Origin of the sequence: Arthrobacter sp. 2762 (genome assembly GCF_040548745.1) — a bacterium.
In the GTDB taxonomy this organism is placed as follows: domain Bacteria; phylum Actinomycetota; class Actinomycetes; order Actinomycetales; family Micrococcaceae; genus Arthrobacter.
Map to the genome: position 1 here is coordinate 168,936 of NZ_JBEPSI010000006.1, position 52,411 is coordinate 221,346.

General features: G+C 61.4%; 62 protein-coding genes, 1 tRNA gene and 1 pseudogene (2 of these 64 only partly in view). 30 read left to right on the forward strand and 34 right to left on the reverse strand.

Going from position 1 to position 52,411, the window contains the following annotated elements:
* On the forward strand, positions 1-446 hold the 3' portion of the coding sequence (locus ABIE18_RS13065) for an IclR family transcriptional regulator (protein ID WP_499723201.1). Its footprint begins 340 nt before the window's first position; 446 of the gene's 786 nt are visible here — the last part of the coding sequence; the start codon falls outside the window, past its left edge; its stop codon occupies positions 444-446.
* An 11-nt stretch (positions 447-457) separates the two neighbouring features.
* On the opposite strand, the gene ABIE18_RS13070 is transcribed toward ABIE18_RS13065, so the two are convergent.
* The 3 genes from ABIE18_RS13070 to ABIE18_RS13080 all read right to left on the reverse strand — a co-directional run bounded on the left by ABIE18_RS13070 (position 458) and on the right by ABIE18_RS13080 (position 2,477).
* Positions 458-1,222 (reverse strand): IclR family transcriptional regulator, encoded by a 765-nt coding sequence (locus tag ABIE18_RS13070; protein ID WP_499723202.1) that lies wholly within the window; start codon positions 1,220-1,222, stop codon positions 458-460.
* A gap of 68 nt (positions 1,223-1,290) precedes the next feature.
* Positions 1,291-2,031, reverse strand: coding sequence for a cyclase family protein (locus ABIE18_RS13075; RefSeq protein WP_499723203.1), 741 nt, complete (start codon positions 2,029-2,031; stop codon positions 1,291-1,293).
* Positions 2,031-2,477 carry a hypothetical protein gene (locus tag ABIE18_RS13080; RefSeq protein ID WP_499723204.1) on the reverse strand — a complete coding sequence of 149 codons (447 nt, stop codon included), beginning with the start codon at positions 2,475-2,477 and terminating at the stop codon, positions 2,031-2,033. Before ABIE18_RS13080 ends, ABIE18_RS13075 begins: the two co-directional genes overlap by 1 nt.
* A gap of 183 nt (positions 2,478-2,660) precedes the next feature.
* Here ABIE18_RS13080 and ABIE18_RS13085 point away from each other — a divergent pair, with 183 nt between their 5' ends.
* The 3 genes from ABIE18_RS13085 to ABIE18_RS13095 all read left to right on the forward strand — a co-directional run bounded on the left by ABIE18_RS13085 (position 2,661) and on the right by ABIE18_RS13095 (position 6,551).
* Positions 2,661-3,548 carry an intradiol ring-cleavage dioxygenase gene (locus ABIE18_RS13085; RefSeq protein ID WP_499723205.1) on the forward strand — a complete coding sequence of 296 codons (888 nt, stop codon included), beginning with the start codon at positions 2,661-2,663 and terminating at the stop codon, positions 3,546-3,548.
* Positions 3,549-3,585: 37 nt separating this feature from the next.
* Entirely contained in the window at positions 3,586-4,893 is a 1,308-nt protein-coding gene (locus ABIE18_RS13090; protein WP_499723206.1) for a M18 family aminopeptidase, read from the forward strand.
* 242 nt (positions 4,894-5,135) lie between these two features.
* Positions 5,136-6,551, forward strand: coding sequence for an amino acid permease (locus ABIE18_RS13095; RefSeq protein WP_499723207.1), 1,416 nt, complete (start codon positions 5,136-5,138; stop codon positions 6,549-6,551).
* Between the two features lie 60 nt (positions 6,552-6,611).
* Here ABIE18_RS13095 and ABIE18_RS13100 read toward each other — a convergent pair whose 3' ends face one another.
* From ABIE18_RS13100 to ABIE18_RS13110, 3 genes are read right to left on the reverse strand one after another with little or no spacing between them, the layout of a single operon-like run.
* Positions 6,612-7,034, reverse strand: coding sequence for a hypothetical protein (locus ABIE18_RS13100; RefSeq protein WP_499723208.1), 423 nt, complete (start codon positions 7,032-7,034; stop codon positions 6,612-6,614).
* Positions 7,035-7,090: 56 nt separating this feature from the next.
* Positions 7,091-7,750 (reverse strand): DUF1345 domain-containing protein, encoded by a 660-nt coding sequence (locus ABIE18_RS13105; RefSeq protein WP_431117313.1) that lies wholly within the window; start codon positions 7,748-7,750, stop codon positions 7,091-7,093.
* Between the two features lie 5 nt (positions 7,751-7,755).
* Positions 7,756-7,899, reverse strand: a complete 144-nt coding sequence (locus ABIE18_RS13110) for a DUF6019 family protein (protein ID WP_499723209.1) — start codon at positions 7,897-7,899, stop codon at positions 7,756-7,758.
* Between the two features lie 127 nt (positions 7,900-8,026).
* Between ABIE18_RS13110 and ABIE18_RS13115 the strand changes: the two genes are divergently transcribed.
* From ABIE18_RS13115 to rplI, 5 genes are all read left to right on the forward strand, one after another.
* Positions 8,027-8,109, forward strand: a tRNA-Leu gene (locus ABIE18_RS13115).
* A 280-nt stretch (positions 8,110-8,389) separates the two neighbouring features.
* Entirely contained in the window at positions 8,390-8,695 is a 306-nt protein-coding gene (gene rpsF, locus ABIE18_RS13120; RefSeq protein WP_021473324.1) for a 30S ribosomal protein S6, read from the forward strand.
* Between the two features lie 50 nt (positions 8,696-8,745).
* A complete protein-coding gene (locus ABIE18_RS13125; protein WP_216924481.1) occupies positions 8,746-9,336 on the forward strand; it encodes a single-stranded DNA-binding protein in 591 nt (196 codons plus the stop codon).
* Between the two features lie 127 nt (positions 9,337-9,463).
* Positions 9,464-9,703 carry a 30S ribosomal protein S18 gene (gene rpsR, locus ABIE18_RS13130; RefSeq protein ID WP_003800144.1) on the forward strand — a complete coding sequence of 80 codons (240 nt, stop codon included), beginning with the start codon at positions 9,464-9,466 and terminating at the stop codon, positions 9,701-9,703.
* Between the two features lie 18 nt (positions 9,704-9,721).
* The gene (rplI, locus tag ABIE18_RS13135; RefSeq protein ID WP_223935139.1) at positions 9,722-10,174 is read left to right on the forward strand and encodes a 50S ribosomal protein L9; all 453 of its coding nucleotides are present in this window, start codon (positions 9,722-9,724) and stop codon (positions 10,172-10,174) included.
* Between the two features lie 58 nt (positions 10,175-10,232).
* Here the strand turns inward: rplI and ABIE18_RS13140 are convergent, their stop codons facing one another.
* The gene (locus tag ABIE18_RS13140) at positions 10,233-10,661 is read right to left on the reverse strand and encodes a DUF1801 domain-containing protein (protein WP_499723210.1); all 429 of its coding nucleotides are present in this window, start codon (positions 10,659-10,661) and stop codon (positions 10,233-10,235) included.
* 55 nt (positions 10,662-10,716) lie between these two features.
* Between ABIE18_RS13140 and ABIE18_RS13145 the strand changes: the two genes are divergently transcribed.
* The 3 genes from ABIE18_RS13145 to ABIE18_RS13155 are packed head-to-tail and all read left to right on the forward strand — an operon-like array spanning position 10,717 to position 13,371.
* On the forward strand, positions 10,717-11,568 hold the full coding sequence (locus ABIE18_RS13145; protein WP_499723211.1) for a PhzF family phenazine biosynthesis protein: 852 nt from the start codon (positions 10,717-10,719) through the stop codon (positions 11,566-11,568).
* 54 nt (positions 11,569-11,622) lie between these two features.
* Positions 11,623-12,414 carry an IclR family transcriptional regulator gene (locus ABIE18_RS13150; protein ID WP_499723212.1) on the forward strand — a complete coding sequence of 264 codons (792 nt, stop codon included), beginning with the start codon at positions 11,623-11,625 and terminating at the stop codon, positions 12,412-12,414.
* A 57-nt stretch (positions 12,415-12,471) separates the two neighbouring features.
* Positions 12,472-13,371: a diacylglycerol/lipid kinase family protein gene (locus ABIE18_RS13155; RefSeq protein ID WP_499723213.1), complete on the forward strand. Its 900-nt coding sequence runs from the start codon at positions 12,472-12,474 to the stop codon at positions 13,369-13,371.
* Between the two features lie 40 nt (positions 13,372-13,411).
* On the opposite strand, the gene ABIE18_RS13160 is transcribed toward ABIE18_RS13155, so the two are convergent.
* Positions 13,412-14,293, reverse strand: coding sequence for a putative periplasmic lipoprotein (locus ABIE18_RS13160; protein ID WP_499723214.1), 882 nt, complete (start codon positions 14,291-14,293; stop codon positions 13,412-13,414).
* 92 nt (positions 14,294-14,385) lie between these two features.
* Between ABIE18_RS13160 and ABIE18_RS13165 the strand changes: the two genes are divergently transcribed.
* The gene (locus ABIE18_RS13165; protein WP_499723215.1) at positions 14,386-14,835 is read left to right on the forward strand and encodes an SRPBCC family protein; all 450 of its coding nucleotides are present in this window, start codon (positions 14,386-14,388) and stop codon (positions 14,833-14,835) included.
* Positions 14,836-14,960: 125 nt separating this feature from the next.
* Here ABIE18_RS13165 and ABIE18_RS13170 read toward each other — a convergent pair whose 3' ends face one another.
* From ABIE18_RS13170 to ABIE18_RS13185, 4 genes are read right to left on the reverse strand one after another with little or no spacing between them, the layout of a single operon-like run.
* Positions 14,961-15,950 (reverse strand): 2-hydroxyacid dehydrogenase, encoded by a 990-nt coding sequence (locus tag ABIE18_RS13170; protein ID WP_499723216.1) that lies wholly within the window; start codon positions 15,948-15,950, stop codon positions 14,961-14,963.
* Between the two features lie 2 nt (positions 15,951-15,952).
* Positions 15,953-16,918, reverse strand: a complete 966-nt coding sequence (locus ABIE18_RS13175) for a hydroxymethylglutaryl-CoA lyase-like TIM-barrel protein (RefSeq protein ID WP_499723217.1) — start codon at positions 16,916-16,918, stop codon at positions 15,953-15,955.
* The gene (locus tag ABIE18_RS13180) at positions 16,915-18,165 is read right to left on the reverse strand and encodes a CaiB/BaiF CoA transferase family protein (protein WP_499723218.1); all 1,251 of its coding nucleotides are present in this window, start codon (positions 18,163-18,165) and stop codon (positions 16,915-16,917) included. Before ABIE18_RS13180 ends, ABIE18_RS13175 begins: the two co-directional genes overlap by 4 nt.
* Positions 18,166-18,211: 46 nt before the next feature.
* Positions 18,212-19,645 (reverse strand): GntP family permease, encoded by a 1,434-nt coding sequence (locus tag ABIE18_RS13185; RefSeq protein ID WP_499723219.1) that lies wholly within the window; start codon positions 19,643-19,645, stop codon positions 18,212-18,214.
* Between the two features lie 152 nt (positions 19,646-19,797).
* On the opposite strand from ABIE18_RS13185, the gene ABIE18_RS13190 reads away from it, so the two are divergent.
* From ABIE18_RS13190 to ABIE18_RS13205, 4 genes are all read left to right on the forward strand, one after another.
* Complete coding sequence (locus tag ABIE18_RS13190; protein ID WP_499723220.1) at positions 19,798-20,103, forward strand: GNAT family N-acetyltransferase; 306 nt, start codon at positions 19,798-19,800, stop codon at positions 20,101-20,103.
* Between the two features lie 150 nt (positions 20,104-20,253).
* Positions 20,254-21,369 (forward strand): alpha/beta hydrolase, encoded by a 1,116-nt coding sequence (locus tag ABIE18_RS13195; RefSeq protein ID WP_499723221.1) that lies wholly within the window; start codon positions 20,254-20,256, stop codon positions 21,367-21,369.
* Positions 21,370-21,379: 10 nt separating this feature from the next.
* Positions 21,380-21,835, forward strand: a complete 456-nt coding sequence (locus tag ABIE18_RS13200; protein WP_499723222.1) for a DUF1801 domain-containing protein — start codon at positions 21,380-21,382, stop codon at positions 21,833-21,835.
* Between the two features lie 96 nt (positions 21,836-21,931).
* Positions 21,932-22,555, forward strand: a complete 624-nt coding sequence (locus ABIE18_RS13205; protein WP_499723333.1) for an FMN reductase — start codon at positions 21,932-21,934, stop codon at positions 22,553-22,555.
* Here ABIE18_RS13205 and ABIE18_RS13210 read toward each other — a convergent pair.
* Positions 22,541-23,023: a MepB family protein gene (locus ABIE18_RS13210; protein WP_499723223.1), complete on the reverse strand. Its 483-nt coding sequence runs from the start codon at positions 23,021-23,023 to the stop codon at positions 22,541-22,543. The genes ABIE18_RS13205 and ABIE18_RS13210 overlap by 15 nt on opposite strands.
* Before the next feature lie 88 nt (positions 23,024-23,111).
* Here ABIE18_RS13210 and ABIE18_RS13215 point away from each other — a divergent pair, with 88 nt between their 5' ends.
* Positions 23,112-23,471, forward strand: coding sequence for a TFIIB-type zinc ribbon-containing protein (locus ABIE18_RS13215; protein WP_499723224.1), 360 nt, complete (start codon positions 23,112-23,114; stop codon positions 23,469-23,471).
* A gap of 6 nt (positions 23,472-23,477) precedes the next feature.
* Here the strand turns inward: ABIE18_RS13215 and ABIE18_RS13220 are convergent, their stop codons facing one another.
* Positions 23,478-24,053, reverse strand: a complete 576-nt coding sequence (locus ABIE18_RS13220; protein ID WP_499723225.1) for a hypothetical protein — start codon at positions 24,051-24,053, stop codon at positions 23,478-23,480.
* Positions 24,054-24,060: 7 nt separating this feature from the next.
* A complete protein-coding gene (locus tag ABIE18_RS13225) occupies positions 24,061-24,531 on the reverse strand; it encodes a hypothetical protein (protein ID WP_477514315.1) in 471 nt (156 codons plus the stop codon).
* Between the two features lie 630 nt (positions 24,532-25,161).
* On the opposite strand from ABIE18_RS13225, the gene dnaB reads away from it, so the two are divergent.
* Positions 25,162-26,547 (forward strand): replicative DNA helicase, encoded by a 1,386-nt coding sequence (dnaB, locus tag ABIE18_RS13230; protein ID WP_431117294.1) that lies wholly within the window; start codon positions 25,162-25,164, stop codon positions 26,545-26,547.
* A 10-nt stretch (positions 26,548-26,557) separates the two neighbouring features.
* Here dnaB and ABIE18_RS13235 read toward each other — a convergent pair whose 3' ends face one another.
* Positions 26,558-27,058 carry a cupin domain-containing protein gene (locus tag ABIE18_RS13235; protein WP_499723226.1) on the reverse strand — a complete coding sequence of 167 codons (501 nt, stop codon included), beginning with the start codon at positions 27,056-27,058 and terminating at the stop codon, positions 26,558-26,560.
* A gap of 77 nt (positions 27,059-27,135) precedes the next feature.
* Here ABIE18_RS13235 and ABIE18_RS13240 point away from each other — a divergent pair, with 77 nt between their 5' ends.
* Positions 27,136-27,750 carry a TetR/AcrR family transcriptional regulator gene (locus ABIE18_RS13240; RefSeq protein WP_499723227.1) on the forward strand — a complete coding sequence of 205 codons (615 nt, stop codon included), beginning with the start codon at positions 27,136-27,138 and terminating at the stop codon, positions 27,748-27,750.
* A 48-nt stretch (positions 27,751-27,798) separates the two neighbouring features.
* On the opposite strand, the gene ABIE18_RS13245 is transcribed toward ABIE18_RS13240, so the two are convergent.
* The 6 genes from ABIE18_RS13245 to ABIE18_RS13270 all read right to left on the reverse strand — a co-directional run bounded on the left by ABIE18_RS13245 (position 27,799) and on the right by ABIE18_RS13270 (position 31,331).
* Positions 27,799-28,629, reverse strand: a complete 831-nt coding sequence (locus ABIE18_RS13245; RefSeq protein WP_499723228.1) for a hypothetical protein — start codon at positions 28,627-28,629, stop codon at positions 27,799-27,801.
* Between the two features lie 73 nt (positions 28,630-28,702).
* A complete protein-coding gene (locus ABIE18_RS13250) occupies positions 28,703-28,885 on the reverse strand; it encodes a hypothetical protein (protein ID WP_416418409.1) in 183 nt (60 codons plus the stop codon).
* 60 nt (positions 28,886-28,945) lie between these two features.
* Positions 28,946-29,920, reverse strand: a complete 975-nt coding sequence (locus ABIE18_RS13255; RefSeq protein ID WP_499723229.1) for an acyl-CoA thioesterase — start codon at positions 29,918-29,920, stop codon at positions 28,946-28,948.
* Between the two features lie 78 nt (positions 29,921-29,998).
* Positions 29,999-30,559 (reverse strand): hypothetical protein, encoded by a 561-nt coding sequence (locus ABIE18_RS13260; protein WP_499723230.1) that lies wholly within the window; start codon positions 30,557-30,559, stop codon positions 29,999-30,001.
* A gap of 8 nt (positions 30,560-30,567) precedes the next feature.
* On the reverse strand, positions 30,568-30,912 hold the full coding sequence (locus ABIE18_RS13265) for a PEP-utilizing enzyme (RefSeq protein ID WP_499723231.1): 345 nt from the start codon (positions 30,910-30,912) through the stop codon (positions 30,568-30,570).
* Positions 30,913-30,914: 2 nt separating this feature from the next.
* Positions 30,915-31,331 carry a hypothetical protein gene (locus ABIE18_RS13270; protein WP_499723232.1) on the reverse strand — a complete coding sequence of 139 codons (417 nt, stop codon included), beginning with the start codon at positions 31,329-31,331 and terminating at the stop codon, positions 30,915-30,917.
* Between the two features lie 145 nt (positions 31,332-31,476).
* Between ABIE18_RS13270 and aztD the strand changes: the two genes are divergently transcribed.
* The gene (gene aztD / locus ABIE18_RS13275; RefSeq protein ID WP_499723233.1) at positions 31,477-32,790 is read left to right on the forward strand and encodes a zinc metallochaperone AztD; all 1,314 of its coding nucleotides are present in this window, start codon (positions 31,477-31,479) and stop codon (positions 32,788-32,790) included.
* 150 nt (positions 32,791-32,940) lie between these two features.
* Here aztD and ABIE18_RS13280 read toward each other — a convergent pair whose 3' ends face one another.
* The gene (locus ABIE18_RS13280; protein WP_499723234.1) at positions 32,941-33,375 is read right to left on the reverse strand and encodes a DoxX family protein; all 435 of its coding nucleotides are present in this window, start codon (positions 33,373-33,375) and stop codon (positions 32,941-32,943) included.
* 40 nt (positions 33,376-33,415) lie between these two features.
* Positions 33,416-34,000 carry an antibiotic biosynthesis monooxygenase gene (locus ABIE18_RS13285; RefSeq protein ID WP_499723235.1) on the reverse strand — a complete coding sequence of 195 codons (585 nt, stop codon included), beginning with the start codon at positions 33,998-34,000 and terminating at the stop codon, positions 33,416-33,418.
* A gap of 42 nt (positions 34,001-34,042) precedes the next feature.
* Here ABIE18_RS13285 and ABIE18_RS13290 point away from each other — a divergent pair, with 42 nt between their 5' ends.
* From ABIE18_RS13290 to ABIE18_RS13300, 3 genes are all read left to right on the forward strand, one after another.
* Positions 34,043-35,383 carry an MATE family efflux transporter gene (locus ABIE18_RS13290; RefSeq protein ID WP_499723236.1) on the forward strand — a complete coding sequence of 447 codons (1,341 nt, stop codon included), beginning with the start codon at positions 34,043-34,045 and terminating at the stop codon, positions 35,381-35,383.
* A gap of 9 nt (positions 35,384-35,392) precedes the next feature.
* On the forward strand, positions 35,393-35,965 hold the full coding sequence (locus ABIE18_RS13295; protein WP_499723237.1) for a DUF308 domain-containing protein: 573 nt from the start codon (positions 35,393-35,395) through the stop codon (positions 35,963-35,965).
* A gap of 74 nt (positions 35,966-36,039) precedes the next feature.
* Positions 36,040-36,393: a hypothetical protein gene (locus ABIE18_RS13300; protein ID WP_499723238.1), complete on the forward strand. Its 354-nt coding sequence runs from the start codon at positions 36,040-36,042 to the stop codon at positions 36,391-36,393.
* 100 nt (positions 36,394-36,493) lie between these two features.
* Here the strand turns inward: ABIE18_RS13300 and ABIE18_RS13305 are convergent, their stop codons facing one another.
* Complete coding sequence (locus ABIE18_RS13305) at positions 36,494-37,042, reverse strand: CGNR zinc finger domain-containing protein (RefSeq protein WP_499723239.1); 549 nt, start codon at positions 37,040-37,042, stop codon at positions 36,494-36,496.
* Positions 37,043-37,113: 71 nt separating this feature from the next.
* Between ABIE18_RS13305 and ABIE18_RS13310 the strand changes: the two genes are divergently transcribed.
* A complete protein-coding gene (locus tag ABIE18_RS13310; protein WP_499723240.1) occupies positions 37,114-38,160 on the forward strand; it encodes an EamA family transporter in 1,047 nt (348 codons plus the stop codon).
* 131 nt (positions 38,161-38,291) lie between these two features.
* Here the strand turns inward: ABIE18_RS13310 and ABIE18_RS13315 are convergent, their stop codons facing one another.
* Positions 38,292-38,555: a WXG100 family type VII secretion target gene (locus ABIE18_RS13315; protein WP_011776688.1), complete on the reverse strand. Its 264-nt coding sequence runs from the start codon at positions 38,553-38,555 to the stop codon at positions 38,292-38,294.
* A 158-nt stretch (positions 38,556-38,713) separates the two neighbouring features.
* On the opposite strand from ABIE18_RS13315, the gene ABIE18_RS13320 reads away from it, so the two are divergent.
* Positions 38,714-38,986 carry a DUF2277 domain-containing protein gene (locus tag ABIE18_RS13320; RefSeq protein WP_216924537.1) on the forward strand — a complete coding sequence of 91 codons (273 nt, stop codon included), beginning with the start codon at positions 38,714-38,716 and terminating at the stop codon, positions 38,984-38,986.
* Positions 38,987-39,063: 77 nt separating this feature from the next.
* Here ABIE18_RS13320 and ABIE18_RS13325 read toward each other — a convergent pair whose 3' ends face one another.
* From ABIE18_RS13325 to ABIE18_RS13350, 6 genes and pseudogenes are all read right to left on the reverse strand, one after another.
* On the reverse strand, positions 39,064-41,052 hold the full coding sequence (locus tag ABIE18_RS13325; protein ID WP_499723241.1) for a copper-translocating P-type ATPase: 1,989 nt from the start codon (positions 41,050-41,052) through the stop codon (positions 39,064-39,066).
* Positions 41,053-41,225: 173 nt separating this feature from the next.
* Positions 41,226-43,730: pseudogene (locus ABIE18_RS13330) on the reverse strand (heavy metal translocating P-type ATPase); the annotation flags it as partial.
* A gap of 8 nt (positions 43,731-43,738) precedes the next feature.
* Positions 43,739-43,972, reverse strand: coding sequence for a heavy-metal-associated domain-containing protein (locus ABIE18_RS13335; RefSeq protein ID WP_224092768.1), 234 nt, complete (start codon positions 43,970-43,972; stop codon positions 43,739-43,741).
* 49 nt (positions 43,973-44,021) lie between these two features.
* Positions 44,022-44,363, reverse strand: coding sequence for a metal-sensitive transcriptional regulator (locus ABIE18_RS13340; protein WP_499723334.1), 342 nt, complete (start codon positions 44,361-44,363; stop codon positions 44,022-44,024).
* Positions 44,364-44,462: 99 nt separating this feature from the next.
* Positions 44,463-45,281 (reverse strand): alpha/beta fold hydrolase, encoded by an 819-nt coding sequence (locus ABIE18_RS13345; protein ID WP_499723242.1) that lies wholly within the window; start codon positions 45,279-45,281, stop codon positions 44,463-44,465.
* Between the two features lie 52 nt (positions 45,282-45,333).
* Positions 45,334-47,133, reverse strand: coding sequence for an FG-GAP-like repeat-containing protein (locus ABIE18_RS13350; protein WP_499723243.1), 1,800 nt, complete (start codon positions 47,131-47,133; stop codon positions 45,334-45,336).
* A 340-nt stretch (positions 47,134-47,473) separates the two neighbouring features.
* Here ABIE18_RS13350 and ABIE18_RS13355 point away from each other — a divergent pair, with 340 nt between their 5' ends.
* Positions 47,474-47,818, forward strand: coding sequence for a rhodanese-like domain-containing protein (locus tag ABIE18_RS13355; RefSeq protein WP_499723335.1), 345 nt, complete (start codon positions 47,474-47,476; stop codon positions 47,816-47,818).
* A gap of 24 nt (positions 47,819-47,842) precedes the next feature.
* The gene (locus ABIE18_RS13360) at positions 47,843-48,508 is read left to right on the forward strand and encodes an alpha/beta fold hydrolase (protein ID WP_499723244.1); all 666 of its coding nucleotides are present in this window, start codon (positions 47,843-47,845) and stop codon (positions 48,506-48,508) included.
* Positions 48,509-48,526: 18 nt separating this feature from the next.
* Here the strand turns inward: ABIE18_RS13360 and ABIE18_RS13365 are convergent, their stop codons facing one another.
* Complete coding sequence (locus ABIE18_RS13365) at positions 48,527-48,964, reverse strand: VOC family protein (RefSeq protein WP_499723245.1); 438 nt, start codon at positions 48,962-48,964, stop codon at positions 48,527-48,529.
* Between the two features lie 132 nt (positions 48,965-49,096).
* Between ABIE18_RS13365 and ABIE18_RS13370 the strand changes: the two genes are divergently transcribed.
* Complete coding sequence (locus ABIE18_RS13370; protein ID WP_499723246.1) at positions 49,097-49,648, forward strand: GNAT family N-acetyltransferase; 552 nt, start codon at positions 49,097-49,099, stop codon at positions 49,646-49,648.
* A 42-nt stretch (positions 49,649-49,690) separates the two neighbouring features.
* On the opposite strand, the gene treS is transcribed toward ABIE18_RS13370, so the two are convergent.
* Positions 49,691-51,967 carry a maltose alpha-D-glucosyltransferase gene (gene treS, locus ABIE18_RS13375; protein ID WP_499723247.1) on the reverse strand — a complete coding sequence of 759 codons (2,277 nt, stop codon included), beginning with the start codon at positions 51,965-51,967 and terminating at the stop codon, positions 49,691-49,693.
* 307 nt (positions 51,968-52,274) lie between these two features.
* Between treS and ABIE18_RS13380 the strand changes: the two genes are divergently transcribed.
* Positions 52,275-52,411: the start of a cupin domain-containing protein gene (locus ABIE18_RS13380; RefSeq protein ID WP_499723248.1), read on the forward strand. 205 nt of this gene lie beyond the right edge of the window; only the first 137 of its 342 coding nucleotides appear in the window; the start codon lies at positions 52,275-52,277; the stop codon falls past the right edge of the window.

Consider the following 52,411-nt stretch of genomic DNA (forward strand, 5'->3'; position numbering starts at 1 on the left):
TTCTGCTGCTGCGTTCCTCTACCAACAACTCAGTCCTGGGCGGGTTCGCAAAGCCGGGAATGGTCACACCTGTCTGGTGTACGGGTTCCGGGCGGGCATTGCTGTGGGACCACTCCCGGAACGAACTGGAAGCCCTGCTCAAGGATGTCAATTTCATTGGTGTAGGCGGGCCAGCTGCGGCGCATTCCCAAGCGGAAGTCGACGCCCTCATGGAGCGCGACAGGCCCCAGGGTTTTGTTTTGGCGGCCGAGGAGTTCGAACACGGTGTATGGGAACTGGCCGTACCTGTTCGGGATCCTTCAGGCGGCATCCTTGCTGCGCTCAGTGTCCTGGGTACCCGTTCCGATATTGAGAGGGCGGCGCCGGAGCTGGCCCCGCTGCTGCATTCGGCAGCGCACCGGCTCGGTTCCGCACCCGGGACTTCCGGTTCCGCATCCGGGACTTAAGTTCGGGGCGGCTATTGAAGCCGTCCACCCACCATGGACTCAAGCCATTCCTGCCAAGAGTGGAGTGCGACTGCGTAAGTTTCGCGGTGGGGCTCAATGCGGGACTTCGGCCCTACTATCTGAAGGGCTGCAGCAACCTCCCCCTTGAAGTCGCGTATGGGGGCAGCCAGTGAGTAAAGTCCTGGCTCAGCTTCTTCGTCCACGATCGAGTAACCGCGGACGCGGGCATCATTGAGCCGCGCCAGTAAGTCCTCCACGGAGGAAGGTGTATTGGGTCCGTGCTTCACGAACTCAACGGACTCGAAGATCTTGCGGACTTCTTCGTCCGGGGCGTCCCACAGAAGTGCTTGGCCGGCATCACTGCAATATGCAGGATAGGGACGTCCCAGCCACGATCCCACGAGGTTGGCGCTGGCAGGCACTTGTTCACCGATGGTGACCGTGCTGTTGCCGCTGAGCACGCCAAGAAAGCACGCCTCGTTGGTTTCAGAAGCGAGACCCTCAAGCGCGGTTAGCCCGTCCGTCTTCAGCCGTTGTTCAGCGACCAGTTGCGCGTCCGTCAGGACAGTCCAGCCCAAGCTGTACTTCCTCTGATCCCTGCGAGCCAGGAATCCCTCCTGCAACGCGCCCTTGAGACTCCGCGATACCTGGCTGCGGTCCTTGTCCAGGTCGGCCGCGACGTCGGCCACCGTACCGCCGTCGTGTCCTTGCGCGTGACGGGCACCGACCGCAAGGATGGCCATCATGCCGCGGCCCATGCTTGAGGTCTTTGACATGGATTGATTCTAGCTACCTGCCGCAGGCAGTGGGGACGTACCCGACGGCGGACACCAGTGGGCGGGTCCTAGTGGATGGCGAAAACCCTGGCCGGAAAGCCACTGCCTTCCAGGGGTTTGGCCCAGGTAGCAACCAGGACGGCGCCTGCCTCGGGCACGTTGTCCAGATTGGCAAGGAGTTCAATCTGCCACCTGTCGCGGGCCAGGACGTAAGTTTCCAGGCTGAAGTCCTGTTGGGAAGTGGCGACGCCGGGATCAGTGTCCGTTTGTTCGTGGCCCACCGCAGCCACGGCACGCTTCTCGATCAGGTATTCCAGAACCTCGCGTGACCAGCCTGGAGTGTGGCTGATGCCCGCTTGGTCCTTGTTCGCCATGGCTTGGGCATCGGGCCATCGCCGGCTCCATCCAGTGCGGAGCGCCACAAATGAACCGGCCATAATGTGCCCGTTCCTCTCCTCCCAAGCCTGAACGTCGGCCAGTGTTGGAGTGGCATCTTCATCCTTGCGAACACGCTCACTGATATCCAGGACAACCAAGGGCAACAGCATTTGTTCCACAGGTATCTGGTCGAGCGTTCGGCCACCCCGGACAAAGTGCGACGGCGGATCCACGTGGGTGCCCCACTGGCCAACTATCGAGTACCGGTGGGCGGTAAATCCGTCCCCCTTTTCCATGTCGAAGAGGGCTTCGCGGGACTCATCCGGAAAGGCAGCAAAATGGGGCTGACCCGGATGGAACGCGTGCGTCAGATCGGTGTACGTCCTGCCTTCGAGCAGGGGCGCGAGCTGATGCCATAACTGGGAATTCATCAAGCCACCCGGCTTTCAATGGCGGGAGCATGGGCGCTGCTGGAGACGCTCAGTGGCCCGGAGACTTCAATGACGGGAACTTCCCACGGGTGGATATCCACGATCCGCTGGACGAGCTCATGAATGGCCTGGTCAGAGAGCGAGTCATCAAAGTAGGTGGTGAACACGAATGTCGGCGAGATGGTCCTCTGCCCCACGCTTCCCAACGTGGGATTGGCACCTTCCGCGACGGTAAAGCCCTCGAACCCTGCCGAGGACTCGAAGACGTGGTGGTAATTACCGAAGCCACCCAGCTCCGGCGTTGCAGTGAGCGCTTGCAGCAGCGAGGCGATGCCTGGGTCAGACTCCAAGGCCCCCAGATCGCCACTGGCCAGTTGGGTCATCGTGTCCAGCGGGATGGGCCAGTGGATGCGGAGCTTCCGCACTGCTTTCAATTCGATGTTCATGGGGCAACGCCTTCCGTGGGTGTGCTTACTGGGAGCAATCGTGGCACAAGGTGACGAGCATTACAAGCATATAGAAATGTTTATATTGCACATACGACGTGAGAACCCTTAGTCCACAGCTTTCACAGCTCCACCATGGGTTTGGCATGTACAAGGTACAGCCGGTGTGGGTTTGATGGACGCATGACATCCCCGCAGCCACATCCAAACCACGATCGCGGCCTCGAATTCGATCTCTCCACACTCCTGAGCCGCCGGCGAACGCTGGGAGTCCTGTTCGGCGCCGGGACGGCAGCGGCCTTGGCAGCCTGCACGCCGGGTTCCGGAGGTGGCGGCGCATCGCCGTCGTCGTCTTCCAGCGCTACGGCTACCGGGACAGAAAGCACGACGGCGGCCGGAACGCCTTCCGCCACCAGTACGGTGACGCGTGCACTCGCTGAATGCGGAGTCGAGATCCCCGAGGAAACACTCGGTCCCTACCCCGGCGATGGTTCCAACGGGCCGAATGTGCTCGAAGCATCGGGAGTGGTTCGCAAGGACATCACTTCAAGCTTCGGCAGCTCCACCACGAAGGCCACGGGCGTCCCACTGACTTTCACCCTGACGCTCTTGGACAACGCCAACGGTTGCTCGCCTCTGGCGGGTGCAGCGGTCTATGCCTGGCACTGTGACCAGAATGGAAAGTATTCCCTGTACGACTCGGGGCTGAAGAACGAGAACTACCTCCGCGGCGTCCAGGAAGCCGACAGCAACGGCCAGGTCACTTTCACCACCGTCTACCCCGGTGCTTACAGTGGCCGGTGGCCTCATATTCACTTTGAGGTATTTGAATCCATGAGCAACACCTCTGCGGCCGGGCAGGTGTTGGCAGTTTCCCAGATCGCCCTGACCGAGGCAGCGTGCAAGGACGTCTACGTGTCGGCGGGATATGAATCGAGTGCCCGGAACTTCGCAAAGAGCACCCTGGCAGATGACAACATCTTTGGTGACGATGGCGGCATATATCAGCTGGCCACCATGTCTGGCTCGGTCGAGGGAGGCTACACGGCCGCGCTGAACGTCACGGTCTGACGCGAAGCGATCGGAGAGCGCAGCTAGACTCGGGGGCATGCCTTCGAATGCCTCCGCAGCAGTTGACCACATCCAGGACCTCGGCGCGTATGTTTCGGCTTCGCCGTCGAGCTTCCATGCAGTGCACGAGGCCGGTCGCCGGCTTGATAGCGCTGGCTTCACCTCCTTGGATGAACTGCAGCCGTGGAAAGGTGGCGCGGGTAAGTTCTATGTCATCCGCGATGGCGCCCTGATCGCGTGGGTTACCCCCGAAAATGCTGGTCCAACCACCGGCTTCAATATCCTGGGCGCCCACACGGACTCCCCTTCCTTCAAACTGAAGCCGAAGCCCACCACCGGCAAGTTCGGTTGGCTGCAGGCCGGCGTCGAGGTCTACGGCGGGCCGCTCCTCAACTCCTGGTTGGACCGCGAGCTGCAACTGGCGGGGCGTTTGGTGTTACGCGACGGAACGCAGCACCTGACTGCCACAGGCCCGCTCCTGCGCTTCCCGCAATTGGCTATCCACCTGGATCGTGGGGTCAATGACAATGGCCTCCTTCTGTCCAAGCAGCAGCACATGAATCCAATTTTCGGGCTGGGTGATCCGGCCAACGAAGATCTTTTGGGCCTGCTTGCTGAGCGAATCGAGGGCATCACCGTTGATCCGGCAGACATCGGGGGTTACGACGTCGTGGTGGCGGACACGCAGGCGCCCGCGGTTTTCGGCGCCAAGGGTGAGTTCTTCGCCTCTGGTCGCTTGGACAACCTTTCTTCGACGCACGCTGGCTTGGTGGCATTGATCGAACATGCGAAAGCGGGGCAGCAAGACGGCCCCATCGCTGTCCTCGCTGCATTCGACCATGAAGAGATCGGTTCCAACTCGCGCTCCGGTGCCTGCGGACCCATCCTTGAGGACATCCTGACCCGAATCTCTGACGGTCTTGGCGCTTCGGTGAGCCAGCGGCGGCAGTCCTTGGCGGCGTCGTTCTGTGTCTCTGCGGATGCCGGCCACGCCGTCCACCCGAACTACGCTGAGAGGCATGATCCGGTCAACCGTCCCGCACTCAACGGTGGGCCGCTGTTGAAGATCAACGCCAACCAGCGCTACGCCACGGACGCGACGGGAGCTGCGCTGTGGGCTCGTATGTGCAAGGACTCTAATGTGCCGTATCAGGAATATGTCTCCAACAATGACCTTCCTTGCGGCTCGACCATCGGTCCCCTTACAGCGACGCGGCTCGGGATAAGGACAGTCGATGTCGGTATCCCCCTGCTGTCCATGCATTCGGCACGCGAGTTGTGCGGCGTGGAGGACCCGCTCCGCTTGGCTTCCGTGGCCGAGCTGTTCTTCCGGACCGACGTCTAAGTCCCCGAGGGAGGCTAAGAAAGCCTCAAGGACTCATTTCAAATGCGTTTCTAATGTTTCCCCTAGTAAACTTTAGATGCTTATAATCATACTTTTTGTGCATGCTTCCTTTTTTGAGCACAGCAAAATGTACACTCGCACAGGATTTTGGCCTTCGAGGATGGCTAGTGTGGGAAAGCCATGTGGCCCGCTGCACATCAACTTGGGCCCCTCTCCAAAGACACTAAGGACGGCGCCTACCCATGCACGCTGACCAACAGCTTTCAAAGTCCCTGAAGCCACGACACCTCTCCATGATCGCCATCGCCGGCGTGATTGGTGCCGGGCTCTTTGTGGGCTCCGGTGCCGCCATCCAACAGGCTGGTCCAGGCATCCTTGTTGCCTACCTGGCCGCTGGCCTGGTGGTCATCCTCGTCATGCGAATGCTTGGCGAGATGGCTGCTGCCAACCCGGAGACAGGCTCCTTCTCCACCTACGCGGACAAGGCGTTGGGCCGCTGGGCGGGATTCAGCATCGGCTGGCTCTACGCGTGGTTCTGGATCATCGTGCTCGGCATTGAGGCAACCGCAGGCGCTGCCATCATGCATCGGTGGGTTCCAGGCGTCGACCAGTGGGTTTGGGCATTGGTTCTCATGGTGCTTCTGACACTTACCAACCTTGGCTCCGTGAAGTCGTACGGCGAGTTCGAATTCTGGTTCGCGTCCATCAAGGTGGCCGCAATCGTCATCTTCCTGCTCGCAGGCATTGCAGCGATCCTTGGCCTGATCCCGGGCGTTTCCGCTCCGGGCGTCGCCAACCTCCTGGATCAGGGCGGTTTCATGCCCAACGGTCCCGGCGCCGTCCTGGCTGGCATCCTCGTAGTGGTCTTCTCGTTCTTCGGTGCCGAGATTGCCACCATCGCCGCGGGCGAGTCCGAAAACCCCGTGGACGCCGTCAAGAAGGCCGTGAAGTCCACCGTATGGCGCATCTTGATCTTCTACATCGGCTCCATTGCCATTGTGGTCACGCTCCTGCCGTGGAACAGCGCTTCAGTTGCCAAGAGCCCGTACGTTGCCGTGATCGAGCTTTACGGAATCCCGGGTGCCGGCACCATCATGGACATCGTGGTCCTCACATCGGTTCTCTCGTGCCTGAACTCGGGCCTGTACACAGCAAGCCGCATGCTCTTCTCGCTCTCGCAGCGTGGCGACGCCCCTAAATCCTGGATGAAGATTTCCAAGCGCGGCGTTCCTGCGGCAGCAGTACTGGCCTCCACCGTGGTCGGGTTCATCACCGTTGGCCTGAACTACGTCGCTCCGGACACCGTGTTCCTGTTCCTCGTCAACACGTCCGGCGCCATCGCCTTGTTCGTCTGGCTGGTCATCGCCACTTCACAGCTCATCCTCCGCCGCCGGATGGGCGCGGCCGCCAAGGACCTCGACCTCAAGATGTGGTTCTTCCCGTACCTTACGTGGATCGCGATTGGAAGCATCGTTGCGCTCATCATCGGCATGGTGATCCTTGAGTCCACGCGAGAATCGCTCTTCCTCTCGCTGGCTCTGGCTGCGGTTGTCGTCGCCATCGGCGTATTCCGATACCGCAAGCGCGGGACGCCGTCCGCGCCGGTGGGTGATGGGGAAGCCGAGCGTGTGACGTTGGGTTCCGGTCCGGCGTCGTAAGCGTCCTTTTCGTCCGGGGCAGCCGCCGTCAGTGTTCGACGGCGGCTGCCCCGTTTGCGGTTAAGGCACCTCAACGGGGAGGTACTGGATGGGCCCGGGGCATTGTGCGCCCGTGGTGTCCGGAACGCCCGGTATCGCAGGGATGTCGAAGACGGCGTCCCGCTGGCGTTTGCCTGCCTCCTTGACCACAACGCGGACCTTGGCCACCACGCTAGGCGGGGACGCTGATTGTCCTGCAGGTAGATACGGAGGCTCCTGAGGGACGAGCCAGCGGCCATCCGTCTGCTGCTGGACGGGCCGCGGCATGCAGCCGTCCCCAAAACATACCTGGACGCGGCTTGGCGTTGAAGCTATCTTCAGCTCGATCGGCGTGGCGTTCCCAATGGCAGGGCACACGCGCGACTTGTCCACCGCGAACCACACCACTCCGCCGATCGCGCCCACCAGAATGATCGCCGCAACCCAAATCAGCCGGGGCCTCATGGCAAGTAGCCTACGCCTGGGCACGCCGCCGGGAACTGAGCGTCGGGCGGTATGGGCTATTGGGCCAGGCCAATGACGAGGTTGATGGTGACGGCCAGGATGACGGTGCCGAACAGGTAGGAAAGCAGACTGTGTTTTAAGGCCTCAAGCCGGATCCTGTGGTTGCCAAGGTTGGTGTCTGAGACCTGATACGTCATGCCCAGGCTGGTGGCCAGGTAGGCGAAATCCGTGTACTGCGGTGGCCGATCCTGGTTGAAGCTGATGCCACCAACTCCACCACCGGCGTCGGCTTCAGGGCTGTAATAGAGCTCGGCGTAGCGCAGGGTGAAGAGCGTTTGGACCAGCATCCAGGACAGGGCTACGCACGCCAGGGAGAGCGCGGCCGAGTAGAAGCGCGTGTCCGTTCCTTCAGTGTGCGAGTTGACGATCACCGCGGCAGCGGCGGCGATGCTGGCCAGGTTTGCGATAAGGATCAGTACGTCGGTGACCCCACGGGACGGGTCCTCGGAGGTCGCGTGTTGCTGGGTCTCGGCGGGATCCATCCGCGCTATCACCAGCCACACCCAGGCAACATAGATCAGCGCGGCCGTTGCCCAGCCCACGGCCGGGGCATCAACCCAACTGCCTGCGACGCCCGTGACCACGAAGGCTGCGGCGCCGGCTGCCACCATGACAACGAAACGCAACCGGCTGCGCCTGACTCTTACGTTGTTCATGGTCACTAATCACCGATGCCCGTGTTGCTGCGTTTCTTGTCAGCCTGAAGGATGCCATCCCGTACGCCCGAGCGGACCACGAAATAGAGGGCGTAGAGGAAGATCGCTGCGAAAACGACTGTGAGGATCAGGGAGTTCAGTGCATCCATGCCCCCACCCTAGCCCGGGTTCCCCTTTTGATCCGGGACGCAGGAATCCACGAAATGGGCATCCTCGTGTTAGTGTCTTTGTCGCTGTTACGGAGAAAAACGAAACACTGTTTCTTCGAATCACCCTGCGCGGGTGGCGGAATGGCAGACGCGCTAGCTTGAGGTGCTAGTCCTCGAAAGGGGGTGGGGGTTCAAGTCCCCCTCCGCGCACAGGAAACCCCTGGAAGATCGCTGATCTTCCAGGGGTTTTGTCGTTTCCATCGTCCGTCAGCTTCCTGTAGCGCACAGGTTATCCACATGCGGCAACTGGCAGGTTTCGGTCCAGGACCCCACCGAATAGCTTTGAGTGCAGGAGATGCACTAAGATATTGAAGTCTGTGTTGCGCCCTCCTTCCGAGTCTTCGGCGGGGGAGCGAGCCACAGCATCGCAAATGAACCTCCTGTTACGGAAATACCGTAACCGCTTAGCCCAAAGGAGGTGGGTTCACATATGCGTCCTTACGAATTGATGGTAATCATCGACCCCGAGGTCGAAGAGCGTACCGTAGAGCCGTCGCTTCAGAAGTTCCTCAATGTCATCACCACCGATGGTGGAACCATCGAAAAGGTTGACATCTGGGGCCGTCGCCGTCTGGCATACGACATCAAGAAGAAGTCCGAAGGTATCTACGCAGTGGTGAACTTCACCGCTGAGCCGGCTACCGCCAAGGAACTTGACCGCCAGCTGTCTCTTAACGAGACGATCATGCGCACCAAGATCATCCGCCCCGAAGACCAGAAGGTCGTTGCTGAGTAATCAGCCCCTTCCAGATCTTTACACCGCAGGAACGAACAAGGAGGCAGTAGATGGCAGGCGAAACCACTATTACGGTCATCGGTAATCTCACCAATGACCCGGAGCTGCGGTTCACCCCGTCTGGCTCAGCAGTAGCGAACTTCACCATCGCTTCTACTCCCCGGACCTTTGACCGCCAGTCGAATGAGTGGAAGGACGGGGAAACCCTGTTCCTCCGCGCTTCCGTCTGGCGCGAAGCAGCCGAGAACGTGGCCGAGTCCCTCACCAAGGGCATGCGCGTCATTGTCTCCGGCCGTTTGAAGAGCCGTTCTTACGAAACCAAAGAAGGCGAGAAGCGCACCGTTATCGAGCTTGAGGTCGATGAAATCGGCCCGAGCCTGCGTTACGCAAACGCCAAAGTCAACCGTACCCAGCGCTCCGGTGGCCAGTTCGGCGCCGGAAACGGTGGCCAGGGTGGCTTCGGTGGCGGTAACGCCGGTGGCTTTGGAGGAGGTGCAGCAGCTGGCGCAAGCCAGGGCGGCAACTCCGGTGGAAACTGGGGCGGCAACCAGCCCGCACAGCAGGATGACCCTTGGGCTACGCCCGGTGTCAGCAATGCTGGCGGCTGGGGCAACGGCCCGGATTCCGAACCTCCCTTCTAAACACCAAGAAAAAGTCCGACGCCGGAACCCGCCGGGGCTGCCGCAAGGCATCCGGGCGACTACCGCCGTCGAACACCACCATCCCGTGGATCAATATCCACGGGCTCCATAGAAAAGGAGCTCCACGATGGCTAAGGCTGAACTCCGTAAGCCCAAACCAAAGTCCAACCCCTTGAAGGCCGCTGACATCACTGTCATCGACTACAAGGACGTAGCACTGCTGCGCAAGTTCATCTCCGACCGCGGAAAGATCCGCGCTCGTCGCGTTACTGGCGTTACCGTTCAGGAACAGCGCAAGATCGCCCAGGCAATCAAGAACGCCCGCGAAGTTGCTCTGCTGCCTTACTCCGGCGCTGGCCGCGGCTAAGGGAAGGGATTAACTAACATGGCAAAGCTCATTCTGACCCACGAAGTAACCGGTCTCGGTGCTGCTGGCGACGTTGTCGAGGTCAAGGACGGTTACGCACGTAACTTCCTGCTGCCCCGCGGCTTCGCTCTGACCTGGACCAAGGGTGGCGAGAAGCAGGTTGAGTCCATCAAGGCTGCCCGCGCTGCTCGTGCCCACGCTTCTGTTGAAGCTGCACAGGCACAGGCTCAGGCTCTGTCCTCGAAGAAGGTCAAGCTCGAGGTGAAGGCCGGCGAGTCCGGTCGTCTCTTCGGCACCGTCAAGCCTGCTGATGTCGCTGCTGCTGTTGAGGCCGCTGGTCTCGGCGCCATCGACAAGCGCAACGTTGAACTGCCGAACCACATCAAGTCTGTCGGTTCGTACCAGGCCAACGTTCGCCTGCACGAGGATGTTTCCGCTGTTATCGACCTTGAGGTCGTTGCAGGGAAGTAGTCTCTGACTGCTTAGAAGGACCCCCACAGCCGGTTTCCGGTGGTGGGGGTCTTTTTGCTTATGAGGACGGTGTGTGGAGCTCCGACATGACGTGTTGGTAGCCCGTCCGGATCATCTCTGCGAGGATCTCCCGGTCCACGTCGTCCAGCCTATTGATGTATAAACATGCGGCTCCCGTCTTGTGCTTGCCCAATTCCGGGAGGAGACGGTCGGCATCGGGGCCGTACGTGAGGCCATAGAGTGCCAGGTTCGCCTTGCGCGGTGAGAAACCGACGGCGGCAGAGTCACCTTCCCGTCCGCTCTCGTATTTGTAGTGGTAGCTGCCGAAGCCCACGATGGTGGGCCCCCACATCACGCCTTCCTGGCCAGTGATCTCCTGCATCATCCTCCGCAGTTCCAACCCATCGGCGCGCCGGCCGGGGTGCTCCACGGAGGACAGGAATTCATCCACGGACATGCTTGTGGGCTGGGTCTTGTTCTCTGCCATGCGCGTAGTCTTGCAGACGCACGACCGGCCAGCCACCCAGTGATAGCCTGCAGCGGTGACTTCAGAATCCTTGCGTATCCGCCCCTTCCACCAGGTCGACGTCTTCTCGGCCCAGCCGTATCGCGGTAATCCCCTCGCAGTTGTGGTTGATGCAGAGGGACTGAGCAGCGAGACAATGCAGCACTTCGCCAACTGGACCAACCTCTCCGAGACCACCTTTCTTCTCCCTCCAACTGATCCGCGTGCCGATTACCGTGTGCGCATCTTCACGGGCAGCGAGGAGTTCCCGTTCGCTGGGCACCCAACGCTTGGTTCCGCACACACCTGGTTGCAGGCCGGGGGAGAGCCCAAGATGGACGGCGTTCTGGTCCAGGAATGTGGCGCAGGCTTGGTCCGGGTGAAGCACGACGCCGGAAGGCTGGCTTTTGCTGCACCACCACTGACCCGCTTCGAAGCAGTGGACGCTGCCGTTCGTTCCCAGCTGGCAGCCGGTCTTAGGCTCCCGGAGGATTCCTTGCTGGACGCATCATGGCTGGTGAACGGCCCAGAATGGGTTGGTGTCCTGCTTGAGTCTGCGGAACAAGTCCTGTCCATCGAACCGGATCTGGTGGCGATGGGTGACCTCAAGGTCGGGGTAATTGGCCCGCACGAGCCCGGTTCCGACGTCGACTTTGAGGTGCGCACCTTCATTCCCGGCGACGCCATGGTGGAGGATCCGGTGACAGGCAGTTTCAACGCGGGTGCAGCGCAGTGGCTGATCGGCAGCGGCCGGGCCCCTGAAGAATACGTGGCTGCCCAGGGCACGGCACTGGGCAGGGCGGGTCGCATCCATGTGAAGGCCGCGGACGGTGACATCTGGATCGGCGGGGCATCGGCTACATGCATCCAGGGCACCGTACTGCTGTAGCTCTACCGGCCCGGGGATTGGCGTCACCTCCGGCGAGCGTTTAGCGTGAGACTTATGTCAGCATCAGATGCTTCCGCGAAGGCCAACGGCAACCCTTTGCTTGTCCTTGGCAAGATCACGTCCATCCTGGACGCCTTTTCCCTCTCGAAGCCGGTACTGCAGCTGAGTGACATTCGCGAGTACACCGGGATGCCGACATCCACGGTGCAGCGTCTCGTCACCAACCTGACAACCCAAGGATTCCTGGACCGGGAGGGCGACGCGTACCGCATTGGCATGCGGATGGCCTATTGGGCGGCTCCGGCCACCCGTGGCATGGAAGTGGTGGACATCCTCAGCCCGCCGCTCAAGACGTTGCGCGATACTACCGGTGAGACTGCGTGCTTCTTCAAAGCAGAACAGCACTACCGCGTGTGCGTCGCCATGGCAGATACCCGTCACGCGCTCCGCCGCGAGATGCACCTTGGAAAGATTATCCCGCTTCATGCGGGTTCGGCGGGCAGGGTGCTGCTTGCTTGGTCTCCTGAATTGATGGAGGCTGTCCTTCGCGACCCGTTGGAGCCCATTACCGACTATACGATCACCAGCTCCGAGGAATTGGAGGTCGCCGTCAAGAAGACTCGGGCCGATGGCTTTGCGATCACTGTAGGGGAGCGGGAAGACGGTGCGTCCGGGCTCTCGGCGCCGGTGTTCGATTCAGCAGCTGCTCTGGTGGGTGCAGTCACCATCAGCGGGCCTACATTGCGGATGCCGCTGGAAACGTGCCAGGCGTGGGTGGAACCTTTGCTCGCGACTGCGGAACATATGACCAGACTCATTGGTGGGCGGTTCCCGGGGGAGTCATAGGGGCTGGTAAGGGCGAATGGGCAGTAACCAAACGGGCATACACACGAGGAGCACATTATGGATTCTGCACGGACTTTTGAAGCGATCGCCATTATTTTCAATCCCAACAGCACGGGTAATGCGCCCGAACTGGCTGAGCAATTGCAGGTCAAGCTCAAGGACATGCTCCCCTACGCGCCAGACATCACCCTCCAGCCCACTGAACACGCTGGACATGCTGTGGAGTTGGCCAGGACGGCGGCGGCAAAGGGAGACGACGTCCTTGTTGTTTCTGTGAGCGGTGATGGTGGCTATAACGAGGTTGTCAACGGAGTGATGCAGGCGGGAAACCCGCAAGCGGTGTGTGCGGTCATGGCCGCGGGCAACGCCAATGACCACCGTCGGATCACGGGAACCAAACCCTTGGAAGAAGCTATTGCTGAGGGCCACGTCCGGAAAATTGACCTCCTGAGCATTCACACGGGTCAAAAAGAAGGCGAGCCTTTGGGGTACGCGCACTCCTACATCGGCTTCGGCCTCACACCTGTCGTGGCCACCGAACTCGAAAAGGGCAGTAAGGGAGCCCTGACTGAGATGGTCTCGGTCATCAAGACTTTCTCAAAGTTTGAGCCCTTCGCCATTCGCACCTCCGATGGCAAACGCCGGAAATTCGACAGCCTGGTTTTCGCCAACATCCCCGAAATGGCTAAGTATGCCACGCTCAGTGAGGCCGAAGACCACCCTTCTGACGGAAAATTCGAAGTTATCGTCTTTCCACACATGCCCAAATGGCGTGTGCTGCTGACCGCCCTCCGCGCAACCACCCAAGGCCTGGGCGATCAGCCAAGCGTGAGCAGCTACGAATTCACTACACTCAAGCCCCTGCCGTACCAGATGGACGGTGAAGTGAAGACGGTGGAAGCCAATGTGAAAGTCAGGGTGGAATGCGCTCCGGCCGCTCTGGCTACGTTGGGCTAAGAAGGGACCGTCACTGCGAGCACTGACGAATAGAAACGCCCTAAGGAGCGGCTCCATCACAGGCCGCCGTCACGAAGTCGTAGATACGCCCACGCAACTCATTCGGTGCTGCAACTTTCAGTACGCCTTCCCGTGCACCCACCGAGATCCTCAGCGGCAACAACGTTCCCACCTTGTCCTCGGCCACCGCATGCGGGTCGCAGCGCGCCGGACGGATCGTCAAGGGCACCTCCTTCGGGGCCGCGCCGGACGATATCGCGATGTCCCGCGGCCAAGGATCCGCGGGCGATTCGGCCAGCAGGGTGGTTCCGGCGATGGAGTTAATCGTGAGCTTTTGTGGCGACTGACCGGGAGTGCCCGCAGGGGTAATGACAAGACGCACGACGGCGGTTTGACCATCCGGGGCCACCTCAAGATCGGGGTCCAAGACGATGGCAGCTACGGCGGCAGAGTCGGCTGCCAAGCACAGCTCGTCGGCGTTTCGGGGCAGGACGTTGAACGGATCCTGCGCCTCAACCGAGGTTTCTGCGGGCCCCTTAGCTGGCTCCGAATATTGAACGATGGCCTTGAGGGGTTCATCAGGCGACTGCTTGCAATGCGGCGCAGGCAAAGTGGCGGGAAGGCTTTTGGGCTGCCGGGGCGGTAGCTCCAGGAAGCCGCCTGTTGGCTCCCAGATGATGTCTTTCTCAAACAACGGGGAGTTCAGCCGCGCACCGCTCACGGTAACGGGAGAGTCTGTGGTGTTGGTGAGCTGTATAAGGATGGCTTGCTTGCCGTATTGATCCCGGGATTGATTAACCTCCACGGAGATGGGCTGTGCTTCGGAGTTGGTGGGCTGGGGGGAACCTTCACATGACGCCAGCAGCAGCATGGACATCAGAGCCACGCATGCCCACCAATAACGCCACTCCCTGCTCACCATGCCAACAGTGTAGGCGGCCTATGGCGGACAATTTATAAGCATGCTTAGCTTAGTCTCACGGCAGATGCCGAAGGCGCACAGAAGGGAACTCCATGTCCACCGTTACCCAGCTGTTCAAGTCTTCTGCCGCCGACGTCTGGAACGTCATCGCCGACGGCTGGCTTTACTCCGGGTGGGTTGTTGGCGCCTCGAGGATCCGCGCGGTGGATGACCAGTGGCCACAGGTCGGTTCCAAACTCCATCACTCCGTGGGAGCCTGGCCGCTCCTCCTCAACGACAGCACCAGCGTCACCGCCGTCGAACCTGGCCGGAGCCTGGAACTCTTAGCCCGTGGCTGGCCCGTAGGTGAAGCAAAGGTCCGCATCACTTTGGAGGACCTGGGTGGCAACCAGTGCCGCGTCTCTATGGCCGAAGACGCGATCCGGGGCCCGGGCAAGGTGGTGCCAAAGGTACTCAGGGATCCCATGATCACCGTCCGCAACCGCGAAACTCTACGTCGTCTGGAGCTGATGGCGGCTGGCGGAGCGGGGAAGCCCAGCTAGAGCCCTGCAACAGCGGGGTAGCTGCATAGCCGAGCCGCCGGCGTCGTGAATTCCTGCTGCGATGGCGGCCGCAACCTCAGCTGCCGTGTATTTGCCCTTGAAACTGTCCGGGGAGACCAGAATGCTCATGCTCTGGCCAGCGGATTGACCAGATGTGGCGGTAACTGATCCTCCGCGATAGCGATCGCGTTGAGGGCGCTCAGCCTGGCCATTTCGGCGCGGACGGGGACAGTTGCGCTGCCGACATGCGGCAGGAGGACAGTGTTTGGGAGTTCGGCGAGGCCGGGAGCGAGCCTCGGCTCGTCCTCGAACACATCCAAGCCAGCCCCGGCAATAATTCCGTTGCGCAAGGCTTCCACCAAAGCGGCCTCGTCCACCACAGGACCGCGGGCGGTGTTAATGAGGATGGCGTCGGGCTTCATGCGAGCCAACACGTCCGCATCCACCAAGTACCTGGTCTGCTCGTTGAGCGGTACGTGCAAGGAGAGAAAGTCGCTGCGCTCTACCAGCTCGTCCCAAGGCACTTGCCGGACCTTGCCCGCGAATTCCCCGAGCTCCTCGCGGCTGACCGGACGATCGCTGGGTGGCCGCGGCGCGAAGAGCACCTCCATGCCAAAGCCCAGGGCCCGACGAGCCACGGCGCGGGCGATCCTGCCGAATCCGGCAAGCCCAAGTACCGCGCCGGAAACGTCCCGGCCAAGCATGAACTCCGGCTCCCACCCGAGGAACTTTCCCTCTCGCACCAGCTTGTCCGCCTCCACAACCCGTCGGGCGGTTCCGAGAATGAGCAACATGGCAATGTCCGCCGTCGCATCCGTGAGGACGCCGGGCGTATTTCCGACGAGGATGCCGTGCCGGGTGGCGGCATCGATGTCGATGTTGTTGTACCCCACCGCGAAATTGGAGACGCCCTTTACCCGCGCCTCGGTCAGCAGTGGCTCGTCGATGACGTCGCGTAACTGGGTGAGGACCACGTCGTAGTCTCCCGAAGCGCACAGGCTTGAAAGCGTCGCGTAATCAGGCGGCTCGGGAAGGACGGTGACCTGACCGGCGTCGGAAAGCAATTGCGGTCCCGGGTCAGGGATGGCGGTGGTGACAAGGAAATGGTTCCCCATAGTCAGTTACTCCCTGTGGAGGAGGGGATGACCCAGTCAAAGGCTGCCGCCCTGGAGCGCGCGCCTTGGGCTGCCTTTGAACGGTTGGGTTCGCCCAGCTCTGCCAGCAGCTTCTCAGACAGGACCACAAGTTCCCCAAAAACATCCGGCGTCAGCCATTCGGGACGTGTGGCAAACAGGATGTCCTCGCTGGAAGTGTTGCCGCTCGCGCCCGGGGCGAAGGGGCAGCCACCCAGACCGCCCAAAGCGCCGTCCACCATTGCAGCGCCCGCCTGGATTGCGGCGAGCGTATTGGCGACGCCCAAGCCCCAGGTGTCGTGACCGTGATAGACGATGCGCCGGGCAGGGGATTCATCCCGCACGCGTGTGATCAGGCCAGACACCTGGGCAGGAACGGCCTGCCCCAAGGTGTCGCAGATGACGATGTCCGTAGTGCCTTCCGCCCGGGGATCGTTGGCAATGGCCAGGATGCGCTCCTCCGGAACGTAGCCTTCGAAAGGACAGGTGAAGGACGTCGCGATGCACAACTGAATCTGACCATTCACTGCACGCGCGTACTCAATGGCCTCAGGCAAAGCGGTCAGGCTCTCGTCCGTGGTCCGGCCGATGTTCGCCTTGTTGTGTGAATCCGAAGCAGACAGGCAGTACTGGAAATTCCGCGCGCCTGCAGCTGATGCCTTGGCAACATGGCCGGGTGTCGCTACCCAGATCCAGCACTTTTCGAGTTCCTCGGGCGTGAGGGCCTCGACCACTTCGAGAGTGTTGGCCATGGTGGGGACGAGGTCCGCGCGCGCCATGGATCCGAGCTCGATCGCCGGGACGCCCAGGCGCAGCAGCTCACGGACTGTTTCGATCTTTTGCTCCGTTGGCAGGAGTTTTCCGGTGAGCTGCAGCCCGTCCCGCAAGGTGACGTCCCTCAGGATGACACTGCCCAAGGTCGTGGCGTGGGTGCTTTCAAAGCCGTTCATGGTCGGAGAGCCTCCTCGCGGCCGGAAGCCGCATCGATTTGGGCAGCATCCAAGTGAAGGAGCCCGCCAAGGATTTCTTCAGTGTTTTCACCGAGGTCCGGTCCCAGGTTGCGGATGGGCAGGGACTGGTCCCCGATCACGGGCACGATGCCCGGGAAACCTACTCCTGGGAGGACCTCCTCGCCGGTGGAAACGTCGAACTTCTGGATCATGTTGCGGGCCGCGTACTGGCTGTCCGTGCTGATGTCTGCGGCTGTGTAGATGGGCCCGGCGGGAACTCCGGCATCCTCCAGGGCGGCCAACGCTTCAGACGCGGTCAGCTGCCCGGTCCACTCGCCGATTGCCTGGTCCAGTTCCTCGCGGCTCGCCCAGCGCCCGGCATTTGTCTGCAGCGCTGGGTCCTCGGCCAAGTCCGGCCGGCCGATGGTCTGCATGTACCGCTGGAAGATCGAGTCGCCATTTCCGGCTACGACAATGCTGGCGCCGTCCTTACACACGTACGCATTCGAGGGCGCAATGCCTTCCATCCGGCCACCCACGCGCTGCCGGTCCACGCCGTAGGCCTGATAGTCAGGAATCAGCGATTCCATCATGGAGAACATCGCCTCATTCAGCGCGACGTCGATGATGCGCTCGGCGAGGGGAACAGCGCCGGCCGAGTTCCGGCGTCGTGCTTCACGCTGGTAAAGACTCATCATGGAGCCGAACGCGGCGTAAAGCCCCGCGATCGAGTCTCCGATGGAGACGCCCACGCGCACCGGAGCGCGGTCCGGGTCACCTACCAGGTTGCGGAAACCGCTATAGGCCTCGGCGACGGCGGCAAACCCCGGCCGCTCGGACAGCGGACCTGTCTGTCCAAAGGCAGAGACGCGGGTGACGATGAGGTCCGGATTGGCTTGGTTGAGGACCTCCGGACCGAGACCCCACTTCTCCAGCGTTCCGGGGCGGAAGTTCTCAAGCAGGATGTCCGACTTGGCAACCAGGGCAAGAACAGCCTGCTTCCCGGCCTCGGTACGGAGATCCAGGACCACGGACTTCTTGTTGCGGTTCAGCGTGCGGTAGAGCATCGACGTGTTGCCCTTGTGGAGGCGCCAGTTGCGGAGCTCGTCGCCAGTGCCTGGACGCTCGACCTTGATGACTTCAGCGCCAAAATCGGCGAGCAGCCTGCCAGCCGTGGGAGCGGCGATGTAATTGCCGAGTTCGAGGACTCGGACGCCGTCCAACGGTGCGATTGTTTGGTGTGTCATGGTCTTCTCTCGTGCGTGCTTGGTGATGGGACGGTTGGCGGGGCGCTTAGAACAGCAGGCTCATGGGCAGGATCAGCAGGATCGCGACCACCGAGGCTACCGAAACTCCCACGGTGACCGATTTCAATGCACCCCTCACACTCTGGCCCAAAAGGGACTGCAGGAGCCAGAACGTGTTGCTGGTGACGTGAACCATGAAGAGCGATCCGGCGCCGGCGGCGAGGGCCAGCAGCACGGGATCAAGTCCAATCGCGGGCGCGATGGGTGCCAGCAGCCCGGCGGCCGTAATGGCGGACAGGGTGACGGAGCCGACGGCGATGTGCAGCATTGCGGCGATGGCCCAGACCACCAGCAGCGGGGCTACGGTGCTCGCTGAAAAGAAGCCACCAAGGATATCGCCGAGGCCGGCCGCCTTCACGGTGGCCGCCAGGGATCCGCCCACTCCGGTGAGGATCAGGATCTGCCCGCTTTCCTTGAAGCCGACAGCAATGGCCTCTTCAACTTTTTTCTGGCCAATGGACGCACGGGTTACAAGGCAGGTGCCGATCAGCCCGATGAGAAGGGCGATGACAGGTTCGCCAAGCAGCTGGAGCCAGGCGAGATCGATCTTGAAAATCTGGAGGATGGCACCCGCGCCGATGAGGATCAGGGAAGTCAGGAGCGGGGCAAAGAGCATGATCAGCGGTTTCTCTTTGCTCTCGCGTTCGGCAACAACCACTGCACCCTTGGTTGGCTGGGTGTTGGAGCCGGCGCCGGAGTTGCTGGCGGTATCTGTTCCGGGGAGGGAGCCGCTTATGGGTTCCTCGCCCTCGCTGTCTTCCTCGGCCACGAAGGTGTGGTCCTCGTCCTTGGCTTCATTCCAGAAACCGCGGCGGAAGAGGAACGTCATGATGGCAATGGAAATGACGATGGTGGGAATCACCAGCAGCAGGCCGAAGAGCAGCATCTTGCCGAGCGGGACGTTGAGGAGGCCGGCCAAAGCCAGCGAAGCCACACCGGGCACAGTAAAGACAATGCCGCATTCCAGTGCGATAGCCATGGCGGTTGCCATGCGTGCCGTTCCCAGTTTTCCGATTTTGGGAGCCAGCTTGCGGGCAAGCGGGGCTGAGATAACCAGGAGGACATCCAGGAAGATGGACTGGAGGAGCGTACCTATCGCGAGGCCCATCGTGTACGGCAGGCGTTTGGGGCCGAAGGTCTTGAGGAGATGCTCCACCAGGCGCCGGATAGCACCGCTCTGGTTGAGGATGGAGCCCATCAAAACACCGAAGGCGATGAGCAGGCCTACATCCACCATGATCTCGCCGAAGCCGGACGTGATGGTCTTGACGGTCTCTTCGACGCCGAGGCCGACCGCCAGGCCTAAATACACGGAGGCGATGACCAGGGAAATGACGGGATTGACTCTGAAGCGGACGATCAGCACAACGGCGGCCAGGACCGCTACAGCTGTGTTGATCAGAACAGCAATGTCTGACATGGGAATCCGATCGTTGGGCCTTCCACTTTGAAGGCTTGGAATTGATGCGATCCGCGTGAGGCAGGCCACATCGCTAATCCCATATTATGAGTTTGAACTCATATTGCAAGCCCTGCAGCAAATTGGACTGTGCCAATTGCTCGCTGCGCTGGATGGGTGCTCAAGGCGGGCCGAATGGGGATGGAGGTTCCGGCGTCGTGGGTTGGGCCAAAACGCACTACCGGGACCATTCCGACGGGCCTGCGCGTGCGGGCTGTTACCTCGGCGGAATCACGGTCGCCCGGCTTTTTCGGCGCCATGGCGTGGCGGCGGCGCTGACAGAGGCAAGGCTGCTGTGGATCTGGGAGCGGGCGGATTCGGCCTGGTATGTGGTCAACTCCCGCAATCAAGCGTCGCTCGCCCTCCACCAGCCTTGGGCTTTGAGGGTGTGGCCCACGGTCCCGGATTTCACACGGTAACGTTTCGACGGCGGCGAGGGACTGTTGCGCACGGCGTCGCGTCCGAAGGCCTAAGACGGGGACGCGGGTGATTTTCAGTGCCCTGCCCTTCGTGATGCAGCTCCGGCGACTTAGCATGGTCCACAGATACACCGACTGGGGGAGTGTGTAATGGGGCCACTGGAATCGACTCAAGCCAACATGACTGGCGCGGCATCAGCCCGGACAGGGGCGGGGGGCGATTCCCCTTTAGGTCCCGGTCCCCGGGCAGCTTTGCGGGCCAAGCGACGGCGGCCTTCCCGACTGAGGAAACTGGACCTGGCAATCATCCTGGTCCTGATCATCCTTCTCGCCCTTTCCGCTACTCCCTGGCCATCCGCCATGTTGATTCGCAGCGTTTTTGAGCGCGGAGCGCAGTCCACCATTGACGAGATGGAACCATACGTCCCGGACACTCCATTGCAGGAGCGCGCCGGTGTCGTTTACAAGCCTGGCTCTGCCTTTGACGTTTTCAGCCCCGCGGGGACCACCGCTGCGCTCCCGACCATTGTTTGGATTCATGGCGGTGCGTGGATCTCCGGGGCTCAAGGCGATGTGGAACCCTATCTCCGGATTCTTGCCGCTGAGGGATACACGACCATTGGGGTGAGCTACCCGATCGCACCGGAGGCCGTCTATCCCACGGCCGTACGGGACATTAACGATGCCCTTGGTTATATCAAGGCGCACGCCACTGAACTGAATGTGGACACCACCCGGATTGTCCTGGCCGGCGATTCTGCAGGAGCGCAGTTGGCCAGCCAAATGACCACTCTCACTGTTAACCCTGAGTATGCGAAGCTGATGGGGATCGAACCCGCGCTCCAGAAATCGGACCTTGCCGCTACCATCCTGCATTGCGGTGTGTATGACCTCCGGGCCATGGCGGACCTTAATGGCCTGGTTGCGTGGGGCTTCAAAACCTCGCTGTGGGCATATACGGGAACGAAGGACTGGTCCTCCACATATGCGGGCAGCACCATGTCCACCATTGATTTTGTGACCAAGGATTTCCCGCCGACCTTCATCAGTGGCGGGAATGGCGATGGTCTGACGTGGCTTCAGTCGGTTCCCTACAGCAATCGCCTGAAGGAGGCGGGTGTGCCGGTGACCGAATTGTTTTGGGCTGCGGACCACGACCCCGAACTGCCGCATGAGTACCAGTTCCACTTGAACTTTGCCGAGGCGCGCGATGCCAGGGACAAGACCTTCGACTTCCTGTCCACGCATGCCTCCAGAACGAATTGAGGGAAATACTGTGGACCGCTCGGAAGAACATATCGACGCCGGAGCGTTCTCGCTGCCTGAAGCCATGACTGGCAGGGCAAGCCCCGCGAAGGCGGCAGTTGGCGACAAGCCCGTCTTCGCCTACATCGCCAGCCTTCCGCAACCACAGCGTGGCGTCGCCGAAGCCATCGATGCGCTGGCCGCGAGGACACTGCCGGGCCTCCAACGTTCCGTGAAATGGGGCATGGCGTATTACGGCGTCGGCGACGGCTGGTGCTTCAGCTGCGGTGGCTTCGCTGGCCACGTCAAACTCATGTTTATCAATGGCGTGACACTTCAGCCCGTGCCGCCGGTGACGCCCGTGGGAATGGGCAAAGCGACGCGGGGTGTGGAGCTCGAATCCGTGGAGGACATCGACGAAGACCAAATCGCGACGTGGATGAAACAGGTCACGTCCGTCCCAGGTGTTGGAGGCAAGAAGCGGTGATGGATACCCTGCGGGAATAGTTTGTGATGCTCCCTCGTTCAGTCATTTAGATGCATATGCATGTATGCTGGAATGAACGAGCAACAGGAGAATGCCATGGAAACCCGCCGCATCACAGTCCTTTCCGCCGGACTCGGCGTCCCGTCGTCGAGCCGTCTGCTGGCGGACCAACTGGCCGCTTCCGCCGAGCGGCAGCTGCGGGCGGCAGGCTACGAAGCGAGGATCGACGTCGTCGAACTTCGAGACCTGGCCGTGGACATCGCCAACAACTTCGTCACCGGTTACGCTGCTCCGCGCCTCGCAGAGGTGATTACCGGGGTCGAGGATTCCGACGGCATCATCGCCGTCAGCCCTGTTTTCAGCGCGTCCTACAGTGGCCTCTTCAAGTCCTTCATCGACGTCCTGGACCCCAAGTCCCTCGACGGCAAAGCCGTACTGCTTGGCGCCACCGGCGGCACCGACCGCCACCAGATGGTCCTGGACTACGCCATGCGTCCGCTGTTCAGCTACCTGCGGACCCGGGTTGCGTCCACCGGCGTCTTCGCCGGGCCCCAGGACTGGGGAAACGACGACGGCGGCTCGCCCCTCTCGGCCCGCGTAGACCGGGCTGCCGGTGAACTCGTGCAACTGCTCAGCGGCCGCCAGCCCGGGCGCAAGGCCCCAGCGCTGGAGTCGCTGCCATTCGAACAGCTGCTGGCCGGTATCTCAGCTGGCAGGTAGGCCCATGTCGCTGGAGTCGTGGAAGTAGGCGCATTGCGACTCCTGTGTCTTTCGCGCCTGGCGACTCGACGTAAGGGACCACGGGGGATAAACGCGGAAACCGCGCTTCCCACCGGTGCCTTTGACGGAAACTATGCCGTGACTGATCATGGCCGACCGTGGAAACACGAAGTGACCGGACTTCTCCCCTTCCCTTACTGAGACCACCAAGGTGTCGGCGTCGTCGGCGGTAGGGTGGTCCGCCGGGAAAGGTTCCGTACCTCCGTCAGGCGATCGCCGCCACACGGCGACGAAGAGGCCCACCTTCGTTGGCGTGAGCTTGCCGACCCGGAACCGAATTGACGCCCTGCCACTGGTGGCGATGGCGGCTCCATACTCTGCATTGTGGGCCTCGGGCGTGGGCCGGGAGCACTCCCTCCCAAGCAGTTTGATGAGCCGCTCTGCTTCGGCCAGGTCCGGATGAATCATCCGTTCAGTATGCACGGGCCTTCCAACTCTTGGAGTTTCGGTGTCGGTAAGACCGAACTATTCGCAGGGTCCGGTCGTTGGGGCAAGCATGAAGTGTCCTCTGGATTCCATTGACCTGGTGATGAGCGAACGAAGCGGCGTGGAGATTGACTACTGCCCGCAGTGCAGGGGTGTATGGCTGGATCGCGGTGAGCTGGACAAGATTATTGATCGCGTCGCCGCCGAAACCATGCCCGCCCCTGCCAGGCAGGCGCCGGCACCCCAGCAGCCTCCGATCGCGCCGCCGCCCATCTACAACCCCTTTGAATCGCGCCCACAACAGCCGCGCTATGATGACCGCGGCGATCGCCGCGACTATGACCGCCGGGGTGACGATGACCGGCGCGACGAGTATGGCCGCAAACGGAAGAAGAAGGAAGGATTCCTGGGTGACCTGTTCGACTTTTAGTCGCGCTTATTCGTCCAGGAGTTCGATGAATTCACGGGCCTGTTTGATGGTGATGTCCGAGTGGCGTGTCAGGGCCAGAGCCGCGCCCTCCACATCACCGCTTTTTGCCAAAGTCCGGATTCGTCCATAGATCTCGTCGTTGAGCATGTTGCTGCTCACCTCTCGGGTCACGTCGCCCTTGCTGACGATGGCCCGGTACCGGTACGGGAAGCGCTCGGGCTCGTCGTCGTCCTCCGACAAGAGATCTTTGGGCTGCGCCTCTGGCGTGAAGGGCTGCGGGTGGGAGGCCAGAGCGCCGACGGCGTCACGCGACGCCCGTAGCCCCTCCCCGGTGGCCTGCAGATACAGTTTGATCGCTGCCATGCCCTGGCCCTGGGCAATGAGCGAGTAGAGCCGCCTATGCTGTTCCTCGTTCAGCTTCGCAGCCGATTCTTTGGCGAGCTGAACCGGATCCTTGGGGGAGTTGGCTGCAGCTACGCCAGCCTTCGTCTCGGCCGAACGCTTGCTAAAGGAACGCATCAGCAGCAATACGCCCGCAATGACCGCGATCAAAATCATGAGCGGGACAAACAAGGAATCCATGGCGTGGTCAGAGCCGATCTACGTAGTTCTTAGCAGTGAGTAAGTCTGAATGGGTGGCCTGGCGGAAGACTTTGATGGCTTCTATCTTGCGCCCGCCGCGAACCAGGTTCTGCAACTCAAAGGCGAGCTGCGGATTGAGCTGTCCATTGGGAAGCACCGCAGGCTGATGCCCCGCCTGGGCGCCTGCCGTCCTGGCGGCTTGGGCCTGATGGGCGGCCCGGCTTTGTTCTGTCTGCTGGGTGTGCTGGGCCTCGTTCTGGCTTGGCTTGGTGGAAGCCTCGATCTTGGCCCGGGCAGCAAGCGCAGCCTGAACTTGTGAAGCTTGATGCGCTGCGGAACGGGCCGCAAGTTCATGTTGATAGCGCTCGGCATCGGAAAGGCCAGTGTCGCGCGGTTTGAAGGCCGCTGAAAGCGCCCACAGCAGGCCCAGGAGGACAATTAGCGGAAGGGCAATCATCAGCACGTCACCAAAGTTCATCCCCATGCTTAGAGCTTATGCCAGAACTTGGTTATCCACAGCACATTCCAGTCTCGGCATAGACTTCTGAGAGGACAGTGTCAAATTAAGGCCCGGTTTGTAAGATGCATCACATTTGCGGCATGTTTAGCATGGATTTCAGGCCTTGGTGACCAACTGGTCCAGCTGGGTCTGTGGATGATTTTCCACCAAAACTTTCTTTGCTCCACAGGCTGTGATGAATGTTTCCGCAGGTCAGGCCATAGTTACTGCAAAAAGAATTTCTCTATCCACAGGGTAACGCACAGACTGTGCACAACGTGGGGGCGGTATTCCACAGGTTATCCACATGTGCACTTGACAGTGGACTTTGCGCCCGGACTTAGCACCGCTAACGTGGCTCGGGTACCTGTTTCAGTATGGAATTTACCCTCTCAGTGACCTTCAGGCAGCCGCGCGCAAACATGCCTGGGGAGACTTCTGTGGATAAATTGTGGAAATTGGGGAAAGCCGAAAATTGTCGGACCCCCATGGATATAACAGGAGCACTCGGCTGGTCCGGAGGCTCGGGCAATCCATCCCAGGTCCACCTGCGCTTTACGCACCACTGAGGGACTAACTCTCGCAGCGGTACACAAATGGAGGACGGCTTTGTCAGTTACGCACTTGGACTCAATCGAGGGCTCACGCGCTTCGGATTCGAGCCGGAAACCTCCGCAGGACATCCCCGCTGAGCAGTCAGTTCTGGGCGGCATGATGTTGTCCAAGGACGCCATCGCCGATGTCGTGGAAATCGTTCGCGGTCACGACTTCTACCGTCCGGCGCACGAGACGATTTACGAGTCCATCATTGACCTCTATGGCCGTGGCGAACCCGCCGACGCTGTAACGGTCTCCGATGAACTGACCAAGCGCGGTGAGATCAACAGGATCGGCGGACCGGCCTACCTGCACGAGCTCATCCAAACTGTGCCAACGGCAGCCAACGCCGGTTACTACGCCGAGATCGTGGCAGAGCGCGCAGTGTTGCGCCGCCTCGTGAACGCAGGCACCAAGATTGTCCAGATGGGCTACGGCCAGGACGGCGAGGTGGAAGACCTCGTCAACCAGGCACAGGCCGAGGTCTATGCGGTTGCTGAAAAGCGCACAGCCGAAGATTACGTGGCGTTGAAGGACGTCATGGAGTCCACCGTGGATGAGATCGAAGCTTCCGGGCATCGCGGCGAAGGCATGGTGGGCGTTCCCACCGGTTTCTACGAGCTTGACGAGCTGACCCACGGCCTCCACCCGGGCCAGATGATTGTTATCGCTGCCCGTCCTGCTGTCGGTAAGTCCACTTTTGCGCTGGACTTCGCACGCTCCGCCGCCATCAAGAACAATCTGGCCACAGTCATGTTCTCCCTCGAAATGGGCCGGAACGAGATCGCGATGCGCCTGCTTTCCGCTGAAGCCACCATCGGTCTGCAGGACCTCCGAAAGGGCACCATCAAGGACGAGCAGTGGTCCAAGATTGCCACCACCATGGGCCGCATGAACGACGCCCCGCTCTTCATCGATGACAGCCCCAACATGTCACTCATGGAAATCAGGGCAAAGTGCCGCCGGCTGAAGCAGCAGCATGACCTCAAGCTCGTGATCCTGGACTACCTCCAGCTGATGAGCTCAGGTAAAAAGGTTGAGTCCCGCCAGCAGGAAGTCTCCGAGTTCTCGCGTGCACTCAAGCTGCTAGCCAAAGAACTCCAGGTTCCCGTTATTGCGCTGTCCCAGCTGAACCGTGGTTCCGAGCAGCGCCAGGACAAGCGCCCCATGGTGTCCGACCTCCGTGAATCGGGTTCAATCGAGCAGGACGCTGACATGGTCATCCTGCTCCACCGTGAAGACGTCTACGACAAAGAATCCCCCCGAGCCGGCGAGGCCGATATCCTCATCGCCAAGCACCGTAACGGTCCCACCAAAGACATTGTTGTCGCGTTCCAGGGCCACTACTCGCGCTTCGCGAACATGGCCGGCGACGCCGGTGGTGGGGGCGGGTTCTAGCTCTTCAGGCTCAGGGCCCGGCCTCCGGGAACGGGGGAGGACCGACGATTTCGATGCCGCCATTTGCCCTTCCGGATTCTGGAATCCGGTCAAAGTCCACCGCCTGAGCCTCGGCTTCCGTGCCGAGAGGTTCGCTGGCGCCGTCGTAAAAGGCCTGCGAACTGCCGGGCGTGTGGAGGCATAAAACGCGGGTTCCGTCCTGAAGAACTTTGAACGCGTGTGGCACGCCGCGGGGCGCAATGGTGACTCCGCCGGCTGCGACGCGATGCTCCTCACCGTCCATATTCATCAGGATCTCCCCGGCCAAAATGTACATGGTCTCGTCAGAGTCCGGATGCGTATGCATCGGCGTCACCTTATTGAGGGACATCTCGTCTTCAAACAGGAGGAACGCCCCTGCCGTTTCATCTGCCGTCGCTTTCCAGGTGTGGACGCCCCCACCGAAGAACCAGCGCTTGGCCCCTTCTCCAGGCTGTCGAATGATTGCGGATGCTGCCTTCTTCGTCTCCATGATGCTCGCCTCAATGCGTTGTAGGAAGACTTTATGAGACGTTGGTCTCATGACAAGACTCATGTACCATGAGGGGTATGTCAAGAGCCTACGTTGACGTTGGCCGTACCGGTCAAAAGCGCCGAACGCTGGAGGCCCTCCTCGGGGCAGCCCGTACCCTGATCGCGTCCGGCGTTTCTCCCACTGTGGACGAGGCTGCTCAAGCGGCAGGGATTCCACGGAGCACTGCTTACAGGTATTTCTCCGGGCAGCGGGAGCTTCTGGCTGCCGCCCATCCTGAAACTGCACGAACGTCGCTGCTTCCGGCATCTCCTCCCGAGGGTGTCGCGGAGCGATTGGACGCAGTGGTGGTGGAGTTCCTTCGGATTATTGTTGAAACCGAAGCCCAGCAACGCACCATGCTGCGGCTTTCGCTCGAGCAGTCAAACGGAGAAGTCAACAGCCTTCCCCTCCGGCAGGGCAGGGCAATTGGATGGATCACCGAAGCTCTGGCCCCACTGCAAAGGACGATGACCGATCAGGACATCCGTCAATTGGTCCTTGCCATCCGGAGTGCCATCGGCATCGAGTCCCTCGTCTGGCTAACCGACGTCGGCGGGCTTAGTCGTGAGGAAGCCGTCGCCTCCATGCGATGGACGGCAGGGGCCCTCTTATCCCACGCGCTCTCCAGTGGGCCCCCGGTCCGCGCATGAACTTGGCGCCTCGTTAAGGCGATGTTCCAGCAGGACTTTTGCCGCCGTTCAGGGCCGGGGAAGCACCAGCAGGTACCCAGTGGGGAGCGCGCTGCTCCAGCGTCGCGGCTCCCGGACCACGAACTGAGTCGCCAACTGTTCAGGGGTCAGCAGGCTGTTGGGCGCAGGCGAAGGCCCCCACTGCCCACTGCCGTAGGGATAGAGCGGATCCTGCACACGAATTCCCGTGACGGAGAAGTCCGGGAACTGGGAGGGATCTCCGAGTGACTCGAATCCGCTCATCACCCAGGCGTGGCGGCCACTCCACATGACCAGGCCAACGGGGCGGCCCGTAGTGGCCATGGCTCGCGCTGCAGATCGCACTGCTTCCCCATAGCTGGGCACGCTGACGACTTCGTAGGGTCCCATTCCGACGGCGGTCAGAACCGCTGCCCAGCCGAAGGGGTTCGCGCCGTTGAAGGAGTCGGAGGACCGCATTCGCGCCATTTCCCACAGCTCGGACTGCTGGGCACGGCCAGCCCATGTGCCGCCGCCGGTATCGTCGATGAGGTTGTGTGCGATCTGGATGCTCGCTGCGACGCACCAATCAAAGGTGTACTGCGGTACGAAGTCGCCTTCTTGGTACAGGTTGAGGGAATACGCCTGAGGCGCCGCTACAGGCGTTGGAACTGGAGCAGGTGTCTGAATCGGAGTAGGGGCTGTTGTTTGAGTGGGCTCCTGAGCTGGACCGGCGACGCCGCCGGCCACTGGCTGGGCCGTGGAAGATGATGGCGGTTGATTCGGGGCGACCTCGTCTACGCCTATCGGGGACGAACAGGCCGAGAGAAGGGTGGCAACGGCAACGAACCAAGCCAAGAGACGGGCACGGGTACCGGTCATGATCCAGTTTAGCGCGGGGCTGGCTGACCCCTGAAGGTCGCCTTTCCGCCGATGGCCGGGGGGTTAGACCACGCTAAATGCGACGGAGCGTGGAGTAGGGGCGACTTGGGAGGGTCCCTGCCACCCATGGCTGAACTGATGGTTCCAGTGGAATCTGCCCGCGGCCGTCGCGGATCACCAACACCACCGCCCCTATCGCGGCGGCAAGGGAAGCCAGACCCAACAGGATGAGGACAACAGCAAAAGCCAGAGACATCTCCATGCACCTCTAGGCCTAATTTTACCGGTGTTCGTGCTTGAGGTGATGGGGTTTCAGCTAGTTGCCAGCAGCCTTGAGCAGGTGATCCGGCAATCGATTCCCCGGCGCCCGTCCCCGTATTTCCAGCAACTCGCGCGCGTGGGCATGCAACTTCCTGTCCTCTTCCGATACAGGAACCCACTCAGGAATGGGCACAGCCGTTCCCGTTTCATCCCGGGCCACCATCACGGTGAGGCAGTACGTGGTCAGATTCATCTCGCGGGTTTTCGGATCCCCGGAGCGGACGTGGACAGCGATGTGCATTCCCTTTGCGCCGGTGTAAACGAGGCGTGCTTCTACTTCCACCACGTGGCCGATCAACAACGGCCGATAGAAACGCACGCCGCCTGAGAAGACTGCGACGGTGTCCTTGCCGCAGTATCGCGAGGCGCAAACGTACGCGGCTTCGTCAATCCATTTCATAACGATGCCGCCGTGGACCTTGCCGCCCCAGTTCACATCAGTGGGGGCCGCCATAAACCGCAGGACGACGCGCTCGGCGGTCCCGGCGTCGGTATATTCCTGGGCGTTCATCGCATTGACGATCTGTTCACGCACTTCAATGCGCGCAAGCGCGTGATCCCTTTGCTCGATTTCTTCCGGGGTGGAGGGCTCGAATTGCGGCACGGGAATCGGTTTGCCGTCAGGTCCTACCGCCACGAATATCACCATGCACTGGCTGTGCATCGTCTCCGGTCCGCCCTTGGGGTCACGGGAACTGACCACTGTGTGGATGTGCATGGAGGATCGACCCGTGTACACGATGGTGGAAGTTACCTCCACCATGTCGCCACTGTTCACCGGATCCGTGAAGTGAATGTTGCCCACGTAGGCGGTGACGCAGTACGACTTCGCCCAGCCCACGGCTGCGGCATAGGCAGCTTTGTCCACCCACTCAAGGACTGTGCCGGCGTCGACCGATCCGCTGTGTCCAATGTCCATCGGAGCCGCAAGGAAGCGGAGGGTCACGGAGTTGCCGGCTGTCTCACTCATGCTGGAAGTTTACTGTCGGCATGTTTCTGTTACGTGAGTAAGTCTGACCCACTGTCCCAGTGGCTGGACGTCCGCTGCCTACCCGCGCTGGATTCCCAGGGTTGCGATGAGATCTTCATGCAGCTCGAACCACACGCGATGGAAGGAATCGCGGTCGGTTGCAGTGAACCAGGCCGTGTCCCTCCGGGCGTGCTCGAGGGCGTTCATCAGCCGCCGGGAGTAGCCCGCGAATCGTGGCAATAATCCCGCCAGACGTTCTTCCAACGGACTCCACGAAGCCAACGCCTCCTCCAAAATGCCGGAGGCAGCCGTGCCCGTTACCTGCTGCAGTTGGATGGCGCCGCAGGCACTGACGACGGTCAGATTAAGGTCCACAAACTCGTTGTGCACACCCATCACCACTGCGTCGGCGACTTCACGGTCCAGTTCAGCTGCGAGGAGGCGTTCATTCTCGACACGCCCCGCACTGGACAGGGACCATCCGCTGCTACCAGCAAAGGAAGTGTGGGAAACGAACCCGAGCACGCCGGCGTCGATGAGTTCGGATTCGACCAAGCTGTGATCCCGGGTGAATCGATCCGCCACTGCTTGGGTGTCGGCGAACCCGAGGAGCCGGACGGCGTGAAGTGTAAGCAACAAGTCGCCAGTCATTCGGCTGATTCCGCAACGGCGGCGCAGGCAACTGTTCCCAAAGATCCGTTGATCGTCAGAGAGGTTCCGTCCGCGAGCAACGTCATGGCGTCCCGGACACCTACGACGGCCGGTATCCCGAACTCACGGGCGATGATGGCGGCGTGGGACAACATTCCGCCAGTCTGAGTGACAACTGCCGCAGCCATTCCGAAAAGTGGCGTCCACGCGGGGTCGGTGGTGCGGCACACCAACACATCGCCAAACTGGAACCGACCGAAGTCATCGGGCCCATTGATGATTCGCGCGGCCCCACGGGCTGTCCCTGCACTCGCCGCGGTTCCGGTCAGTGTCAGAGCCATCGTCACCGCCCACCAGGGTTCGGTCGATCGGAAAGCCGATCCAGTCGTTGCTGTGCGGCCTGGGCGGAGCGCAGCCCGAGGCTCTCTGCAATCTGTGGCCACGTGAGGCCTTCTGCCCGCGCAAGGAACAGAAGCGCAGTTTCGACGGCGTCCATCTCACCACGAGCGGCGGCAACCAGCGCGAGGGCGGCACGTAGATCCGCAGCCTCAACGGGGGTGGGATTTGCGTGTGGGCCCTGACCGGCACCCCTGGACCGCCACAGCACGTGCTGGATCAGGTCCATGGCCGAAGGAGGTTGACCAGGGGCGAGCCATGGCCGATGACTGAGGTCCGAACCACCCCTGTCCATGAGTAACCGAACAGCCCTGGTTTGCCGCTCCGCTTCGTCAGCGTCCTGGGAGCCTCCGACGTTTTCCATGTGCTGCTCCTTGGTTGGTCGTTTCCAGCGCAAGCATCGGATATCAACACTATGTTGTCAACATGGTGTTGATGGCTGCTAGGCCGAGTCCGACACATTCGCCCTTGGAGTTGATACATAAATGAGAATCAATATCATTTAACTCATGCCTCATCATTCCACCCTTACTTCCCCTGCTCCAGCCGCCCCCAAACGCCGGTTCCCCGCAAAGCCGCTTGCCGCCGTCGGGCTTTCCGCCCTTCTACTTACCGCCTGCGGAGTCCCTGGGGGCTCAGCTGGCAACGCCGCAGGGCCCGCCGCTTCCAGCAGTGAGAAATCCAGTCCGAAAGAGGCGGGCGCCCCCACTCCGCGTCTGGTTTACACGCACGACACCGGTATTGGAGTCCTGGACGCCACCACCCTCGAGCCGGTGGGAGGGGCGGAATTGTCCGGTTTCAATCGGCTGAATCCCGCTGGCGACGGACGCCACGTGTTTGTATCCACGGGAGACTCGTTCCGTCTGTTCGACGCAGGTGCCTGGACTGAGCCGCACGGCGACCACAGCCATCACTACGTCGCCGAACCCAAGCTGACAGAGTTGGCGTTTGAAGCAGACAAGTCGGGTCACGTGGTTCTTCATGCTGGCAAGACGGTCCTGTTCAACGACGGATCAGGCAAGGTTGAGAGCTTCAAGTCGTCCTCGTTGGGCGCTTCGATCGAGGATGGTGCCCTGCCTGACACCGACGTGTACACGACGCCGGAACCGCATCACGGGGTGGCAGTCGAACTGGAAGACGGCAAGTTGCTGGTGACCCTCGGGAGCGAGGAAGGCCGCTCAGGAATCGCTGTCCTCTCCGCAGGCAAGGGCCAGGAGCGTCAGGAAACCGTGCGCAACGAGGACTGCCCGGGCGTCCACGGCGAGGCTGTTGCTGCCGGAGAAGCTGTGGTGGTCGGTTGCGAGAACGGCATGCTGATCTACAAGGATGGCGTGATTACCAAGGTCGCCAGCCCGGACGCCTATGGACGTCTGGGTAACCAGGCGGGTTCCGAGAAGTCGCCAGTGGTCCTGGGGGACTACAAGGTGGACAAGGCCGCTGAGTTGGAACGGCCAACCCGCATTTCGCTGGTCAACACTGAAACCGCAACCCTTCAGCTTGTGGATATTGGAACCAGTTACTCCTTCCGCTCGCTCGGCCGCGGACCTGCCGGTGAAGCGCTGGTGCTCGGAACTGATGGTTCCGTGCGTGTCATCGACCCGGTTTCAGGCTCTGTGACCTCGACTATCCCGGTAGTCGCAGCCTGGGAAGAGTCCACCACCTGGCAGGACCCGCGTCCCACGCTGTTTGTCCAGGGCTCGACGGCGTTCGTCACCGAACCCGCGACCAGCAGAATTCACGCGGTGGACTTGAAGACGGGCAAAGTGAAGAAATCGGCTGAGCTGGAGCATGTCCCGAATGAGCTGACCGGGGTAGAAGGCTAAACGCTCGCTCACTTCCCGCGGCCTTTCCGCCGATCTTCTCTCACGTCCAGCGGCTTAAAGCCGGATGTTCTCTCACTTTCCTGACGAAAGTGAGAGAACATCCGGCTCAGGGGGCTGTTATGTGAGAGAACGTCTGGGGTTAGCGGGCGCTTACGCGAGGACGCGGAGCTTGGATCCCTGCCGGCCGAAGAGCGCGTTGTCAGCGGAGAGCTTGCCTGCACCAGCGAGGGCGAGGGCCAGGGCGGCGCCGGCGAAGAGCAGGACCAACTCGTATCCGCCGTTGGCGACGAAGACGCCGGCCGGTGCGTGAACCAGGAACAGTGCGCCCAGCATGTCGACGGCCAGGAGGGCTGCGAAGACCCTGGTCAGGAGTCCGATGATGAGCGCGATGCCTCCCACGAGTTCAAGGGTTGCAACCACCGGGGCTACTGCGGAAGCGCCGGGGACGCCCATCTGCGCGAAGGAGGCCTGCGTTCCCGCAATGGTGAATTCGTTGAACTTCTGCCAACCGTGCGCGGCGAAGAGAAAACCTGCAATAACGCGCAGGACGGTCAGGGCTGTGGTGCTCAGGCTGGACTTGTTCATAGCTTCAACCTTTCCCGAGATAAGTTGAAGAGTCAACTAATTAAGAAGTTCCGTGACTTTTCCCACGTGGCATTGCTCGTAGCCACGGTTGCAGAAGGCGCGTCGTGATCGGCAAGAAGATGTACGTCATCAACGGCGTCAGGATGACGATGTTGAGGAGCACCTGGAACACCAGCGGCCAACTCTGCGTCAAAGGGTGCAGCAGGAAATTGGCCAACAGACTGAGGGGGAAGAAAGGCAGGAAGATGCTGATAGCTTGCTTCCAACGAGGCGGCACAACGGTTTCGGGGACGACCACAGAGGCGTCACCGGGCTGTGAAAACCAACCCTCGATTCCTGTGCGCCGTTCAACGCGAGTGGTCTCCATCATTTCCCGGGCGCTATCAATCCACCAGCGCCGCTCCTCGGACTGCTCCCATCCGTGCAGCGTTTCAGCATCAGCAAAGCGGTAGAGCATGTGCCATTCGTTCGATCCAGCACCATTCCGTACCCAACCCGACCCCAGATATCCGGGCCACTCGCGGGCGAGTTCCTGGCCGGCGTGTGCCCAGGCGTTTGCTTGCCGGGTGTACCCCGGAAGGATGGTGCGGGCAACGGAAACTGTAACGGGATGCTTGTGTGACACGGCCCCAAATTTACCCGCCCTCAACCGGACTAGGCTTGTTTAGTGCCTCAAACCACAACCATCACCACTCGTTCCAATGCCCGCGAGATTCTGCGCCTGGCAGTACCCGCGTTCGGCGCGCTCATAGCCGAGCCGCTGTTCCTGCTGGCCGACTCCGCCATCGTTGGCCACCTTGGCGTCGATCAGCTCGCCGGTGTTGGTCTGGCATCCACGATCATGCATACCGCTGTGGGACTTATGGTCTTCCTGGCATATTCGACGACGCCGGCAGTCGCCCGCGCGATCGGCGACGGAAAGTTGGCGAAAGCCTTGGCAGCGGGGCGCGACGGCGTGTGGCTGGCTTTGGTGCTGGGCATTTCGCTTGCTGTGGTTGGCTTTGTCGCTGCGGAACCCCTCGTGGGCCTGATGGGCGCCACCGGCGATGTGCGTGGGTTCGCGGTCGATTACCTGCGCTGGTCGATGCCCGGCCTTGCAGCAATGCTCCTGATCTTCGCAGGCACCGGCGTGCTCCGCGGTCTTCAGGACACCCGGACTCCTCTGGTGGTTGCCACTGCAGGTTTTGCACTGAACATCGCGCTGAACTGGTTCCTCGTGTACGGCGTGCATCTCTCCGTTACCGGTTCGGCGATCGGCACCAGCATTGCCCAATGGGCCATGGCCGCCGTGTATCTGGTGATGGTCGGGCGAAATGCACGCCAACACGACGTGTCCTTCAAGCCCGACTGGCATGGCATCCGGGCCATGACCAAGGTGGGTTCGTGGCTGATGCTCCGCACGCTCAGTCTCCGCCTCGCCATCCTCGCTACGGTCCTCGTGGTCACAGCCCAGGGTGCGGTGAACCTCGCCGCGCACCAGCTGGCGATGACTATTTTCTCCTTCCTCGCCTTCGCTTTGGACGCCCTCGCCATCGCCGCGCAGGCCCTGATCGGCAAGGAACTGGGGGCGAGAAATGCTGGCCGCGTCCGGGAACTCACGCGGACCATGATCCGATGGGGTCTCGGCTTTGGCGTAGTCACCGGCCTCTTGCTGGCCTTGGTCGCTCCCTGGGCCGGCTACCTCTTCACCTCTGATGCCGGTGTCCGGGAAGCTCTGACCCTGGCGCTCTGGGTCCTCGCCGTCGGTCAGCCATTGGCGGGCTACGTTTTTGTCCTTGACGGAGTTCTCATCGGTGCTGGCGACGCGCGCTATCTGGCGATTGCCGGCGTCGTAAATCTTGCGGTCTATGTGCCGCTGCTGGCGGCCGTCCACGTCATCAGGCCCGACGGCGCGGCGGGGCTGGTGTGGTTGTGGGTCGTCTTTGCGCTGGGCTACATGCTGGCCCGCGGGGTCACTTTGGGGTTGCGTGCGCGGACCGATAAATGGATGGTGCTGGGTTCGCACTAAACTGGACGCGTGACTCTCCCAGCGAATTCTGCCCAGACACCGTCTGCCTCCGTGGCCGAGCTCTGGAAACCCGTGCTGATCCGCGCTGCGGTTGCACTGGTGTTTGGCCTGGTCACGATCTTCTGGGGATCGCCTTCTGTGCAGGTCCTCGCGTGGGCTATCGGCCTGTATCTGCTGGGGACAGCGGGCGCTTTGTGGATGTCCCGCGTTCTGCCTTCGGCCGTTCCGGGGGTCGTCGCAGTAGGGGGCGTAGCGGCTTTGGTCACTCAGTCCGATGGCGGCGTCGCACTTTCCGCTGCCGCAGCGCTGCTTGTGCTTGGCGTCTTTGAACTGGTTCACGGCCTGCGGAATCGCGACTCGTTGACCCGTGACTGGCTTGTTTCCGGCGTTATCGCTGTGGGTACTGCTGTGGCGTTGCCGTTCTTCATCTCGCTTGGTGCGCACGCCCTTTTGGGCGTCGCTGGTGGCGGTGCGATCCTTTCCGGAGTGTTGTGGATGCTCTCCGGACTCACCCTCCGGCATGACGCTCAGTCGGGGACCCAGGCCACTGCGCCGGGTGCTTCCCCCGAGGCCGTAAACTAGTAGCTGGACGTTCTACTCGCTGTAGAACTTTTGCAACCGGCGGGGAGCCGAACAGGCCCGCCATCATTGGAGGAATGATCGTGGCAGACCAGACACCAAGAGAGCCGCGCAAGATGCGGACCTCGGTCAAGGGACCCCTCATGTTCTCCGCGTTCTTCGCAGTACTGGCATTTGTTGCGGTGCTGATCTTTGCCTCGGGCGGCAGCGCACGCGCTCCCCGGTTCGACCTCGCCTTCACCGGCGCCGGTATCGCGTTCATCGTGAGCCTCGTGGTGGCTGCGATGCTTTCCATGAGCCACAAGGAGAACGCCGAGCACCTGGGTAAGGGCTCGGGTGTCAACCTCAGTTCGAAGCGTCCCGGGCATGGTGGTCCCGCCGCTCCCGGTTCCGTTACAGACGAGCCGGAAACGCCCGACGCCGGCCACTAACCTTTCAGCGCTTCCTCACTTCGGTGGGGAGGCGCTTTTTTCTGGATCTCCTGCCAAAGCCAGCGTTTACGGCGAGGAACGTCTGCGCTGTGAAGGGTTCTTATTCGCCCTCAGCAGCTTTCCTTGCCCGATATGCCGCGACGTGTGCACGGTTGGCGCAGTTGCCTGTGTCGCAATAGAGCTTGGAGCGGTTCCGGCTGAGGTCAAGGACCACGGCGTCGCAATCGTCGGCGGCGCACACACGCATGCGATCCATTTCCTGGCTGCGGATCACGTCAATGATTGCCATGGCAGCTTCTGTGCCCATGCGGTCGGCCAAGGGTGCCTCGGGTGTAGTGGCGTGGAGATGCCAGTCCCAGTGGTCGTGCTTGACGAGTTGCGGGAGTGCCTGCGCGTCTATGAGCAGTTTGTTCACGGTCTTTGCGGCGGTGTCCTCATCGGCGGCCCAGAGTGATGCCAGCTCGCTGCGCAGCCGCTTGACGCTGCGCAATTCTGCTTCATCGTGGGTCCTCGAACCCGAGAATTCTTCGGCCTCCAAAAAGGCGTCGAGGTCCTCTACTGATGTCAGCGAATCCTCGCCGTTGGCTGATGTGTTGACGAGATTAACGACGGTGCGTAGTGCAATCTCGGTGTCAGGCGCAAAATGCACTTTGACTCCTTACATGTTTCGGGAGTACTGTCATGACCATAAGCCCACTTTACTCCTGACAGGAGGCTGCTGTGTCAGCTACAAAGACGAAGGCTGATGCAAAAGGTTTCCTGGCCTCGGGACTCGGCATCGCTCTGTTTTCTTCCGCGGTTTTCGGAACCTCCGGCTCGTTCGCCAAATCCATGCTGGAAACCGGCTGGTCACCCGGGGCGGCTGTTGCCGTGCGACTCACCGGTGCCGCGCTGATTCTGGCGATTCCCGGCGTCGTAGTTCTTCGCGGCCGCTGGCACCAACTCAAGGACAACTGGCTGACCATCCTGCTGTTCGGGCTCATCGGAGTGGCCGGCTGCCAGCTGTTCTACTTCAATGCGGTGGCCCGCCTGTCCGTGGGTGTCGCACTGCTGCTCGAATACCTTGCTCCGGTCATGATCGTGCTGTGGCTGTGGATCGCCAGCCGTCGCCGCCCACGGGCCCTTACCGCAGCTGGCGCATTGCTTTCGCTGGGCGGGCTGGTCCTTGTCCTGGACCTGACCGGCGCTGTGAAGGTGGACTTCATCGGTGTTCTTTGGGGCATGGCTGCCGCCGTGTGCCTGGTGATCTACTTCTTCATCACAGCCAAGGAAAACGACTCCCTTCCTCCACTGGTGCTCGCCTCGGGTGGGCTTCTGGTTGGCGCGCTGGTCATGTGGCTGGCGGGTGCCCTGGGGTTGATTCCCATGACTTTCAGTACCGCTGATACCACCCTTGGCCCATGGACAATACCTTGGTGGGTGTCGGCTGTGGGACTTGTTATTCTCGCGACCGTGCTCGCCTACGTCTCCGGGATCATGGCGGCGCGCAGCCTGGGGTCCAAAGTGGCGTCATTCGTTTCCCTGACAGAGGTGCTGTTCGCCGTAATCTGGGCGTGGCTGCTGTTGGGCGAACTGCCGGGTCCCATCCAGTTGGTGGGCGGACTTCTGATTGTGGGCGGTGTGGTCCTGGTCCGCGTGGACGAATTGCGAGGTGACCGTAAGGCCGCCCGGACCGCTGAGGAGGCTGCCCGGGCCCGCGTCCTGGATCACGCGAACGACGTCGAACCTGTCCCTTCCGGGCCTGTCGTCAAGGTCCCGCGGGACTAAGGGGCGGCGGCTCCCGGGTTTGTTCGCAGCACTCGCCGTACAACGGCAGGGGAGGCGAACAACTGCAAATTTCGATCGCAGACAAGCGAAAACCCCGAACGCCTTTGGCGTCCGGGGTTTTCCCAACTGTCTTAGTTGGAAGCCTGCTGCTGCTGCTCAGCGTTCTTCTGAGCGCGGTCGCCGGCTTCGCGAAGGGCGTCGGCAACCTTCTTCAGGTTGGAAGCGTGCTGGCTGTCCCACTCGCCGCGGAACTTGTCAGCGTCCGGGCCCTTCCAGTCGGTGCCGTCAAGGGCACCCTTCAGCTGTGAACGCTGCTGCTCGATGTTCTCGGCACCGGCCTTCAGCTTGTTACCGAGCTGACGAAGCTGATCAACATCTGCACCCCAAATAGCCATGAGATTCTCCTTCATTTGTTCGGACCCGAGCTCTTCGGCATCCCCAGCGGCCTCCGGCTCATCCGGAAGATCCAATAGCTAAAACCTATCGTGGGATTCCAAAAAGCGTCGATGGGCACCCCTCCCCATGCAGCACTGCCCATAGTTAGCATGGGGTTATGTGCCGGAATATCAGGACTCTTCATAACTTTGAACCCCACGCTACGTCGGCAGAAGTGGAGGCCGCCGCGCTGCAATACGTTCGCAAGATCAGCGGGTCCACCAAGCCTTCCAAGGCCAACGAGGAGGCTTTCGCTGAGGCCGTCCACGAGATCGCCCACATCACTCAGCATTTACTGGATTCGCTGGTGAGTCACGCCCCGGCGAAGAACCGTGATGAGGAAGCCGCCAAGGCAAAGGCCCGGGCTGCTGTCCGCTTCGGGACGGCATAGGGCCAACCCTGCAACCTGAATAGCAGCACATGACGTTCCGGGAGTCCGGAACGTCATGTGCTGCTACGTAGTTGGTCCTACTTCCCGAACGATCGCAGCCGCAGGGAGTTCGCCACAACAAGTACGGAGCTCGCTGCCATCGCTGCGCCCGCGATCATCGGGTTCAGCAGTCCAAGAGCTGCCACCGGGATACCAATAGCGTTGTAGAAGAAGGCCCAGAACAGATTGGTCTTGATGGTGGATAGCGTCTTGCGGGAGAGCTCAATTGCCTGAACGAGCTGACCCAGATCGCTGCCCATCACCGTAAGATCCGAGGCTTCGATCGCGACATCCGTGCCCGATCCCATCGCAATGCCAAGATCGGACTGCGCCAACGCTGCGGCGTCGTTCACACCGTCGCCGGCCATGGCCACAGTTGCGCCGGAAGCCTGAAGCTTCCGCACCGCGTCGACCTTGCCTTCGGGCAAGACCCCAGCGAAAACGTCGTCAGGTGAAATCCCGACGGCGGCAGCTACTTGGGCGGCCACGGCAGCGTTATCACCCGTCAGGAGCATCGGACGGATACCCAGGTCCTTCAGCCGCTGGATCGCAGCAGCCGAGCCGGGCTTGATGGTATCGCTCAAGCTGACGATTCCCGCAGCTTGACCGTCCACGGCCACCCAAATTGCAGTTGCACCGCTGTTCTCCTGGGCTGCGAGTTCGTCCCGCTGGCTGGAATCGAGGGCAATGCCGTTCTTCTCAAGCCAGCCCGAGCGCCCAACGACAACAGTTTTTGCGGTGCCGTCCAACGCCACGGTTCCCCGGACTCCGCCGCCAGGAGCGGAACTGAAGCCATCCACACCGGGGAGAGTACCGGCGTCGGGCATTGCTTCCTTGGCTGCTGCCGCAATCGCATGGGCGATGGGGTGCTCCGATGCCGACTCAACCGCACCGGCAAGCGTCAGAACTGCGGCCGGTGAGTGGCCGTTGAGGGCGACCGTATGATCCACGGCCAGCTTTCCGCTGGTCACGGTGCCGGTCTTGTCCAACAGGATGGTGTCCACGTGGCGGGTGTCCTCGAGCACCTGCGGGCCCTTGATCAGGATGCCCAACTGGGCGCCACGGCCCGTTCCGGTCAGCAGGCCAACAGGAGTTGCAAGGCCCAAAGCGCAAGGGCAAGCGATCACGAGGACAGCAACCGCAGCCGTAAACGCCGCGTTGAGGTCGCCGGAGAAGAACAGCCACAACAGGAACGTCACCAGCGCAAGCACCAGCACAATCGGCACGAACACCGCGCTGATCCTGTCCGCCAGACGTGCGATCGGCGCTTTTCCGGTCTGCGCCTGGCTGACCAAACGGCCCATCTGCGCAAGGGTGGTGTCGGACCCAACCCGTGTAGCCCGTACCAACAGGCGGCCAGAGGTGTTGATGGTGGCGCCTGTCACCTGACTGCCCGGACCGACTTCGACCGGAACTGATTCGCCGGTGACGAGAGAGGCGTCGACGGCGGACGCGCCGTCAATGACCACACCATCCGTCGCGATCTTCTCACCAGGGCGGACCACAATAACGTCATCTACCAGGAGTTCTTCTGCAGGTATTTTTTGCTCCCGGCCGTCCACCAAAATGGTGGCATCCTTGGCGCCAAGATTCAGTAGGGCCTTCAAAGCGTCGCCGGCCTTGGCCTTCGCATTTGCTTCCAAGTACCGGCCCAAAAGCAGGAACGTGGTGACAACCGCGGCGACCTCGAAATACAGCCCACCACCGGACATGCTTTCCATGCCGGGATGCTCAGTCATCCGGGGATCCGCGAACAACTGCCACGCGGAGTAAAGGTAGGCCGCGATCACCCCGATGGAAACGAGCGTGTCCATAGTGGAAGCGAAATGCCGGGCGTTGACAGCAGCGGCCCTATGGAAGGGCCATGCAGCCCAGCTAACCACTGGCAGCGCCAGTGCACCCACAATCCAGCCCCAATTTGTGAACTGCAGGGCAGGCACCATCGAGATTGCGAAGACGGGCACGGTCAGTACGGCTGCCGTGATCAGGCGTGGGCGGAGTGTTGACGCGGCTGGGCCGTGCGACATGTGGTTTGCGTGCTCGGCGTGATTCTCGTGATCGGCGTGGTCGGCGGGTGCGGAACCGCCGGCGCCGTGCTCTGCATGCTCGCTCGTGCCTCGCTTGGACGCATGCTGCCGCACGCCTCCGGCGGTTCCGCCGTGGGCGTGCCCGCTCCCGCCAGGCACAACCAACGTTGTATGGATCGCAGCCGCAGGGAGTTCGCCACAACAAGTACGGAGCTCGCTGCCATCGCTGCGCCCGCGATCATCGGGTTCAGCAGTCCAAGAGCTGCCACCGGGATACCAATAGCGTTGTAGAAGAAGGCCCAGAACAGATTGGTCTTGATGGTGGATAGCGTCTTGCGGGAGAGCTCAATTGCCTGAACGAGCTGACCCAGATCGCTGCCCATCACCGTAAGATCCGAGGCTTCGATCGCGACATCCGTGCCCGATCCCATCGCAATGCCAAGATCGGACTGCGCCAACGCTGCGGCGTCGTTCACACCGTCGCCGGCCATGGCCACAGTTGCGCCGGAAGCCTGAAGCTTCCGCACCGCGTCGACCTTGCCTTCGGGCAAGACCCCAGCGAAAACGTCGTCAGGTGAAATCCCGACGGCGGCAGCTACTTGGGCGGCCACGGCAGCGTTATCACCCGTCAGGAGCATCGGACGGATACCCAGGTCCTTCAGCCGCTGGATCGCAGCAGCCGAGCCGGGCTTGATGGTATCGCTCAAGCTGACGATTCCCGCAGCTTGACCGTCCACGGCCACCCAAATTGCAGTTGCACCGCTGTTCTCCTGGGCTGCGAGTTCGTCCCGCTGGCTGGAATCGAGGGCAATGCCGTTCTTCTCAAGCCAGCCCGAGCGCCCAACGACAACAGTTTTTGCGGTGCCGTCCAACGCCACGGTTCCCCGGACTCCGCCGCCAGGAGCGGAACTGAAGCCATCCACACCGGGGAGAGTACCGGCGTCGGGCATTGCTTCCTTGGCTGCTGCCGCAATCGCATGGGCGATGGGGTGCTCCGATGCCGACTCAACCGCACCGGCAAGCGTCAGAACTGCGGCCGGTGAGTGGCCGTTGAGGGCGACCGTATGATCCACGGCCAGCTTTCCGCTGGTCACGGTGCCGGTCTTGTCCAACAGGATGGTGTCCACGTGGCGGGTGTCCTCGAGCACCTGCGGGCCCTTGATCAGGATGCCCAACTGGGCGCCACGGCCCGTTCCGGTCAGCAGGCCAACAGGAGTTGCAAGGCCCAAAGCGCAAGGGCAAGCGATCACGAGGACAGCAACCGCAGCCGTAAACGCCGCGTTGAGGTCGCCGGAGAAGAACAGCCACAACAGGAACGTCACCAGCGCAAGCACCAGCACAATCGGCACGAACACCGCGCTGATCCTGTCCGCCAGACGTGCGATCGGCGCTTTTCCGGTCTGCGCCTGGCTGACCAAACGGCCCATCTGCGCAAGGGTGGTGTCGGACCCAACCCGTGTAGCCCGTACCAACAGGCGGCCAGAGGTGTTGATGGTGGCGCCTGTCACCTGACTGCCCGGACCGACTTCGACCGGAACTGATTCGCCGGTGACGAGAGAGGCGTCGACGGCGGACGCGCCGTCAATGACCACACCATCCGTCGCGATCTTCTCACCAGGGCGGACCACAATAACGTCATCTACCAGGAGTTCTTCTGCAGGTATTTTTTGCTCCCGGCCGTCCACCAAAATGGTGGCATCCTTGGCGCCAAGATTCAGTAGGGCCTTCAAAGCGTCGCCGGCCTTGGCCTTCGCATTTGCTTCCAAGTACCGGCCCAAAAGCAGGAACGTGGTGACAACCGCGGCGACCTCGAAATACAGCCCACCACCGGACATGCTTTCCATGCCGGGATGCTCAGTCATCCGGGGATCCGCGAACAACTGCCACGCGGAGTAAAGGTAGGCCGCGATCACCCCGATGGAAACGAGCGTGTCCATAGTGGAAGCGAAATGCCGGGCGTTGACAGCAGCGGCCCTATGGAAGGGCCATGCAGCCCAGCTAACCACTGGCAGCGCCAGTGCACCCACAATCCAGCCCCAATTTGTGAACTGCAGGGCAGGCACCATCGAGATTGCGAAGACGGGCACGGTCAGTACGGCTGCCGTGATCAGGCGTGGGCGGAGTGTTGACGCGGCTGGGCCGTGCGACATGTGGTTTGCGTGCTCGGCGTGATTCTCGTGATCGGCGTGGTCGGCGGGTGCGGAACCGCCGGCGCCGTGCTCTGCATGCTCGCTCGTGCCTCGCTTGGACGCATGCTGCCGCACGCCTCCGGCGGTTCCGCCGTGGGCGTGCCCGCTCCCGCCAGGCACAACCAACGTTGTATGGTCCGGCGCCATCGCGCCGTGATGGGTGGACGTATTTTGATGGCCCTCATGGGCAGAGTGGTTCTGGTGGTCCTGGGTGTCACTGTGCCCGGGGCGGGTGTGCGGGGCTGGGGGTTGGCGGACTTTGGCTTTGTAGCCTGTGGCGTTGACGGTATCGACGATTTGCTGGTCCGTTACTGTAGCCGGGACCGTCACGTGGGCCGATTCCAAGGGGAGATTGACGCTGGCTTCAACGCCTTCAAGCTTGCCGAGCTTCCGCTCAACCCGATTGACGCACGAGGCGCAGGTCATGCCCTCTATGTCCAGTTCGATGACCCGGGTTTCGGGCTGATTGAAGGTCTCCTGGCTACTCAAGAGGACTCCTAGGCTTCGTTGGCTACCACCAAGTAGCCGGCTTCTGCAACGGCCTCGCCTATTTCTGACGGCGAGAGCTGGCTGGTGGATGTGATGGTTACGGTGGACAGCCCGCCGGGGTTGAGGTCCACGGAGACGTCCTCCACGCCGTTAAGTGCTTCGAGTTCCTCGCTCACGCTTGAAACACAGTGGCCGCAGGTCATGCCGGAAACGTTGACGTTTGTCTGGATGGTCTGGCTCATGATGCGCTCCTTGGTGGTGAGTTGAATGGTGTGATGTGTGTTGGCGGAATTACCGCAGCAGGCGCCCGATGGCATCGGTGGCCTCCTTTACTTTGGCGTCGATCTGTTCGGCGCGGGCTTCCGGATTGGGCTCGGAGGCGGCGCCAACCACACAGTGGCCGATGTGCTCCTCGACGAGCCCAAGGCTGACGGCGTGCAGGGCCTTGGTGGCAGCAGCTACTTGCGTGAGGATGTCGATGCAGTACTTGTCCTCTTCCACCATGCGCGCGATGCCGCGGACCTGCCCCTCAATGCGTTTCAGGCGGCGTAGGTATGCATCCTTGTTGCTGGTGTAACCGTGCGGCGCGGCGTGCTCGAGATCGACTTCGATGGTCGGGAGGTCCGCGCTCATGTGGTTGAAGCTCAGGTCTGCATTGCTCATGCTTCGAATGTATACCCCTCGGGGGTATAAGATCAAGTACCCCCTGGGGGTATCTTCTCGATTGCGAAGCTATATCCAGGAACTGGGTGTGGCAGCCACTCTGTCCACAAAGTCCAGAACGGCCGGATGTGCTGGGTTGATCAGATGGCCTCCCGGCACCAGCACGGACTCTGTAAAGGGCAGCGCACCGGACAGCCGCGCGGTGATAAGCCGGAGGACATGCGGAGAGTCTTCGGCGGACAGGATGAGGGTTTGCCGCCGAATGCCTGCAAGGTCGTCCTCATTCAACTCCAGAGGGGAATCACTGAGGTCGAGTCCCCGGCCACGAATCTCCGCCAGGACTGCCGGGCTGGTTTGGGCGAGTATTTCCTGGATGTCGCCCGGTAAGGCATCCCAAAACTCAACGCCCAAGGCTTCCACCATCAGAACCTCCGCCGCGCCGAGGGGGCGGTCGCGCGAGGCCTCCAGCACCCGCTGCCGCAGCCCGCGGGCCCAAGTGCCGGCGTCGGGATCTATTGTGAACAAAGCCGGCTCCAGCAGGACGAGCGCTTTCACCTTGTCCGGGAAACGCCGCGCCAACTCCAGGGCTATGAGCCCGCCGGTGCCGCGGCCGATGACCACGGCGGGTCCTGCGTGAAGCGCGGCAAGGAGGGCCGCGGCGTCGTCGACGTGCTGGATAAGGTCCAAGGTGGCCGGAGGCGGGGCGAGCGCGCTGCGGTGGAAACCGCGGCGGTCGAAAATGATGCACCGCCCGTGACTGCCCAGCTCCACAGCGGCTTCGGCCCACAGAGCTGCCGAACTGGGCGTACCGTGTATGCCCAGAATCGGCACGCCCTCGCCGTGTTCCCCGTAGTAAAGCCCGACGCCGTTGACACTCACCTTCGGCATGTTTCCAGCCTAGGGCTGCCCGTGCCCGCCGTGAAGAACGTCAGCTTGTTGCTCAGAAAATGGCGGTCATGCTGTTCCAGCCCTGCCCAATTCGTACAGTGGGCAGCCACGCCCCGCCGCTCGCACTGGGATACAGGAAGAGTGCGCCGCTGCTGTCGCGGGCCACAATGTCCGGACGGCCGTCGCCGCTGAAGTCTCCTGGGGCGACGATCGCGGTCATCGAGTTCCATCCCTGTCCTACCTGCTTGCGGTTCCCCCACCAGCCTCCGGTCCCATCGCCGCTATAGAGCCACAGGAGCCCGGAGCCGTCGCGGGCAAGGACATCGGGCGTACCGTTGCTATCGAAATCTCCAGGGCCAACGATTGCCGTCAGGGCGTTCCATCCCGCTCCCAGATTGGTTCGAGGAAGCCAATCCCCGCGGCCGTCACCCGGGTACAGCCAGAGGACTCCCGACGCGTCCCGCGCCAAAATGTCCGCTGTGCCGTCCCCGTTGAAGTCGCCCGGTGTCACGATGGCGGATATGGTGTTCCAGCCTGAGCCGACGTGTACACGGGGCAACCAGCCGCCCGACCCGTTTCCGGGATACATCCACAAATGGCCAGCGCCGTCGCGGGCCAGGACGTCCGGTTTCTTGTCGCCGCTGAAATCGCCAGGACTTACGACGGCGGTCGTGGAGTTCCAAGCCGAACCCACCTGTGTACGGGGTTGCCAACCAGCCGCGCCGTTTCCGGGGTAGAGCCACAGCAAACCTGAAGTGTCCTGGGCGAGGAGGTCCGTTTTCCGATCTCCACTAAAGTCGTTCTTCAGCTGGGACGGAATGTTCCCGTCAATGACAGCCACGGTTCCGGACCATTTGGCGACGTAGATTCTGTTAGTGGTCTCGTTGACCCCAATGGCGGTTCCGGACTTCATAAATAGCGTGGTCAAGGCAAAGGTTGTGCCATCGACGACTGCGATGCCGAGGTAGCTCCCACCGAGGTACACCTTGTTGGTCTTGCCGTTGACCGCGATTTTCCCTGGCGTTTCCCCTGTCCTGATATCAATGGGACCGCCACCTTCACCGCCGAAAATGGACAGGACCCCAGTCCGTGATGACAGCGTGCCGTCCCCGAGCAATGTGCGCCCCAGGTAGATCCTGTTGTTCGTCTCATCGACAGTAAGTCCAGCCGGGCTTGAGTTCAGATCCGAGTAGATCGCCTGCACTTGGTTGGAGGCCCCGTCCAGGACTTCGAGTTCCATGTAATTGCGGACACGCGAAGCAATGTAGACCTTGTTGGTGACCTGATTGACAGCCAAGTTGGTCGGCCAAGCAACGCTGGAGCCCATGTCGATCTGAGTCACGCTGTTAGTGGCGCCATTAATGACTTTCACGCCGTTGGCCAAGACATAAACGCGGTTCGTGGTCTGGTTGATCGCTACTTGGGTTACCCAACCAGTGTTGATGGTTGTGCTGGCGTTTGTTTTTCCATCGATCACAGACAGGCCCGCTCGGTTACCGACGTAGATCTTGTTCGTGGTTTGGTTGACGGCGATGGCATATGGATCGGGACCAACGGAGACTTGGGTCGCGGTGTGCGTACTTCCATCAATTACTGCAACTGTTCCGCTCGCTTCGCCGCCCTTGTTGCTCACATAGATCTTGTTCGTGGCGATATTGAGGGCCAGGTCCGCCGGGACCCCACCTGTCTTCACCTTGGCGGTGGCTTGCGTGCTCCCATTGACGATGGTTAGTCCGTCGTTCGTCGTGACGTACACGGTGTTGGTGACAGGGTTGACGACAACGTCGCTGGCGCCCTCGCCCACGTTAATGTTGTTCACCACGACGTCGGCCCGCACCGTAGTGCCCGGCATCGCGCAAAGTAGCAGGGATAGCGAGGCGGCAGCCGAAAGCACAGCTGCCCATCGGCGTCGTGGTTTCTCCGAAGTGCGATGAAAAGGCAGACCTGAATTACCGGCAACAGTTCCCACTGGAATCCCCCCAAAATGCCACAGACTTCCCCGCGTCGTGGGCTGGAGTCTACCCCGGGGGCGCCGGAAAAGGGAGGCTCAGCGTAGTGTTTGCTTTGGCGGAATGAGAATCTCCGCTGAATCCGATTTTCTCAACGGAGGACACGTGAAAACGCCACCGGCCGCCACAAAACTCGATCCTGCCGCCTATTTTCGCGCCAAGTTGCAGTGTGAGATCGACGTCATGGAAGTGGCAGACTCGGAGCCGGGTTCCCTGGTTGTGGTGGACACGCGCCGGCAGTCCTCATGGAATCACGGGCATATTCCCGGCGCGGTACATATTCCGACTGCGCATGTTCCGGCGTTGGCTGGTGGTTTGATTCCGTCCGGCTCGAAAGTGGTGGTCTACTCGTGGGGTCCGGGTTGCAACGGCAGCACCTTCGCGGCGCTGGCATTCGCCGAACTGGGATATTCCGTGAAGGAAATGATAGGCGGAATCGAGTACTGGGTCCGGAATGGCCTACCACTTGAGAGCGCTTCCGGAGTCAGCTCGCAGAAGCCCGATCCGCTGGTAACAGCTCACGCGTGATGTCCCTGGAAATTGGGTGAAATCGTGGCCGTTTTCGTACTGATTCATGGTGGCGGTTCCACGGCATGGGACTGGCATCTGGTCAGGTCCCTGCTTGAGGCCTCGGGGCACGGCGCCGTCGCGGTTGACTTACCGATCGAAGACGACGCTGCAGGGCTTGAGGATTACACCCATGCGGTGACTGCAGCGGTGGGCGATGCTCAGCACACCATCGTGGTGGGCCACTCGCTGGGAGGCTTTACGGCACCCTTGGTTTGCGACGAGCTCCACTCGGAAGGTCTTGTGTATTTGGCAGGAATGATCCCACTGCCGGGCGAGACGTTCGGCGACTGGTGGATCAACACTGGCCACGACAGGGAGACTATAGACCCCGACCCCCAGGAAGCCTTCTTCAACGACGTCCCTGAAGATCTGGCGGATCAGGCCCGCGACAGGGAGCGCGATCAGCAAGGTGCATGGATGGCCGGGCCTTGGCCTGGTCGGCATCCGGCGGTCCCCACCATCGCAATAGTGTGCCGTGAGGACCGGTTCTTTCCTGCTTCATTCATGAGACGCCAAGTACATCAGCGGCTTGGAATCGAACCGGTGGAAATCCCAGGTGGTCACTACGCAGCCTTGAGCCATCCAGAAGCTGTGGCTGCGGTATTGAACGATTTTGCCCAAGAGATCGCCCGAACGTCGCGCCACTGATGTGACGATGCTCGGGCGTCAGGCTTTCTTCAGTTCCTCGGCGAGCATGACAAGAATTCCGCTGGGGCCGCGGAGGTATGTGAGTTTGTAGACGTCGCCATAAGTCGCCACGCCGCGAAGCGGATGGAATCCGTGCTTTGCAGCTACGTCAAGGGCTTTATCGATATCGTCAACCGAAAAGGCCACGCGGTGCATGCCAATATCGTTGGGGCGAGTGGGGTTCGACTCGATCGCTTCCGGGTGGATGTATTCGAAGAGTTCAAGGCGACCCTGACCATCCGGAGTTTGCAGCATGGCGATCTTGGCATGGTTTCCATCAAGTCCTACGGCAATGTCCGCCCATTCGCCGCTGATCGTGTCACGGCCGATGACCGTAAGACCAAGATCGGTGAAAAAGGCGATTGCTTCTTCGATGTCGCGAACAGCGATACCCACATTCTCAAGTTTGATGGCCATCGTTGAAAGCTACCAAGGCGCAGCGGTTAGCTCCAGTCACTTTGAAAGAGTTGCGCTGTTCGCGGTGGCAGCAGTTGCTGGGAAGATCATTGATTTGTCGGGACTTTGAACACCGCGGATATAGTCGTGCACATGTTCAAACTTGTTGCACCGGATGCCTCCTATTACCAGTCGTTTGCAGAGTCGCACCGTGAGTGGGATGGGGTCCATCAGGACGGTGCGGGGTTGTTGGCGGACGATGACATCACCAGCCAGGAAGGCTTCGCGGCTTGGGTTCGGCGGCTGGCGGAGGCTGAACAAGCCGCTGAGAAGGTCGGCATTGTTCCCTGCACCTATCGCTGGATCACCGAGGGATCTCGGTATGTGGGGGCAATTGCGTTCCGCCACTACCTCACTCCTGCGCTCCTGCACTCGGGAGGCCATATCGGATATGGTGTTCGGCCGTCCGATCGCGGGCGCGGTGCGGCAGCCTGGTCTCTGCAGGAAGTTTGCGCCCATTTGGCTGCAGAGGGAGAACCTGATCGTGTTCTTTTGACCTGCGATGATGCGAATGCAGCGTCCGCCAAGACCATTGAGCGTTGTGGCGGCCAGCTCGAGGATCTGAGGCAGGCTGAGGACGGACGGTATTTTCGGCGCTACTGGATTGACGTTACGGCCCAGCCACGGCTAATCAACCAGCCATAGACCCCGACGTCGGCACTCACCCGAGTGCCGACGTCGGGCCTTCTATTCGGTCTCCGTTTCCTTCAGAACCAGCGCGGTCCCCTGGAACGCCCGCAGTTCGAGGAAGAAGCTGCCAAGATCATCCACTTGCCCCACGTTTTCGCGGCTGAAGAGATCGTGGACGCTGGCGCCGGGGACAAGATGCGAGGACTGGATGCTGCCTGCGATGTCCTGGTCGGAGAAGTTCAGGACGGTGACCTCAAGCTCGCCGCTGCCGAGTTGATTGACCAGGACGAGCAGCCCGCGGTTGGAAACGTCAGGCACGTCCAGCAAAGTGCTCGTTGCGATCCCTGATTCTTCCCTTACTTTCAGGATCTGCTGGAGGCGCCGGGCGTAGGAGGCTGAATCCTTGAGCTGTTCAGGCAGCGGACCGTAAAGACTGGTAGCGCGGGGCATCCCGGCCAACGACGTCTTGGCATCGGGGCTCGTCCCCATGAGGTCGTGCGCCCCGCGGTTGATCCAGCGGGTGTCCCCCTGCGATGTGAGCTCACGTACCGTGGCGCGGTCCAAGGCTGTGATGCCCGTAAGGTCCCAGCCGGAAAGGGCGAAGACCCCGGGCTGCAGCGCGTTGTACATGGAGAGGAGCACGTGGGCGTCCAGGACCTGGGACTCTTGTTCCTTGGTGATGGCAGCGGGATCCTTGACGCCCAGCGCCGCCATGAGGAAGCTGACCGTGGTGCAGGCGATGCCGTTGGTGGTGAAGACCGCGTTGTAGGGCCCGTTCTCACCGGTGAGGCGTTCCCGCAGGGTGCTCTGGACCTTCTCGGCAACCTCGGCGCCTGTCAGTTCTTCGCCTCCAAGCTCGAAGATGTCTTCCCTGTGTCCAGCGGCAAAGTGGAGCAGTTCGTAGGTCAGTTCGTCGTGGTTCTGCAGCGCATGCACCAGGGAGGCCTGGTCCACGCCGATCTCCATGGCCAACCGAAGGGTCAGCCGCAGGAACTCGGTATCACCGGTGACCAGCGCATAGTGGTAGGCGGGCCTGGTGATGAAGTCGTAGGAAAGATCCGGGCCCGACTCGGACTGCGCCTTGATGTCATCAATGGTGAGGTTGAGTTCCTGGAAAGAGAACCCGCCCACTTTACGGATCATGGAGCCAATGAGCTGGTTCGCTGCCTCGGACAGGGGGTGGCCTTCCGACCAGCCCGGCTGTTCCTCCGCGCTCTTCTCCACGCCGAGGAAGCCGTTGGCATCCAGCCGCAGGGCACCGGTGCCCAGATCCAGGAGGGAGTGCAACGCATCGCCCACCACCAAGCGCATCCCGGCGAACGTAGGGTCCAGCCAGTTAATGGATGGCTGCCCGGCCTTGAAGTAGTGAAGATACACCCAGCGGCGGGTTTTGCCGGTGGTATCCACGATCGGCCTGGTGGCGCTCCAGTTGGTCTCCTTGACCCCGGGTTCGTAGAAGATCACCCGTTGGAGCCTGCCGATGATGTACCCGGCTTTTTGCAGGGCCTGCTCGGCGTCGGGACTGATATTCACTGAATCTTCGCCCTCGGGAACATCGGGCAGCAGGTGCCAGTCTTCCTCGGGGATATCCACCATGTGATAGATGCCCGGGTAGTCCCGGAAGTTCATCTCGGCGAGACGGAAGTCGGCGCCTTTGCCTGTATGCCCGGGCACGATGTCGTCGATGACCGTCCCGTCATGATCTGCGGCGACTTCGCACATCCGGCGGAATTCTTCCTCCGTGCCGAACGCCGGATCGATCGCCATGCTGATGCGGTCAAAATGGCCATCCACGCTGGGCGTCTGGGACCAACCGCTGATGCCTCCGGCGAGCTTTACGGGGCCAGTGTGGAGTCCGCGGATGCCGATCTCCCGGAACGCCTTCCAGAGGCCCGGTTCTCCCAGCGCGGACAGGAATGACTGACCCTCGCGGGTGATAAAGGAGAGAGGGTAAGCCGTGAACCACACAGGTGCACGCTCCACTGCCGCCCGCGGGTTTGGCCGGGCGTAGGCGTTCTGCCACATGCTCGCCTGGCCCGAGAGCTGCCGGGCCATGGTGTTGGCATCGCCGAGCATCGACTGGTTGCGAAGCCAGTCCACATACGTCGGATTGCGCCCATCGAATTCCAAGGAGGGCCTGGCTGCGAAGAATTGCCGGCGTCGGGCGATCGGCCGGAGGGCTTTCGGGCGGGCGGGATAGAACTGTTCGTCAAACGTGATCTCTGGTGACTCTGTGGCGGTTTCCTCGGGTTGCGTTTCCTGCGGATCCTCCGGTGTTTCCTCTGGATTCCCGTTGGTTTCTGACAGGCTCTCGCTGACTACAGGCTCCCGCACAGCTTTCTCCTTTACGTGGTCGCCGCGTCAACGCCGACCGTCCGAGGGGGTCGTTCAAGAGGTCACGTACCCGGGCTTGCCCGGAGTATTCATGCTAGTCACGAGGGCATGGGGTTTGTCGAGCTTGGGAGAAGTGAGTCGTCAGGTTGCTGGCCAATCGTCGGTTGATGTCTCCGCAGGGCAGCTGAGTTGAGGATGGTAAGCGCCGCGCTCAAGGCCACCGTTACTTCCGGAGTAGATGTGTAGCGTTTAGGGCACCTCCACCGCGCAGGCCAGTGTAAGAGTCGACAGCTGGCAGAATGAGGGCATGACGGAACCAGTTGTGCGAGTAACTCTCCTTGAGCAGCCCTTCGACGACAGAGTCACTGCAGGAATGCACATTCGCCGCATCACTATGCAGCCGGATATTGTTGGCGGTCCGCATCATCACAACGGTCCGGTGTT

What these genes read in the sequence shown, in the direction of transcription:
- ABIE18_RS13070 (WP_499723202.1), bottom strand. Translation starts at nt 1,222, where the DNA reads ATGTCAAAGACCTCAAGCATGGGCCGCGGCATGATGGCCATCCTTGCG.
- ABIE18_RS13075 (WP_499723203.1), bottom strand. Translation starts at nt 2,031, where the DNA reads ATGAATTCCCAGTTATGGCATCAGCTCGCGCCCCTGCTCGAAGGCAGG.
- ABIE18_RS13080 (WP_499723204.1), bottom strand. Translation starts at nt 2,477, where the DNA reads ATGAACATCGAATTGAAAGCAGTGCGGAAGCTCCGCATCCACTGGCCC.
- ABIE18_RS13085 (WP_499723205.1), top strand. Translation starts at nt 2,661, where the DNA reads ATGACATCCCCGCAGCCACATCCAAACCACGATCGCGGCCTCGAATTC.
- ABIE18_RS13090 (WP_499723206.1), top strand. Translation starts at nt 3,586, where the DNA reads ATGCCTTCGAATGCCTCCGCAGCAGTTGACCACATCCAGGACCTCGGC.
- ABIE18_RS13095 (WP_499723207.1), top strand. Translation starts at nt 5,136, where the DNA reads ATGCACGCTGACCAACAGCTTTCAAAGTCCCTGAAGCCACGACACCTC.
- ABIE18_RS13100 (WP_499723208.1), bottom strand. Translation starts at nt 7,034, where the DNA reads ATGAGGCCCCGGCTGATTTGGGTTGCGGCGATCATTCTGGTGGGCGCG.
- ABIE18_RS13105 (WP_431117313.1), bottom strand. Translation starts at nt 7,750, where the DNA reads ATGAACAACGTAAGAGTCAGGCGCAGCCGGTTGCGTTTCGTTGTCATG.
- ABIE18_RS13110 (WP_499723209.1), bottom strand. Translation starts at nt 7,899, where the DNA reads ATGGATGCACTGAACTCCCTGATCCTCACAGTCGTTTTCGCAGCGATC.
- rpsF (WP_021473324.1), top strand. Translation starts at nt 8,390, where the DNA reads ATGCGTCCTTACGAATTGATGGTAATCATCGACCCCGAGGTCGAAGAG.
- ABIE18_RS13125 (WP_216924481.1), top strand. Translation starts at nt 8,746, where the DNA reads ATGGCAGGCGAAACCACTATTACGGTCATCGGTAATCTCACCAATGAC.
- rpsR (WP_003800144.1), top strand. Translation starts at nt 9,464, where the DNA reads ATGGCTAAGGCTGAACTCCGTAAGCCCAAACCAAAGTCCAACCCCTTG.
- rplI (WP_223935139.1), top strand. Translation starts at nt 9,722, where the DNA reads ATGGCAAAGCTCATTCTGACCCACGAAGTAACCGGTCTCGGTGCTGCT.
- ABIE18_RS13140 (WP_499723210.1), bottom strand. Translation starts at nt 10,661, where the DNA reads ATGGCAGAGAACAAGACCCAGCCCACAAGCATGTCCGTGGATGAATTC.
- ABIE18_RS13150 (WP_499723212.1), top strand. Translation starts at nt 11,623, where the DNA reads ATGTCAGCATCAGATGCTTCCGCGAAGGCCAACGGCAACCCTTTGCTT.
- ABIE18_RS13155 (WP_499723213.1), top strand. Translation starts at nt 12,472, where the DNA reads ATGGATTCTGCACGGACTTTTGAAGCGATCGCCATTATTTTCAATCCC.
- ABIE18_RS13160 (WP_499723214.1), bottom strand. Translation starts at nt 14,293, where the DNA reads ATGGTGAGCAGGGAGTGGCGTTATTGGTGGGCATGCGTGGCTCTGATG.
- ABIE18_RS13165 (WP_499723215.1), top strand. Translation starts at nt 14,386, where the DNA reads ATGTCCACCGTTACCCAGCTGTTCAAGTCTTCTGCCGCCGACGTCTGG.
- ABIE18_RS13170 (WP_499723216.1), bottom strand. Translation starts at nt 15,950, where the DNA reads ATGGGGAACCATTTCCTTGTCACCACCGCCATCCCTGACCCGGGACCG.
- ABIE18_RS13175 (WP_499723217.1), bottom strand. Translation starts at nt 16,918, where the DNA reads ATGAACGGCTTTGAAAGCACCCACGCCACGACCTTGGGCAGTGTCATC.
- ABIE18_RS13180 (WP_499723218.1), bottom strand. Translation starts at nt 18,165, where the DNA reads ATGACACACCAAACAATCGCACCGTTGGACGGCGTCCGAGTCCTCGAA.
- ABIE18_RS13185 (WP_499723219.1), bottom strand. Translation starts at nt 19,645, where the DNA reads ATGTCAGACATTGCTGTTCTGATCAACACAGCTGTAGCGGTCCTGGCC.
- ABIE18_RS13190 (WP_499723220.1), top strand. Translation starts at nt 19,798, where the DNA reads ATGGGTGCTCAAGGCGGGCCGAATGGGGATGGAGGTTCCGGCGTCGTG.
- ABIE18_RS13195 (WP_499723221.1), top strand. Translation starts at nt 20,254, where the DNA reads ATGGGGCCACTGGAATCGACTCAAGCCAACATGACTGGCGCGGCATCA.
- ABIE18_RS13205 (WP_499723333.1), top strand. Translation starts at nt 21,932, where the DNA reads ATGGAAACCCGCCGCATCACAGTCCTTTCCGCCGGACTCGGCGTCCCG.
- ABIE18_RS13210 (WP_499723223.1), bottom strand. Translation starts at nt 23,023, where the DNA reads ATGATTCATCCGGACCTGGCCGAAGCAGAGCGGCTCATCAAACTGCTT.
- ABIE18_RS13215 (WP_499723224.1), top strand. Translation starts at nt 23,112, where the DNA reads ATGAAGTGTCCTCTGGATTCCATTGACCTGGTGATGAGCGAACGAAGC.
- ABIE18_RS13220 (WP_499723225.1), bottom strand. Translation starts at nt 24,053, where the DNA reads ATGGATTCCTTGTTTGTCCCGCTCATGATTTTGATCGCGGTCATTGCG.
- ABIE18_RS13225 (WP_477514315.1), bottom strand. Translation starts at nt 24,531, where the DNA reads ATGAACTTTGGTGACGTGCTGATGATTGCCCTTCCGCTAATTGTCCTC.
- ABIE18_RS13235 (WP_499723226.1), bottom strand. Translation starts at nt 27,058, where the DNA reads ATGGAGACGAAGAAGGCAGCATCCGCAATCATTCGACAGCCTGGAGAA.
- ABIE18_RS13240 (WP_499723227.1), top strand. Translation starts at nt 27,136, where the DNA reads ATGTCAAGAGCCTACGTTGACGTTGGCCGTACCGGTCAAAAGCGCCGA.
- ABIE18_RS13245 (WP_499723228.1), bottom strand. Translation starts at nt 28,629, where the DNA reads ATGACCGGTACCCGTGCCCGTCTCTTGGCTTGGTTCGTTGCCGTTGCC.
- ABIE18_RS13250 (WP_416418409.1), bottom strand. Translation starts at nt 28,885, where the DNA reads ATGTCTCTGGCTTTTGCTGTTGTCCTCATCCTGTTGGGTCTGGCTTCC.
- ABIE18_RS13255 (WP_499723229.1), bottom strand. Translation starts at nt 29,920, where the DNA reads ATGAGTGAGACAGCCGGCAACTCCGTGACCCTCCGCTTCCTTGCGGCT.
- ABIE18_RS13265 (WP_499723231.1), bottom strand. Translation starts at nt 30,912, where the DNA reads ATGGCTCTGACACTGACCGGAACCGCGGCGAGTGCAGGGACAGCCCGT.
- ABIE18_RS13270 (WP_499723232.1), bottom strand. Translation starts at nt 31,331, where the DNA reads ATGGAAAACGTCGGAGGCTCCCAGGACGCTGACGAAGCGGAGCGGCAA.
- aztD (WP_499723233.1), top strand. Translation starts at nt 31,477, where the DNA reads ATGCCTCATCATTCCACCCTTACTTCCCCTGCTCCAGCCGCCCCCAAA.
- ABIE18_RS13280 (WP_499723234.1), bottom strand. Translation starts at nt 33,375, where the DNA reads ATGAACAAGTCCAGCCTGAGCACCACAGCCCTGACCGTCCTGCGCGTT.
- ABIE18_RS13300 (WP_499723238.1), top strand. Translation starts at nt 36,040, where the DNA reads ATGATCGTGGCAGACCAGACACCAAGAGAGCCGCGCAAGATGCGGACC.
- ABIE18_RS13315 (WP_011776688.1), bottom strand. Translation starts at nt 38,555, where the DNA reads ATGGCTATTTGGGGTGCAGATGTTGATCAGCTTCGTCAGCTCGGTAAC.
- ABIE18_RS13320 (WP_216924537.1), top strand. Translation starts at nt 38,714, where the DNA reads ATGTGCCGGAATATCAGGACTCTTCATAACTTTGAACCCCACGCTACG.
- ABIE18_RS13325 (WP_499723241.1), bottom strand. Translation starts at nt 41,052, where the DNA reads ATGTCGCACGGCCCAGCCGCGTCAACACTCCGCCCACGCCTGATCACG.
- ABIE18_RS13335 (WP_224092768.1), bottom strand. Translation starts at nt 43,972, where the DNA reads ATGAGCCAGACCATCCAGACAAACGTCAACGTTTCCGGCATGACCTGC.
- ABIE18_RS13340 (WP_499723334.1), bottom strand. Translation starts at nt 44,363, where the DNA reads ATGAGCGCGGACCTCCCGACCATCGAAGTCGATCTCGAGCACGCCGCG.
- ABIE18_RS13345 (WP_499723242.1), bottom strand. Translation starts at nt 45,281, where the DNA reads ATGCCGAAGGTGAGTGTCAACGGCGTCGGGCTTTACTACGGGGAACAC.
- ABIE18_RS13350 (WP_499723243.1), bottom strand. Translation starts at nt 47,133, where the DNA reads ATGCCGGGCACTACGGTGCGGGCCGACGTCGTGGTGAACAACATTAAC.
- ABIE18_RS13355 (WP_499723335.1), top strand. Translation starts at nt 47,474, where the DNA reads ATGGAAGTGGCAGACTCGGAGCCGGGTTCCCTGGTTGTGGTGGACACG.
- ABIE18_RS13365 (WP_499723245.1), bottom strand. Translation starts at nt 48,964, where the DNA reads ATGGCCATCAAACTTGAGAATGTGGGTATCGCTGTTCGCGACATCGAA.
- ABIE18_RS13370 (WP_499723246.1), top strand. Translation starts at nt 49,097, where the DNA reads ATGTTCAAACTTGTTGCACCGGATGCCTCCTATTACCAGTCGTTTGCA.